50 protein-coding genes (2 of these 50 cut by a window edge) are annotated in these 57,505 nt (G+C 70.6%); 19 read left to right on the top strand and 31 right to left on the bottom strand.

Annotated features, from left to right (window positions below; genetic code table 11):
• The 6 genes from ACIBK6_RS29040 to ACIBK6_RS29015 all read left to right on the top strand — a co-directional run.
• Positions 1 to 560, top strand: the final stretch of a protein-coding gene (locus ACIBK6_RS29040; RefSeq protein ID WP_399054356.1) for a sensor histidine kinase. Its footprint begins 682 nt before the window's first position; 560 of the gene's 1,242 nt are visible here — the last part of the coding sequence; its start codon lies beyond the left edge, outside the window; its stop codon occupies positions 558 to 560.
• Between the two features lie 188 nt (positions 561 to 748).
• On the top strand, positions 749 to 2,074 hold the full coding sequence (locus tag ACIBK6_RS29035; RefSeq protein WP_399054391.1) for a sensor histidine kinase: 1,326 nt from the start codon (positions 749 to 751) through the stop codon (positions 2,072 to 2,074).
• A 194-nt stretch (positions 2,075 to 2,268) separates the two neighbouring features.
• Positions 2,269 to 2,964 carry a LuxR C-terminal-related transcriptional regulator gene (locus ACIBK6_RS29030; RefSeq protein WP_399054355.1) on the top strand — a complete coding sequence of 232 codons (696 nt, stop codon included), beginning with the start codon at positions 2,269 to 2,271 and terminating at the stop codon, positions 2,962 to 2,964.
• 326 nt (positions 2,965 to 3,290) lie between these two features.
• Complete coding sequence (locus tag ACIBK6_RS29025) at positions 3,291 to 5,228, top strand: 2-oxoacid:acceptor oxidoreductase subunit alpha (RefSeq protein ID WP_399054354.1); 1,938 nt, start codon at positions 3,291 to 3,293, stop codon at positions 5,226 to 5,228.
• Entirely contained in the window at positions 5,221 to 6,291 is a 1,071-nt protein-coding gene (locus ACIBK6_RS29020; RefSeq protein WP_399054353.1) for a 2-oxoacid:ferredoxin oxidoreductase subunit beta, read from the top strand. The genes ACIBK6_RS29025 and ACIBK6_RS29020 overlap by 8 nt, the downstream gene beginning before the upstream one ends.
• Before the next feature lie 78 nt (positions 6,292 to 6,369).
• Positions 6,370 to 8,319, top strand: a complete 1,950-nt coding sequence (locus ACIBK6_RS29015) for an APC family permease (protein WP_399054352.1) — start codon at positions 6,370 to 6,372, stop codon at positions 8,317 to 8,319.
• A 37-nt stretch (positions 8,320 to 8,356) separates the two neighbouring features.
• Here ACIBK6_RS29015 and ACIBK6_RS29010 read toward each other — a convergent pair whose 3' ends face one another.
• On the bottom strand, positions 8,357 to 8,749 hold the full coding sequence (locus ACIBK6_RS29010) for a winged helix-turn-helix transcriptional regulator (RefSeq protein ID WP_399054351.1): 393 nt from the start codon (positions 8,747 to 8,749) through the stop codon (positions 8,357 to 8,359).
• A gap of 110 nt (positions 8,750 to 8,859) precedes the next feature.
• Between ACIBK6_RS29010 and ACIBK6_RS29005 the strand changes: the two genes are divergently transcribed.
• On the top strand, positions 8,860 to 9,717 hold the full coding sequence (locus tag ACIBK6_RS29005) for an SDR family oxidoreductase (RefSeq protein ID WP_399054350.1): 858 nt from the start codon (positions 8,860 to 8,862) through the stop codon (positions 9,715 to 9,717).
• A 96-nt stretch (positions 9,718 to 9,813) separates the two neighbouring features.
• Positions 9,814 to 10,788 (top strand): EamA family transporter RarD, encoded by a 975-nt coding sequence (gene rarD, locus ACIBK6_RS29000; protein ID WP_399054348.1) that lies wholly within the window; start codon positions 9,814 to 9,816, stop codon positions 10,786 to 10,788.
• A 114-nt stretch (positions 10,789 to 10,902) separates the two neighbouring features.
• Here the strand turns inward: rarD and ACIBK6_RS28995 are convergent, their stop codons facing one another.
• Complete coding sequence (locus tag ACIBK6_RS28995; protein ID WP_399054347.1) at positions 10,903 to 11,898, bottom strand: helix-turn-helix domain-containing protein; 996 nt, start codon at positions 11,896 to 11,898, stop codon at positions 10,903 to 10,905.
• Positions 11,899 to 11,951: 53 nt separating this feature from the next.
• Here ACIBK6_RS28995 and ACIBK6_RS28990 point away from each other — a divergent pair, with 53 nt between their 5' ends.
• Entirely contained in the window at positions 11,952 to 12,344 is a 393-nt protein-coding gene (locus ACIBK6_RS28990; RefSeq protein WP_399054346.1) for a cupin domain-containing protein, read from the top strand.
• Between the two features lie 291 nt (positions 12,345 to 12,635).
• On the top strand, positions 12,636 to 14,264 hold the full coding sequence (abc-f, locus tag ACIBK6_RS28985; protein ID WP_399054344.1) for a ribosomal protection-like ABC-F family protein: 1,629 nt from the start codon (positions 12,636 to 12,638) through the stop codon (positions 14,262 to 14,264).
• A gap of 18 nt (positions 14,265 to 14,282) precedes the next feature.
• Here the strand turns inward: abc-f and ACIBK6_RS28980 are convergent, their stop codons facing one another.
• Complete coding sequence (locus tag ACIBK6_RS28980) at positions 14,283 to 14,564, bottom strand: hypothetical protein (RefSeq protein WP_399054343.1); 282 nt, start codon at positions 14,562 to 14,564, stop codon at positions 14,283 to 14,285.
• Between the two features lie 206 nt (positions 14,565 to 14,770).
• On the opposite strand from ACIBK6_RS28980, the gene ACIBK6_RS28975 reads away from it, so the two are divergent.
• On the top strand, positions 14,771 to 15,346 hold the full coding sequence (locus ACIBK6_RS28975; RefSeq protein ID WP_399054342.1) for a flavodoxin family protein: 576 nt from the start codon (positions 14,771 to 14,773) through the stop codon (positions 15,344 to 15,346).
• On the opposite strand, the gene ACIBK6_RS28970 is transcribed toward ACIBK6_RS28975, so the two are convergent.
• The 4 genes from ACIBK6_RS28970 to ACIBK6_RS28955 form a co-directional block, all read right to left on the bottom strand.
• On the bottom strand, positions 15,312 to 15,917 hold the full coding sequence (locus ACIBK6_RS28970; RefSeq protein WP_399054341.1) for a TetR/AcrR family transcriptional regulator: 606 nt from the start codon (positions 15,915 to 15,917) through the stop codon (positions 15,312 to 15,314). The genes ACIBK6_RS28975 and ACIBK6_RS28970 overlap by 35 nt on opposite strands.
• A gap of 231 nt (positions 15,918 to 16,148) precedes the next feature.
• Complete coding sequence (locus ACIBK6_RS28965) at positions 16,149 to 17,051, bottom strand: ABC transporter permease (protein WP_399054340.1); 903 nt, start codon at positions 17,049 to 17,051, stop codon at positions 16,149 to 16,151.
• Between the two features lie 28 nt (positions 17,052 to 17,079).
• Positions 17,080 to 18,030, bottom strand: coding sequence for an ABC transporter ATP-binding protein (locus ACIBK6_RS28960; protein ID WP_399054339.1), 951 nt, complete (start codon positions 18,028 to 18,030; stop codon positions 17,080 to 17,082).
• Between the two features lie 159 nt (positions 18,031 to 18,189).
• On the bottom strand, positions 18,190 to 19,416 hold the full coding sequence (locus ACIBK6_RS28955) for an outer membrane lipoprotein carrier protein LolA (RefSeq protein WP_399054338.1): 1,227 nt from the start codon (positions 19,414 to 19,416) through the stop codon (positions 18,190 to 18,192).
• Between the two features lie 320 nt (positions 19,417 to 19,736).
• On the opposite strand from ACIBK6_RS28955, the gene ACIBK6_RS28950 reads away from it, so the two are divergent.
• The gene (locus ACIBK6_RS28950; protein WP_399054337.1) at positions 19,737 to 20,279 is read left to right on the top strand and encodes a hypothetical protein; all 543 of its coding nucleotides are present in this window, start codon (positions 19,737 to 19,739) and stop codon (positions 20,277 to 20,279) included.
• Here the strand turns inward: ACIBK6_RS28950 and ACIBK6_RS28945 are convergent, their stop codons facing one another.
• Complete coding sequence (locus ACIBK6_RS28945) at positions 20,280 to 21,290, bottom strand: polyprenyl synthetase family protein (protein WP_399054336.1); 1,011 nt, start codon at positions 21,288 to 21,290, stop codon at positions 20,280 to 20,282.
• 190 nt (positions 21,291 to 21,480) lie between these two features.
• Between ACIBK6_RS28945 and ACIBK6_RS28940 the strand changes: the two genes are divergently transcribed.
• A complete protein-coding gene (locus ACIBK6_RS28940) occupies positions 21,481 to 22,980 on the top strand; it encodes a peptide MFS transporter (RefSeq protein ID WP_399054335.1) in 1,500 nt (499 codons plus the stop codon).
• 10 nt (positions 22,981 to 22,990) lie between these two features.
• Complete coding sequence (locus ACIBK6_RS28935; protein WP_399054334.1) at positions 22,991 to 24,991, top strand: CocE/NonD family hydrolase; 2,001 nt, start codon at positions 22,991 to 22,993, stop codon at positions 24,989 to 24,991.
• Between the two features lie 105 nt (positions 24,992 to 25,096).
• Here ACIBK6_RS28935 and ACIBK6_RS28930 read toward each other — a convergent pair whose 3' ends face one another.
• Positions 25,097 to 26,302, bottom strand: coding sequence for an FAD-dependent oxidoreductase (locus ACIBK6_RS28930; protein WP_399054333.1), 1,206 nt, complete (start codon positions 26,300 to 26,302; stop codon positions 25,097 to 25,099).
• Between the two features lie 80 nt (positions 26,303 to 26,382).
• On the bottom strand, positions 26,383 to 27,618 hold the full coding sequence (locus tag ACIBK6_RS28925; protein WP_399054390.1) for an ATP-grasp domain-containing protein: 1,236 nt from the start codon (positions 27,616 to 27,618) through the stop codon (positions 26,383 to 26,385).
• Between the two features lie 221 nt (positions 27,619 to 27,839).
• On the opposite strand from ACIBK6_RS28925, the gene fahA reads away from it, so the two are divergent.
• Entirely contained in the window at positions 27,840 to 29,066 is a 1,227-nt protein-coding gene (gene fahA, locus ACIBK6_RS28920; protein ID WP_399054332.1) for a fumarylacetoacetase, read from the top strand.
• A 163-nt stretch (positions 29,067 to 29,229) separates the two neighbouring features.
• Here the strand turns inward: fahA and recQ are convergent, their stop codons facing one another.
• The 15 genes from recQ to ACIBK6_RS28845 all read right to left on the bottom strand — a co-directional run bounded on the left by recQ (position 29,230) and on the right by ACIBK6_RS28845 (position 47,060).
• The gene (recQ, locus tag ACIBK6_RS28915; protein ID WP_399054331.1) at positions 29,230 to 31,086 is read right to left on the bottom strand and encodes a DNA helicase RecQ; all 1,857 of its coding nucleotides are present in this window, start codon (positions 31,084 to 31,086) and stop codon (positions 29,230 to 29,232) included.
• 192 nt (positions 31,087 to 31,278) lie between these two features.
• Positions 31,279 to 32,931 (bottom strand): NADH-quinone oxidoreductase subunit NuoN, encoded by a 1,653-nt coding sequence (gene nuoN, locus ACIBK6_RS28910; protein ID WP_399054330.1) that lies wholly within the window; start codon positions 32,929 to 32,931, stop codon positions 31,279 to 31,281.
• Positions 32,928 to 34,499, bottom strand: a complete 1,572-nt coding sequence (locus ACIBK6_RS28905; RefSeq protein ID WP_399054329.1) for an NADH-quinone oxidoreductase subunit M — start codon at positions 34,497 to 34,499, stop codon at positions 32,928 to 32,930. The genes nuoN and ACIBK6_RS28905 overlap by 4 nt, the downstream gene beginning before the upstream one ends.
• 4 nt (positions 34,500 to 34,503) lie before the next feature.
• A complete protein-coding gene (gene nuoL, locus ACIBK6_RS28900; protein ID WP_399054328.1) occupies positions 34,504 to 36,387 on the bottom strand; it encodes an NADH-quinone oxidoreductase subunit L in 1,884 nt (627 codons plus the stop codon).
• Between the two features lie 14 nt (positions 36,388 to 36,401).
• Complete coding sequence (gene nuoK, locus ACIBK6_RS28895; protein WP_100578793.1) at positions 36,402 to 36,701, bottom strand: NADH-quinone oxidoreductase subunit NuoK; 300 nt, start codon at positions 36,699 to 36,701, stop codon at positions 36,402 to 36,404.
• Positions 36,698 to 37,507 carry an NADH-quinone oxidoreductase subunit J gene (locus ACIBK6_RS28890; protein ID WP_399054389.1) on the bottom strand — a complete coding sequence of 270 codons (810 nt, stop codon included), beginning with the start codon at positions 37,505 to 37,507 and terminating at the stop codon, positions 36,698 to 36,700. The genes nuoK and ACIBK6_RS28890 overlap by 4 nt, the downstream gene beginning before the upstream one ends.
• Complete coding sequence (gene nuoI, locus ACIBK6_RS28885) at positions 37,507 to 38,085, bottom strand: NADH-quinone oxidoreductase subunit NuoI (protein WP_399054327.1); 579 nt, start codon at positions 38,083 to 38,085, stop codon at positions 37,507 to 37,509. The genes ACIBK6_RS28890 and nuoI overlap by 1 nt, the downstream gene beginning before the upstream one ends.
• A 46-nt stretch (positions 38,086 to 38,131) precedes the next feature.
• Entirely contained in the window at positions 38,132 to 39,454 is a 1,323-nt protein-coding gene (gene nuoH, locus ACIBK6_RS28880; RefSeq protein WP_399054388.1) for an NADH-quinone oxidoreductase subunit NuoH, read from the bottom strand.
• A gap of 26 nt (positions 39,455 to 39,480) precedes the next feature.
• Entirely contained in the window at positions 39,481 to 41,979 is a 2,499-nt protein-coding gene (locus tag ACIBK6_RS28875) for an NADH-quinone oxidoreductase subunit G (protein WP_399054326.1), read from the bottom strand.
• On the bottom strand, positions 41,976 to 43,337 hold the full coding sequence (nuoF, locus tag ACIBK6_RS28870; RefSeq protein ID WP_399054325.1) for an NADH-quinone oxidoreductase subunit NuoF: 1,362 nt from the start codon (positions 43,335 to 43,337) through the stop codon (positions 41,976 to 41,978). The genes ACIBK6_RS28875 and nuoF overlap by 4 nt, the downstream gene beginning before the upstream one ends.
• Entirely contained in the window at positions 43,337 to 44,065 is a 729-nt protein-coding gene (nuoE, locus tag ACIBK6_RS28865; protein WP_399054387.1) for an NADH-quinone oxidoreductase subunit NuoE, read from the bottom strand. Before nuoE ends, nuoF begins: the two co-directional genes overlap by 1 nt.
• Positions 44,066 to 44,082: 17 nt before the next feature.
• The gene (locus ACIBK6_RS28860) at positions 44,083 to 45,405 is read right to left on the bottom strand and encodes an NADH-quinone oxidoreductase subunit D (protein WP_399054324.1); all 1,323 of its coding nucleotides are present in this window, start codon (positions 45,403 to 45,405) and stop codon (positions 44,083 to 44,085) included.
• Positions 45,405 to 46,130 carry an NADH-quinone oxidoreductase subunit C gene (locus ACIBK6_RS28855; RefSeq protein WP_399054323.1) on the bottom strand — a complete coding sequence of 242 codons (726 nt, stop codon included), beginning with the start codon at positions 46,128 to 46,130 and terminating at the stop codon, positions 45,405 to 45,407. Before ACIBK6_RS28855 ends, ACIBK6_RS28860 begins: the two co-directional genes overlap by 1 nt.
• Positions 46,127 to 46,681, bottom strand: a complete 555-nt coding sequence (locus tag ACIBK6_RS28850; RefSeq protein ID WP_329463630.1) for an NADH-quinone oxidoreductase subunit B family protein — start codon at positions 46,679 to 46,681, stop codon at positions 46,127 to 46,129. The genes ACIBK6_RS28855 and ACIBK6_RS28850 overlap by 4 nt, the downstream gene beginning before the upstream one ends.
• A gap of 19 nt (positions 46,682 to 46,700) precedes the next feature.
• Positions 46,701 to 47,060, bottom strand: coding sequence for an NADH-quinone oxidoreductase subunit A (locus ACIBK6_RS28845; protein ID WP_030494815.1), 360 nt, complete (start codon positions 47,058 to 47,060; stop codon positions 46,701 to 46,703).
• Positions 47,061 to 47,780: 720 nt separating this feature from the next.
• Here ACIBK6_RS28845 and ACIBK6_RS28840 point away from each other — a divergent pair.
• Together ACIBK6_RS28840 and ACIBK6_RS28835 are read left to right on the top strand one after the other, a co-directional pair.
• The gene (locus tag ACIBK6_RS28840; RefSeq protein WP_399054322.1) at positions 47,781 to 48,617 is read left to right on the top strand and encodes a C40 family peptidase; all 837 of its coding nucleotides are present in this window, start codon (positions 47,781 to 47,783) and stop codon (positions 48,615 to 48,617) included.
• 146 nt (positions 48,618 to 48,763) lie between these two features.
• Positions 48,764 to 49,306: a hypothetical protein gene (locus tag ACIBK6_RS28835; RefSeq protein ID WP_399054321.1), complete on the top strand. Its 543-nt coding sequence runs from the start codon at positions 48,764 to 48,766 to the stop codon at positions 49,304 to 49,306.
• Positions 49,307 to 49,376: 70 nt separating this feature from the next.
• Here ACIBK6_RS28835 and ACIBK6_RS28830 read toward each other — a convergent pair whose 3' ends face one another.
• Entirely contained in the window at positions 49,377 to 50,660 is a 1,284-nt protein-coding gene (locus ACIBK6_RS28830; protein ID WP_399054320.1) for a geranylgeranyl reductase family protein, read from the bottom strand.
• A 101-nt stretch (positions 50,661 to 50,761) separates the two neighbouring features.
• Between ACIBK6_RS28830 and ACIBK6_RS28825 the strand changes: the two genes are divergently transcribed.
• The gene (locus tag ACIBK6_RS28825; protein ID WP_399054319.1) at positions 50,762 to 51,286 is read left to right on the top strand and encodes a GNAT family N-acetyltransferase; all 525 of its coding nucleotides are present in this window, start codon (positions 50,762 to 50,764) and stop codon (positions 51,284 to 51,286) included.
• 63 nt (positions 51,287 to 51,349) lie between these two features.
• On the opposite strand, the gene ACIBK6_RS28820 is transcribed toward ACIBK6_RS28825, so the two are convergent.
• Positions 51,350 to 52,042, bottom strand: coding sequence for a demethylmenaquinone methyltransferase (locus ACIBK6_RS28820; protein ID WP_399054318.1), 693 nt, complete (start codon positions 52,040 to 52,042; stop codon positions 51,350 to 51,352).
• A gap of 114 nt (positions 52,043 to 52,156) precedes the next feature.
• On the opposite strand from ACIBK6_RS28820, the gene ACIBK6_RS28815 reads away from it, so the two are divergent.
• Positions 52,157 to 53,176, top strand: coding sequence for a chitinase (locus tag ACIBK6_RS28815; RefSeq protein WP_399054317.1), 1,020 nt, complete (start codon positions 52,157 to 52,159; stop codon positions 53,174 to 53,176).
• A gap of 42 nt (positions 53,177 to 53,218) precedes the next feature.
• Here the strand turns inward: ACIBK6_RS28815 and ACIBK6_RS28810 are convergent, their stop codons facing one another.
• The 4 genes from ACIBK6_RS28810 to ACIBK6_RS28795 all read right to left on the bottom strand — a co-directional run.
• Entirely contained in the window at positions 53,219 to 53,854 is a 636-nt protein-coding gene (locus ACIBK6_RS28810; RefSeq protein ID WP_399054316.1) for an imidazolonepropionase-like domain-containing protein, read from the bottom strand.
• Positions 53,855 to 53,869: 15 nt separating this feature from the next.
• Entirely contained in the window at positions 53,870 to 55,069 is a 1,200-nt protein-coding gene (mqnC, locus tag ACIBK6_RS28805; protein WP_399054315.1) for a cyclic dehypoxanthinyl futalosine synthase, read from the bottom strand.
• Positions 55,070 to 55,207: 138 nt separating this feature from the next.
• Entirely contained in the window at positions 55,208 to 55,927 is a 720-nt protein-coding gene (locus ACIBK6_RS28800) for a prepilin peptidase (protein ID WP_399054313.1), read from the bottom strand.
• A 16-nt stretch (positions 55,928 to 55,943) separates the two neighbouring features.
• Positions 55,944 to 57,505 carry the 3' portion of a BTAD domain-containing putative transcriptional regulator gene (locus tag ACIBK6_RS28795; RefSeq protein ID WP_399054312.1) on the bottom strand. The gene runs 1,390 nt beyond the window's last position, so 1,562 of the gene's 2,952 nt are visible here — the last part of the coding sequence; its start codon lies beyond the right edge, outside the window; its stop codon occupies positions 55,944 to 55,946.

The following is a 57,505-nucleotide window of genomic DNA, read 5'->3' as shown; positions in this document are numbered from 1 at the left end:
ACGGGGCGCAGGCCCGGCTCGTCGCGCTCGCGATGGGGCTCGGCCTCGCCAAGGAGAAGCTGCTCGAAGACCCGGACGCGGCGGCCGCGATGGTGGACGAGGCGCACGGCGAGGTGAAGCTGGCCCTGCAGGAGCTGCGCGAGCTGGCCCGCGGCATCCACCCGGCGGTCCTCACCGACCGCGGGCTCGACGCGGCCCTGTCCTCCGTCGCCTCCCGCTGCACGGTCCCGGTCGAGGTGGCGGTCGATCTGACCGCGCGGCCCGCGCCCGCCATCGAGGGCATCGCCTACTTCACCGTCTCCGAGCTGCTCCAGAACATCAGCAAGCACAGCCGGGCGCGTACCGCCTCGGTCAGCGTGTGGCGCAGCGCCGAGCGGCTGCTCATCCAGGTCGAGGACGACGGGGTGGGCGGCGCGCGGTTCGACGGCGGTACGGGGATGGCCGGTCTGGCCGAGCGGCTCGGCGCGGTGGACGGGCTGCTCGTCCTCGAATCGCCCGTCGGCGGGCCGACCGTCGTCACCGCCGAGCTGCCGTGGCGCGACCGGGGACCGAAGGACTGATTCCGCGCGCCGACCCGGCCCGGTGGTAGGGAAAACCCCCGGCCGAAGAGGGTGACCGGCTCCATGGTCGCGGGCGGCGCCGACCGCCAAGCTGGTGTGCGGAAGGGCGGCGGACATCCCCTGGGCAGTGGCCGCGCATCAGCAGGACTTCAGCAGGACATGAGAAGGAACGGACGGGACCGATGACCATGGAGACGGAGTACGGGCACGCCGGGGAGCGGTCCCGCGAGCCGCGGCGGCACCTCGTTCCACCGGTGCTGCGCGCACCGTTCGAGGGGCGGACCTTCCGGGAGTTCGGCTATCTGCTGCTCAGCCTGCCGGTCAGCATCGTGCTGTTCGTCTGGTCCGTCACCATGGTGTCGATGAGCGCCGGGCTGCTGATCACCTTCATCGGCATACCGCTCATGGCGGTCGGCCTGATGGGCTGCCGCGCCTTCGGCATGATGGAGCGGGCCCGGGCCCGGGCGCTGCTCGGGGTGGAGATCGGCGAGCCGCGGCCGGTGCGGTCGCGCGGCGGTCTCATGTCGTGGATCGGCGCCGTGCTCAAGAGCGGGGTGTCCTGGCGGCACCTGCTCTACTCCTTCCTCCAGTTCCCGTGGGCGGTCTTCACCTTCTGCGTCGTGGTGCCGCTGTGGACGACCGGCTGGCTGCTGTTCACGTACCCGCTGTGGCAGTGGGTGTTCCCCGCGTACACCGGTCGGGGCGGCATCCAGCTGTACGACGACGCGCACCACCACATCTATCTGGACTCGCCGTTCGAGATCACGGTGACCTCGCTGGCCGGGCTGCTCATCACGCTGGTCGTACCGTGGCTGATCCGGGGGTTCGCGACGATGGACAAGGTGATGGTCACCGGGCTGCTCGGTCCGTCCCGCCTTGAGGAGCGGGTGTCCGAGCTGGAGTCCGACCGCGGGGTCGTCGTGGACACCTCGGCGGCGGACCTGCGGCGCATCGAGCGGGATCTGCACGACGGGGCGCAGGCGCGCCTGGTGGCGCTGGCCATGGACCTAGGCCTGGCGAAGGAGAAGCTCACTGAGGATCCGCACGCGGCGGCCGCGATGGTGGACGAGGCGCACGGCGAGGTGAAGATCGCGCTCCAGGAGCTGCGGGATCTGGCCCGCGGCATCCACCCGGCGGTCCTCACCGACCGCGGTCTCGACGCGGCCCTGTCGTCGGTGGCCTCCCGCTGCACGGTCGCGGTGCAGGTGGAGGTGGATCTGCCGGCCCGGCCGGTGCCGGCGATCGAGGGGATCGCGTACTTCACGGTCTCCGAGCTGCTCCAGAACGTCAGCAAGCACAGCGGGGCCGGGCGGGCCTCGGTCGACGTGTGGCTGGCCGGGGACCGGCTGATGCTCCAGGTCAGCGACAACGGGCGCGGCGGGGCGGCGGCCTCGGCGGGGTCGGGGCTCGCGGGGCTCGCGGAGCGGCTCGATGCGGTGGACGGGATTCTGGTGGTCGATTCGCCCGTCGGCGGGCCGACGACGATCACGGCGGAGCTGCCGTGGCGGGCGTAGCCCGACCGTGATTCTCGGTCCCCCTTGATTCTTGGCCCCCCGCTCCTCAGCCGCCGCAGAGGCGCAAGGAGCGGGGGTTTTTGCCTGCCGGGGGCGGATTCCCGGTCGGATGCTGGGATGCTGGGTGGCACAACGCCATGGCTCGCACTGAGCCGTGCGGCGCGCGCCCGGGTGGCCCGCGTCCGGGGGTACCGATGGAGTCCGGGGGCTGCGGAATCGTGGAGGACAGGGTGCGGGTGGTCATCGCCGAGGATTCGGTGCTGCTCCGGGAGGGGCTGACTCGGCTGCTGACCGACCGGGGGCATGACGTCGTCGCGGGAGTGGGCGACGGGAACGCGCTGGTCAAGACCGTCGGGGAGCTCGCCGACGCGGGCGAGCTGCCGGATGTCGTCGTCGCGGATGTGCGGATGCCGCCCACCCACACCGACGAGGGCGTGCGCGCGTCGGTGCTGCTGCGCAAGCTGTATCCGGGGATCGGGGTGCTGGTGCTCAGCCAGTACGTGGAGGAGCAGTACGCGACCGAGCTGCTCGCCGGGTCGAGCCGGGGCGTGGGCTATCTGCTGAAGGACCGGGTCGCCGAGGTGCGGGAGTTCGTCGACGCCGTGGTGCGGGTCGCGCGGGGCGGCACCGCGCTGGATCCCGAGGTCGTGGCGCAGCTCCTCGGCCGCAGCCGCAAACAGGACGTACTGGCCAATTTGACGCCACGCGAGCGCGAGGTCCTGGGCCTCATGGCTGAGGGACGGACGAATTCCGCTATTGCCAGGCAACTTGTGGTCAGCGACGGGGCCGTGGAGAAGCACGTAAGCAATATCTTTCTGAAGCTGGGTCTCTCACCGAGTGACGGCGATCACCGGCGGGTACTCGCCGTGCTGACCTACATCAACTCGTGACCGCCTGCCGCCCTGTCGGGGATCGAGCGGTACCCGGCCGACAGGGTCGAAAGTCGGTCACCGGGTCGGGATCCAGCCACCGTCTGCGGGGTGCGGTTCCGGCCCGGTGCGGTGCGGCCTAGGACCAAAGACTGACGGCGGGGCGTCTCAGCAAAGGCGCCGGGGGCGGAGCAGATCGTGGCAATTCAGGGCAGAAGGGCGTCTCAAAAGAGCGTCCACCATATGAGCGGTCCAGGGAAGGCGACCCTTACCGACGTAGGGTGGGCTTTGGCGCTACCGGTCGGCCGGATGCGCCCGAGCAGCCCGCCCGAGGGAGGTCCAGTTCAGTGACCAGCCAGGTCAGTAGCCCAGCCGAGCACGCCGACGGAGCCGATGAGGCCCTCGTCGGAGAGCAGCGCAGGCCCACCGGGGACAAAGAGATCCGGCGTCTCGACCGTGTGATCATCCGGTTCGCGGGTGACTCGGGTGATGGCATGCAGCTCACCGGTGACCGCTTCACATCGGAGACCGCTTCGTTCGGCAACGACTTGTCGACGCTGCCGAACTTCCCGGCCGAGATCCGGGCGCCTGCCGGGACGCTGCCGGGCGTGTCGAGCTTCCAGCTGCATTTCGCCGACCACGACATCCTCACGCCGGGCGACGCGCCGAACGTGCTGGTGGCGATGAATCCGGCGGCGCTGAAGGCGAACCTGGCGGACGTGCCGCGCGGTGGCGAGATCATCGTCAACACGGACGAGTTCGCCAAGCGCGCGATGGCCAAGGTGGGCTACGCCACCAGCCCGCTGGAGGACGGCTCGCTCAGCGCCTACAACGTGCACCCGGTGCCGCTCACGACGCTGACGGTCGAGGCGCTCAAGGAGTTCGGCCTGTCCCGCAAGGAGGCCGAGCGCTCCAAGAACATGTTCGCGCTCGGGCTGCTGTCGTGGATGTACCACCGCCCGACCGAGGGCACGGAGAAGTTCCTGCGGACCAAGTTCGCGAAGAAGCCCGCCATCGCGGAGGCGAACGTCGCCGCGTTCAGGGCGGGCTGGAACTTCGGTGAGACCACCGAGGACTTCGCGGTCTCCTACGAGGTCGCGCCGGCCACGGCCGCGTTCCCGGCGGGCACCTACCGCAACATCTCGGGGAACCTGGCTCTGTCCTACGGACTGATCGCCGCGTCCCGCCAGGCGGACCTGCCGCTCTACCTCGGCTCGTACCCGATCACGCCGGCGAGCGACATCCTGCACGAGCTGTCGCGGCACAAGAACTTCGGCGTGCGGACCTTCCAGGCGGAGGACGAGATCGCCGGGATCGGCGCCGCGCTGGGTGCCGCCTTCGGCGGTTCGCTCGCGGTCACCACCACCTCGGGTCCGGGCGTGGCGCTCAAGTCCGAGGCGATCGGCCTCGCGGTGTCGCTGGAGCTGCCGCTGCTCGTGGTGGACATCCAGCGCGGCGGCCCCTCGACGGGCCTGCCGACCAAGACCGAGCAGGCGGACCTGCTCCAGGCGATGTACGGCCGCAACGGCGAGGCCCCGGTCCCGGTCGTCGCGCCGAAGACGCCGGCCGACTGCTTCGAGGCGGCCCTGGACGCGGCCCGTATCGCGCTGGCCTACCGCACCCCGGTCTTCCTGCTCTCCGACGGCTATCTGGCCAACGGCTCCGAGCCGTGGCGGATCCCCGAGGTGGACGAACTCCCGGACCTGCGCGTCCAGTTCGCGACCGGGCCCAACCACACCCTGGCCGACGGCACCGAGGTGTTCTGGCCGTACAAGCGCGACCCGCAGACCCTGGCCCGCCCCTGGGCGGTGCCCGGCACGCCGGGCCTTGAGCACCGTATCGGCGGCATCGAGAAGCAGGACGGCACCGGGAACATCTCCTACGACCCGGCCAACCACGACTTCATGGTCCGCACCCGCCAGGCCAAGATCGACGGCATCGAGGTGCCCGACCTCACCGTCGACGACCCGGACCGGGCCCGCACCCTGGTGCTCGGCTGGGGCTCCACCTACGGCCCCATCACCGCCGCCGTGCGCCGCCTGCGCGCCCAGGGCGAGCCGATCGCCCAGGCCCACCTGCGCCACCTCAACCCCTTCCCGAAGAACCTCGGCGAGGTGCTGGAGCACTACGACAAGATCGTCGTGCCGGAGATGAACCTCGGCCAGCTGGCCACCCTGATCCGTGCCAAGTACCTGGTCGACGCGCACTCCTACAACCAGGTCAACGGCATGCCGTTCAAGGCCGAGCAGCTCGCCACCGCTCTCAAGGAGGCCATCCATGCCTGACGCTCACAGCAACGAGCTCCTGCACCTGGTGCCCAAGGCCGAGGCCGAGGCCAAGCAGTCCATGAAGGACTTCAAGTCCGACCAGGAAGTGCGCTGGTGCCCGGGCTGTGGCGACTACGCGGTCCTGGCCGCCGTGCAGGGCTTCATGCCCGAGCTCGGCCTGGCCAAGGAGAACATCGTCTTCGTCTCCGGCATCGGCTGCTCCTCCCGCTTCCCGTACTACATGAACACGTACGGGATGCACTCCATCCACGGCCGGGCCCCCGCCATCGCCACCGGGCTCGCCTCCTCCCGCCGCGACCTGTCGGTGTGGGTGGTCACCGGTGACGGCGACGCGCTGTCCATCGGCGGCAACCACCTCATCCACGCCCTGCGCCGCAACGTCAACCTCAAGATCCTGCTCTTCAACAACCGGATCTACGGACTGACCAAGGGCCAGTACTCCCCCACCAGCGAGCTCGGCAAGATCACCAAGTCGACGCCGATGGGCTCCCTCGACGCACCGTTCAACCCGGTCTCGCTGGCCATCGGCGCCGAGGCCTCCTTCGTGGCGCGCACCGTGGACTCCGACCGCAAGCACCTCACCGAGGTCCTGCGCCAGGCCGCCGAGCACCCCGGCACCGCCCTGGTGGAGATCTACCAGAACTGCAACATCTTCAACGACGGCGCCTTCGAAGTCCTCAAGGACAAGGACCAGGCCGAAGAAGCCGTCATCCGCCTCGAACACGGGCAGCCCATCCGCTTCGGCGCCGACGGGAACAAGGGCGTGGTGCGCGACGCGGCCACCGGTGACCTCAAGGTCGTCGCGGTGACCGAGGAGAACCAGTCGCAGATCCTGATCCACGACGCCCGCTCCGCCTCCCCCACCACCGCGTTCGCGCTGTCCCGGCTCGCCGACCCGGACACCCTGCACCAGACCCCCATCGGCGTCTTCCGCTCCGTCGACCGCCCCGTCTACGACACCCTCATGGCGGACCAACTCGACACCGCCATCGAACAGAACGGCAAAGGCGACCTCGCCGCTCTGCTCACCGGCAGCGACACCTGGACCGTCGTCGGCTGACCCAATGGCATGAGCGGACGGGTGCCCGGCCGGGGAGTCTGCGAGGACCCCGGGCCGGGCACCCGCTCTCATGGGGGCATGGACCGTCTCGCGTACCGCGTCAAGCGACGCCTGCTCGGCAAGCCCCTCACCACCAGCCGCATCGGCGACGAGAAGCTGACCAACGGCACCGCGCTCGGGGTGCTGGCCTCCGACTGCATCAGCTCCTCCGCGTACGGATCCGAGGAGATGCTCCGGGTCCTGGTGCCGGTGGCCGGCCTGGCCGCGTTCAGCCTGCTCATGCCGGTGACCGGCGCGATCCTGCTGGTCCTGATCCTGCTGACGGTCTGCTACAGCGACGTCGTCATGATCTACACCCGGGCCGGCGGCTCCTATGTGGTGGCCCGCGAAAACTTCGGTCCGAACGTCGCGCAGATCGCCGCCGTGGCCCTGCTGGTCGACTACATCGTCACCGTGGCCGTCCAGGTCTCGGCCGGCACCAACGCGATCGTCTCGCTCGCGCACCTCATGGCCGGCGGCCCGACCACCATGGACCACCTCCAACTCCCCATCTCCGCAGGGGTGATCCTCTTCCTGGCGTACGGGAACCTGCGCGGGGTGCGCGAGGCGGGGCGGCTGTTCGCGCTGCCCGCGTATCTGTTCATGGCGGCCGTCGGCCTGGTGCTCGTCGTCTCCGCCGTGCGCGGACTGACCGGCTCTCTGCCGCACGCCGATCCGCACGCGCCGGGCGCGATCCCGCTCGGCACCCCGGCCGGCGGCTGGCTGTACGGGGCCTCGCTGTTCATCGTGCTGCGCGCGTTCGCCAACGGCGGCTCCTCGCTGACCGGCCTGGAGGCGATCTCCAACGGCATCTCGGCGTTCCGCGAACCGCAGGGCCGCAACGCCCGCCGCACCCTCATCGCGATGAGCTGCGTGCTCGGCGTGCTGGTCCTCGGGGTCTCGACGCTCGCCCACTTCACCCATGCGATCCCGTACACCGACGGCTCCCCGACCGTGATCGCGCAGGAGGCCCATGTCGCCTTCGGCGGCGGGGCGTTGGGGGGTGCCGGCCTGGTCTTCGTGCAGCTGGCGACCGCGCTCGTGCTGTACACGGGGGCCAACACGCCCTTCACCGGCTTCCCCTATCTGGCGAGCTTCGTCGCCGAAGACCGGTTCCTGCCACGGCAGTTGACCCGGCGCGGACACCGGCTCGCCTTCTCCAACGGGATCGTCTCACTCACCGTCGTCGCGCTCGCGCTGCTGCTCGTGACGCGCGCCAGCGTGGACAAGCTGGTGGCGCTGTACGCGATCGGGGTGTTCACGGCGTTCACGATGGCCGGGGCGGGGCTCACCGCGTACCACTGGCGGCGGCGCGAACGGCACCGGCGGCTGAAGATCGGCGTCAACGCGCTGGCCGCGCTGGTCTCGGCGGCGGTGGTGCTGATCTTCGCCGTCACCAAGTTCACCGAGGGCGCGTGGCTGGTGGTCGTCGTCTTCCCGCTCGGGGTGTGGGCGCTGATCCGGATCAACCGCGAGTACCGGCGCGAGGCCGCGTTGCTCGGCACCATCCAGCCGCCCGGTGCCGACCGGCCGCGCAACCGGCGGCACTTGGTCTTCGTCCTCGTCGAAACCATCGACCTCGCCACCATCAAGGCGCTGCGGTACGCGCACGAGGTGCGGCCCGACGAGATCCGGGCCATCCACTTCGCGATCGACGACGCGCACGCCCGGGAACTCGCGGCGGCCTGGGAGGCGACGGCCGCGACCTCGGTGCCGCTGGAACTGGTGGAGTGCCCCGACCGGCGGCTGCGGCACGCCATGGTGGAGCTGGCCGGGCGCACCACCGAGGGCGGCGCGACCTCCCTGACGGTCCTGGTCCCCCGGCGCACCTACAGCAACGCGCTGGGCAAACTGCTGCACCGGGGCACCGCCGAAGAGATGGCGAAGGCCCTGGAGCACCTGTCGTCGGTGGCGGTGACGATCCTGCCCTTCGACGTGTCGCGGGCCCTGCACACCCTGGAGGCGGGCAGCGCCCCCGAGCCGGAGTGACCCCGAGTGCAGGAGCTGGGAGATCAACTCACCCCGGCTACTTGGCGATTGACTCCCGCGCCGCGTCATAGGCGTCCCGCGCCCGCTGCACGTCGTCCATCCGCACCCCGGTCCAGCGGGCCAGCGCCCGCACCTGCTCGGCGGCCTCGCGGCCGAGCGGGGTGAGCGAGTAGTCGACGGGGGGCGGGATCACGGGCTTGGCGTCCCGGTGCACGAAGCCGTCCCGCTCCAGCGTCTGCAGGGTCTGGGCGAGCATCTTCTCGCTCACCGACGCGACCCGGCCGACCTCGCGGCGCAGCTCGCTGAAGCGGAACGAGCGGTCGAGCAGCGCGTCCAGGACCAGGACGCCCCAGCGGCTGGTGACGTGCTCCAGGACGAGCCGATGCGGACACATGGCCTCGCGCGCGGCCCAGCTATCACTTACTCCCATGCCAGTACCTTACTTCAAAGTGGGTACTTTCGAAATGTTAGCGCTCTCCGTACGGTGGAAACCGGAGCGAACGCCCGCCCCTCTCGCCAGTCCCACCAAGGAGCATTCCCATGAGCATCGTCGTCACCGGAGCCACCGGAGCCCTCGGACGTCTCGTCATCGACGAGTTGCTGGCGCGGGTACCGGCCAGTGAGGTAGCCGCCGTCGTCCGCGACAAGGAGAAGGCGGCCCAGCTCGCCGCGCGGGGTGTGGAGCTCCGCATCGCCGACTACAGCGAGCCCGCCACGCTGGCCGGGGCCTTCAAGTCCGGCGACCGCGTGCTGCTGATCTCGGGCAGCGAGGTCGGCCGGCGCGTGCCGCAGCACACCGCGGTGATCGAGGCCGCGAAGGCCGCGGGCGTGGCCCAGCTCGCCTACACCGGCATCCTCGGCGGCCCCGGCGCCGACTTCTCCCTTGCGGCCGAGCACAAGGCCACCGAGCAGCTGATCCTGGAGTCGGGGCTGCCGTACACGTTCCTGCGCAACGGCTGGTACACCGAGAACTACACGGCCAACCTCGCCCCGGTCCTCGCCCACGGCGCGGTCGTCTCCAACGCGGGCGAGGGCCGCGTCGCCTCGGCCGCCCGCGCCGACTACGCGGCCGCCGCGGCCGCGGTGCTGACCGGCGAGGGCCACCTGGGCCGGGCGTACGAGCTGAGCGGCGACGTGGCGTGGTCCTTCGCGGAGTACGCCGCCGAGGCCGCGGCCGCCTCCGGCAAGCCGGTCGCCTACACCCCGGTGGCCCCCGAGGCACACCTCGACATCCTGACCGGCGCGGGCGTCCCCGCCGCCTTCGCGGAGATCCTGGTCGACGTCGACCACGCCATCGAGCGCGGCCTGCTGGCCGGCACCTCGGGCGACCTCGCCCGCCTGATCGGCCGCCCGACCACCCCGCTGGCCGCCTCGATCCGCGCCGCCGTCACCGCGTAACACCAGGCCGTCAGGACCGTATCGCGGTACGGGCATGACACCGGGGGCCCTTCGGCGCTACCTTCTGCTGAGTTCGAGCGCGCACAGGGAGGGCCAATGGCCAAGGAGCCGGCAGGACAACAGCGGACGGGACTGCTGTACGGAATCGGCGCCTACGGGATGTGGGGGCTGGTCCCCCTGTTCTGGCCGCTCCTGAAACCCGCCGACGCCATCGAGATCCTGGCCCACCGCATGGTGTGGTCCCTCGCCATCGTCGGCATCGCCCTGCTCGCGCTGCGCCGCTGGGCCTGGCTCGGCGAGCTGCTGCGCCAGCCCCGCAAACTCGCCCTGATAGCCGTCGCCGCCACGGTGATCACGGTCAACTGGGGCGTCTACATCTGGTCGGTCAACTCCGGCCACGTCGTGGAGGCCTCGCTCGGCTACTTCATCAACCCGCTCGTCACCATCGCGATGGGCGTGCTGATCCTTAAGGAGCGGCTGCGCCGGGCCCAGTGGGCGGCGGTCGCGGTCGGCGCGGCGGCCGTGGTCGTCCTGACGGTGGGCTACGGGCGGCCGCCGTGGATCTCGCTGACGCTGGCGTTCTCGTTCGCGACGTACGGCCTGGTCAAGAAGAAGGTGAACCTCGGCGGGCTTGAATCGCTGGCCGCCGAGACCGCCGTGCAGTTCCTGCCCGCGCTGGTCTACTTGCTGTGGCTGAGCGGCCAGGGCCGTGCCACCTTCGCGAACGGGGGCGCCGGGCACTCCGCGCTGCTCGCCGCGACCGGCATCGTGACCGCGATCCCGCTGGTCTGCTTCGGCGCGGCGGCGATCCGGGTGCCGCTCTCCACGCTGGGCCTGCTCCAGTACCTGGCCCCGGTCTTCCAGTTCCTGCTCGGCATCGTGTACTTCCACGAGGAGATGCCGCCGGAGCGCTGGGCGGGCTTCTCGCTGGTGTGGCTGGCCCTGTCGATCCTGACCTGGGACGCCCTGCACACGGCCCGGCGCAGCCGCCGGGCACTGGCCGAGGCGATGGCAGCGGCGGTGCCGGAGGCGCGGAAGGCGGGGCTGCCGGAGACGGCGCAGCCGTCGTAGCAGGCATTCGCCCGCCTGGCGCCGGGCGGCGCGACCCGGCACAAGGGGCGCGGGGAACTGCGCGACCAGCCACGACGGGCCCGCAGCTGACGCACTGCACGTCCCGCGGAGCGCTCAGCCCGCGAACCTGCGGCGGTACGCGGACGGGCTCAGCCCCGTCGCGCGGTGCAGCCGGGCCCTCAGGTTGGCCGTGGTGCCCAGGCCGCTGAGCCGGGCGACCCGGTCGAGGCCCTCTTCGCCGCGTTCGATCAGCCGGCAGGCGAGCGCGACCCGCTCCGCGGTGAGCCAGGCCAGCGGGGTGGTGCCGAGCTGGTCCTGGAACCGGCGGTGCAGCGTCGCGGCGCTCACCGCCGCCCGCCGCGCCAGATCGGCGACGCTGAGCGGCTGGTCGAGGCGCTCCTGCGCCCAGGCGAGCACACCGGCCAGCGAGGTCTCGGGCACGGCGGGCACCGGCCGCTCCACGAACTGGCGCTGGCCGCCGTCCCGGTGGGCAGCGAAGACGAGCCGCCGGCTCACCGCGTTGGCGACCTCCGCACCGTGGTCGAGACGGATCAGCCGCAGTCCGAGGTCGAGCGCGGCGGCGCTGCCCGCCGCCGTGTGGAGGTTGCCGTCGGTCACGAACAGCACATCGGGTTCGAGCAGCACCTCGGGGTGGCGGGCGGCGAACGCCTCCGCCCAGCGCCAGTGCGTGGTGGCCCGGCGGCCGTCCAGCACCCCGGCCGCGGCCAGCGTGAACGTACCCGTGCAGAAGCTGACCAGCCGCGCGCCCCGGGCGGCCGCGCCCCGCACCGCGTCGAGCACGGCCGGAGCGGGGGCGCACAGCGGATCGGGCCGGTTGGGCACGATCACGGTGTCGGCGGCGTCGACCGCGTCGAGACCCGCCACCCCGGACAGCGTGAACATCCCGCCGTGCATCCGCACCGAGGCGGCGTGGGCGGCGAGCGTGAAGTCGTACCAGGGGCGGTCGAGTTCGGGCCGTCGAAGCCCGAACAGCTCGGTGGCGACGCCCAGTTCAAAGGGGTTGGACCCGTCATCGACGATCACCACCACCCGGTGCGGTCCGGCATCGGAACGCTGCTGCTCACAACGGTGCGAGGATCCTTGCGACATAAGCGATTCCTAGCACTCGCGGCATCCCCGGGCCACCCCCGACCATGGGTGACATGACCACTCACCCCACCCTCCTGAAGACCGCGCTCGCCGGGTTCGAGACCCTGTGGAGCCCCCGGATCGTCGCCCAGGTGAACGACTACGACGTACGGATCGCGAAGGTCGCGGGCGAGCATGTGTGGCACGCCCATGACGACACGGACGAGTTCTTCCTGGTCATCGAGGGCGAGCTGACGATCGCGCTGCGCGAGGCCGGCGGGGAGCGCGAGGTCACCCTGGCGCAGGGGGCGGTGTTCGTCGTCCCGCGCGGCGTCGAACACAAGCCGTCCTCGAAGGCCGGAGCCTCGCTCCTGCTCTTCGAACCGACGGGCACGCTGAGCGTGGGCAACCGCCACGAGACGGTCCCGGCCCACGTCGACGCGACCACGGGCCACCCGCTCGCCTGACCCAGCGCCCTCGGGGGCAGAGCCCCCAGGACCACCGGCCCGCGCCCACCCCACCAACCCCGGAGGCCACGCGGCGGAGCCGCAGAGTGTCACAGCGGGAAGGGGCGGGTAGGGGAAAAATCAGGCGACGCCCACACCCACCCCCTCTACCCTGGCCGCATGCCCGTGTACTCGTACTACTTCTTCCGCTGACCCCCAGCGCGAACAGCGGCGCGTGCCACCCCGCACCGCCGCCCACCCGCGCTGCCCCGGCACAGGAAGAAGCCCACATCGAGTACCCAGGGAACCCCCATGCGCCCGCGCGCCCATCACCCTTCCCAGCTGACCCTCAGCAACGTCTCCAAGGCCTACGGCGACCGCACCGTGTTCGACCAGGTGTCGTTCACCGTCCGCCCCGGCGAGAGGGCCGCCGTCATCGGCGAGAACGGTTCCGGCAAGTCGACCCTGCTGCGGCTGCTCGCCGGGGCCGAGCACCCCGACACCGGTGAGGTCACCGCCGTCTTCCCCGGCGGCACCGGCCACCTCGCCCAGACCCTCGGCCTCGCCCCCCACCGCACCGTCCAGGACGCCGTGGACCTCGCGCTCGCCGAGCTGCGCGCCCTCGAAGCGGACATCCGCGCGGCCGAGGCCGCCCTTGCCGAGGCCGACGAGGCCCAACTCCTCGCGTACGGCGAGCTGTTGAGCGCGTACGAGGAACGCGACGGCTACCGGGCCGAGACCCGTACCGACGCCGCGCTGCACGCGCTCGGCCTCGGCCACCTCACCCGGGACCGCGCCCTCGGCTCGCTCTCCGGCGGCGAGCAGTCCCGTCTCGCGCTGGCCTGCGTGCTGGCCGCCGCCCCCGAACTGCTCCTGCTGGACGAGCCCACGAACCACCTGGACCGCCAGGCCACCGACTGGCTCGCCGAGCAACTGCGGGCCCACCGGGGCACGTTGGTGGTGGTCACCCACGACCGCGCCTTCCTCGAACGCGTCTCCACGACGATCCTGGAAGTGGACCGGGAGCTGCGCACGGTCGTGCGGTACGGGGACGGCTGGGCCGGGTACCGCGCGGCGCGGGCCGCCGCGCGCCGCCGCCGGGAACTGGCGCACCAGGAGTGGCGGGAGGAGCTGGCCCGGACCCGCGAACTCGTCGCGGCCGCCGGGCAGCGGCTCGCCGCCACCGGAAGGGACCCGCGCCAGGGCTTCGGCAAGCACCGCCGCTCCTCGGAGGCCAAGCTGTCCGGGCAGGTCAGGGCGGCCCGGACCCGCCTCGACCAACTGGAACGCGAGCCGGTCGCGGCCCCGCCGCCGCCCCTGCGCTTCCACGCCCGGCTCACCACGGCAGCGGCCACCTCCGACGGCCCGCTCATCGAGCTGACCGGGGTGAAGGTCGGCGACCGCCTCGACGTACCCGCCCTGACCGTCAAACCGGGCCACCGCCTCCTGGTGTCCGGTCCCAACGGCGCGGGCAAGACGACCCTGCTCCGAGTCCTCGCCGCCGACCTCACCCCGGACGAGGGCTCCGTCCGCCGAGCGACCCGCCATATCGGCTACCTGCCACAGGAGTTGAGCCACAACCCGTCCCGCCGCCCCCTCCTCGACGCGTACGCGTCGGGCCGGCCCGGCGCTCCCGACGAGTACGCCGATGAACTCCTGACGCTCGGCCTGTTCCGGGAGGAGGACCTGGCGGTGCCGGTCGCGGCGCTCTCCGTCGGACAGCGCCGGCGGCTCGAACTGGCCCGCCTGGTGACCCGCCCCGCCGATCTGCTCATCCTGGACGAGCCGACGAACCACGTATCGCTCGCGCTGGTGGAGGAGGTGGAGGAGGCGCTGGCCGGCTATCCGGGGGCGGTGGTCGCGGTCTCCCACGACGACCGCTTCCGGTCCTCCTTCGCGGGCGACCGCCTGGAGCTTCGCGCGGGGACACCGATGCACTGACAACGCGGCGGCGCCCGGCTACGGGATCAGAGAGTTGTGCAGTTGGACCACCGTCATGTCGAAGGGCGGTGCTCCGAGTTCCTTCGCCGCCGGGAAGACCGACTCCTCCATGAAGCGCTGGATCGCGTCTTCCGACTCCCACACGTCGATGACCTGCCAGCCACCCGTCACCAGAGGCGCCGCGAAGTGGGCGATGAGCCCGGCGGGCGGCTTCGTACGGTCCGGGATCACCCGGTCGAATGTCGCCTCGTAGAGCTCCTGGTTCCAGTCCGGGCTCTGGTTGTGCACCAAAACAGCCATCTCGTTCCTCGATTCACGTGAAGGGCGGCTCGTTCGTGACGCTACGACCGCGGATGGACGGCAGCGAGTGGTGACGAACCGCCCCTACGCCATCTGTCGCAACGCCGGTGTCACGTGCGTGCAGCAGGGCAAGCCCTTCGCAAGAAGCATGCGTGTGCATATACTGCACACGCATGCTTCTTTGGGGTTACGTGACGGAGGGGACCATGGCCCGCGACTTTCTTTTTCTGCTTGGCAGCACCCGCAGCGGCGGCAACACGGAGGCGCTCGCGCGGCAGGCCGCCGAGCAGCTGCCGACCGGCGACACCGCCCGGTGGCTGAGCCTCGCCGATCTCGAACTCCCCCCGTTCCGCGACCGGCGGCACAGCGAGGAGCGCGTCCAGCCGGCCCCCACCGGGGACGCGGCCGTCCTGCTCGACGCCACGCTGGGCGCCACCGATCTGGTGATCGCCTCGCCGCTGTACTGGTACAGCGTCACCACCCCGGTCAAGCACTACCTCGACCACTGGGTGACCTGGCTCTACAACCCCGAGCTCGACTTCAGGCAGCGCATGGCGGACCGCACCCTGTGGGGCGTGACCGCGCTCTCCGGGCGCGACCACTCGGTGGCCGACCCACTGGTGGGGACCCTGCGGCACTCCGCCGCGTACATGAAGATGAACTGGGGCGGGGTACTGCTCGGTTCCGCCACCCGGCCCGGCGAGATCGCGGACGACAGTGCGGCGGCCGCCCGCGCCAAGACCTTCTTCAGCTCCACGCCGGTGCCCGCAACGCACGCATGACATGGGCCACCAGCGCCTCGATCCGCTCCGGCTCCTGGAGCGGCCGGCCCAGCGCGTTGCGGTAGTAGAGCGGGCCGTAGAGCATCTCCACGGCCAGCGGCAGATCGGCGTCCGGGGGCAGTTCGCCCTGCTCCTGGGCGCCGCGCATGCGCTCGACGACCAAGGCGGCGCGCGGGATGACGAGTTCGTCGTTGACCGCCCTGGCCAGCCGCTCGTCGTGCAGCAGCGCGGCGAGGATCCCGCCGTAGGCCGGACCGAACACCGGTGAGGTGAACAGGCGCACCAGGCTGGCGATATGGGTGCGCAGATCGGCGGCGAGGTCACCGGTGTCGGGGAACGGCGAGTCACTGACCACCGTCTCGATCACCGCGTCGAGCAGGATCGCGCCCTTCGTCGGCCACCAGCGGTAGATCGTCTTCTTGCTCACCCCCGCCCGGGCCGCGATGGCCTCGATGGTGACCTTTCCGTACCCGCTCTCCGCGCAGATCTCGAGTGCGGCCTCCAGGGTCGCGCGACGCGACTTCTCGCTGCGACGCCTGGGGTTGGGGGCGGATTCGGACGACGTGATCACACCCTCACTCTACGAGTGCGCCGGGGACCGGATTGACAGCAGCGGCCGGGGCTTCAAGAATGGCACAGGAAACGGCACGTGTCGTGTCGAGCCGCCACGGGGGTCGGCTCGCACGACCGCTCCGTCCCCCCGGGCCGCGATGTCCTGCGCTTCGCCCAGGCTGTGCCGGCCTCGTCGCACTCAGGGCCTGATGGCTCATCCCGCTCAGGGCGTCATGGCCTCGTGTCTGCCTCAGGCCGTGATGTCCTTCGTCGTGAAGCGTGCCCAGGCCGCCGAGCCGAAGACCGCCACGTACAGGGCCTGGAGCTCGAAGTTCTTCACCAGCTGGTCCCAGTAGACGGGCTCGCGCAGCACGTCCGCGAAGGACAGCCAGTAGTGCGTGAAGAGGTACGGCTGCATCGCGTGCAACTGCGGTATCTGGTCCAGGATCTGGACCGTGACCAGCAGCCCCACGGTCGAGGCCATCGCCGCTATCCCGCTGTTCGTCAGCGTCGAGATGAACAGGCCGAGCGCGGCCAGGCCCGTCAGCGAGGCCGTCACCACGGCCGCCATCGCGATGGCCCGCAACAGCCCGTCGGCAAAGGAGATCTGCGTACCGGAGATCGTCGTGACCTCGCCGAGCGGGAAGAGCAGCGCACCGACGGCGAGCGCCGAGACCGCCACCGCGAGGGTGGCCATCAGACAGAACGCGAGCACCGAGGCGTACTTGGCGAGCAGCAGCCGGCTGCGGCCGGCCGGGGCGACCAGCAGATAGCGCAGGGTGCCGGAATTTGCCTCCCCGGCCACCGCGTCGCCCGCGACGACCCCGACCGCCATCGGCAGGAAGACCGGCAGGGTGACGGCGAGGGCCGCGAAGACGAGGAACAGGCCGTTGTTGGTGATCTGCGCCGTGAACGCGGGCCCACCGCCGCCGTCACCACGGCCGCCTCCCCCGTCGCCATGCGTCTGGATCCGCACCGCGATGCCGATGAGGACCGGCACGGCGGCGAGCACCCCGAGCAGCGCGAGCGTGCGCCAGCGGCGCAGCACGGTGACCAGCTCGGAGTGGAAGAGACCCAGCGACCACAGGACGCTCGGCTTCCGCACGGGCTGGGGCGCCGGATCCCCCTCCGTTTCCCGGTCCGCTACGTCCATGACCTCAGCTTCGTGTCCACTCCCGACCTCAGCCCGCGACATCGAAGCCCTCCCCGGTCAGTGCGACGAACGCGTCCTCCAGCGAGGCCCGCTCGGCCGCGAAGCCGCGCACCCGCACACCGGCCCGCACGAGCTCGGCCGTGAGGTCCGCCAACTCCACGTCCGCGGGCGGCAGTTCAGCTGTTACGCGGTCGTCGCCAGCCACCGTCACATCGGCGATCCCGCGCTCCTTGAGGACGCGGGCCGCCTGCGAGGTGTCCGGTGTGGTCACCGCGAGCCGGCCGCGCGCGTTCGCGGCGAGCTCGGTGACCTCGCCCTGGACCACCAGTCGGCCCTGGTTCATCACGGCGGCGTGCGAGCAGACCTGCTCGATCTCGTCCAGGAGGTGCGAGGAGAGGAAGACGGTCGTCCCGTCATCGGCCAACTCCCGGATCAGGGAGCGGATTTCACGCATGCCCTGCGGGTCGAGGCCGTTCGTCGGCTCGTCCAGGACGAGCAGTTCCCGGCGCTGGAGCAGCGCCGCCGCGAGGCCGAGGCGCTGCTTCATGCCGAGTGAGTACGCCCGCGCCTTCTTGCCCGCCGCGGCGGTCAGGCCCACCCGGTCCAGGGCGGCCGCCACCCGGGTGGTGCGGGTGCGCGGGTCGGCGGTGGGGTCGGCCGCGTCGTACCGCAGCAGGTTGTCGCGGCCCGACAGGAAGCCGTACAGGGCGGGGCCCTCGATGAGGGCGCCCACCTGGGGCAGCACGGTGCGGGCGGCTTTCGGCATGGGGCTGCCGAGGACCCTCGTGGTGCCGGCGGTCGGCTCGATGAGGCCCATCAGCATGCGGATGGTGGTGGTCTTGCCGGAGCCGTTGGGGCCCAGGAAGCCGAAGACGCTGCCGCGGGGGACGGTGAGGTTCAGCGCGCTGACGGCCAGCTGGCCGCCGCGGTATCGCTTGGTCAGGCCGTGCGTCTCGATGGCCGATTGTTCGTTCCCCACCCCGCCCCTTCCCGAACTGGGGGCTTTGCCCCCAGACCCCCAGTCCTCAATCGCCGGACGGGCTTGATGTTTGCCCTGAGCGGGCTGGATGAGCGCCCAGGGTTCTGGATTGCCGCGCAGAGTTCGGGAGGGGGCCCCAGCCCCCTCCCAACTCCCCTACTACTTCGCCGAGTTGGCCGCGTTGACCAGTGCGTCCTGCGTCACCGCGCCCACGTACACCTTGCCGTTGTCCGTGATCAGGGCGTTGACCAGGCGGGTCTTGAAGACCGTGCCGGTGCCGAACTTGCCGGAGACCTTTGCGCCGAGAGAGTCAAGGAACTTCTGGGCGTCGCCTCCCGCCTTGCTGTTCTTGTCCGCCTTCGGCATGCCCTTGCCGCCGGTCTGGAGCTCGGCGATGGCGGTCCAGCCCTTGCCGATCACCTTGGCGTTCTTGGCATCGCCGAAGTTGCCCAGGCCACCCGGCAGGCCCTGCTCGGGCATCCGCTTGTGATCCTGCTTCTGCTTGCCGTCGTCCTCGGTGACCTTCGCGCCCTTGGGCGCACTGAACGTGAAGGTGTCCGCGCTCGGCTTCGAGAAGTCGACCTTGGTGAAGCCCGCGTCGACCACGGCCTTGCCGCCGCCGCTCGGCGAGAGCGTGAACTTCAGCGGCACGCCCGTCTTGGCGTCCACCGCTATCCGCACCGAGCCGATCGTCGAGCCGGACTGCTTGGGCTTGATCAGGAGCTGGTACGCGTCGTGCCCGGCCACCTGGGCCGTGCCGTCGACCGACACCGAGGTGGTGGGGTCGACGTTCTTCAGGAACTGGTCGGCCAGCGCCTTCGGCGTGGTCGGAACGCCCGGCTCGGGGGCCCTCTTGCCGTGCTCCTTCGCGGCGTCCGCCGCGGACTTCTTGGAGTGGTACGCCTGGTTCGAGCCGCTGTCGTACGCCCAGACGTCACTGCCGTTGTGGATCAGGCTGTACTCGGCCGCGTTCTCCAGGATCGACACCTTCTGGCGGTCGGGGCCGTCGGCCGCGACGCGCAGGGTGTGGGTGCCCGAAGCGAGCTCGGTGAGCTTCGCCTGCGGGTCGGCCGACTTGCCGGAGCCGCCGCTCTTGGGCGCGAAGGAGCCGAGGCTGCCGAGCCCGGGCAGGCCCAGGTCGGTACTGATCTTGACCGTGCCGGAGAGCTGCTGCGTGTCCGATGCGGCCATCTTCTCGATGAGCTGCTGCGCGCTGATCTTCGGCAGACTGGGGTCACCGGATGCGGCGAGCGCCGGGACCAGTCCGATGGTCGCGGCCGCCACCCCCGCCACTCCGACCGGGACGAGATAGCGCGCCGCCTTCCGGCGACCCGCGCCGGGGTCCCTGGTCTCGTCGGTGGCCTGTGCGCTGTCGTTCGGTGCCATGTGTGCCCTACCTCCGTGGTCGGCGGCGTCCGTCCGTCGTGCTCACTTGCCCACCCCCCGCGCCGCCATTCTCACCCGAATTGGTCAAGGAGTGGTGTATCCATTCGACCAAAATGGACGCCCTGACGCGTCAGCCCCCGGGAGCAATGTCACGTACCTCTCTGGGATGACAAAACCCGGCGGCACCTAACCCGACCAGTAGGGGGCCCGCCGCCCAAAGATGATCTATGTCATGAATCGGCCGGGTTTGTGGTGAGTGCCGGGCGGCCCGGATCCGTACCTCCGGGTGAGAGCAAGCGGCACTACGAAGGGGGATCGCCATGCTCAGGACCCAGCGCTACGCCGTGGGCGCGGCCGCGGGGGCGTTCGTTCTCGCGCTCGCCGTCAGCGGCTGCGGCGGCAGTGGCACCAGTTCCATCCCGAGCCCCTCGGGAAGCAACTCCAGCAGCAGCGCGACCCAGCCGGTCGCGGACACCCTGTCCACCGCCAAGGCCGACAAGGTCGGCACGGTGGTCGTCGACAACAAGGGGTTCGTGCTCTACCGCTTCGACCAGGACACCGCGAAGCCGACGTCCAAGTCGAACTGCTACGGCACCTGCGCCACGTTGTGGCCGCCCGCCACGGTGACCCGCGACATCACGGTGAAGGGCATCGACAAGTCCCTGGTCGGCACGGTCACCCGGGCCGACGGCAGCAAGCAGCTGACCCTCGCGGGCTGGCCGCTCTACCGGTACTCCAAGGACGACCAGCCGCACGAGGCCTACGGCCAGGGCGTGGCCGGCACCTGGTTCGCGGCCACGCCGACCGGCGCGAAGGCCGCGAGCAGCACCGGCGGCGGCTCGGGAGGCGGCTCGGGCTACTGATCAGCCCGCGCGGTGCACGACCGCGTCGCAGAGCTCCTGGAGCGCGGACTTCGCGTAGCAGGCAGGGAGCGGCGCGAGGGTGGCCCTGGCCTCCTCCGCGTACCGCACGGTGTCCCTGCGGGCCTGCTCAAGGGCCGGGTGGACCCGCAGGCGGCGCAGCGCCTCGGCGTGCCGCTGGTCGTCGCTGAGGTCGCCGTCGAGCAGCGCGACCAGGTCCAGGTCGTCCTGGCGGCCGTACTGCGCGGCCTGCGCCCGCAGGTGCAGCACGGGCAGCGTGGGAATGCCCTCGCGCAGGTCGGTGCCCGGGGTCTTGCCGGACTCGTGCGAGTCGCTGGCGATGTCCAGGACGTCGTCGGCGAGCTGGAAGGCGGTGCCCAGGCGCTCGCCGTACTGCGTGAGGATGTCGACGACCGACTCGTCGGCGCCGGACATCATCGCGCCGAACCGGCCGGAGACGGCGACCAGCGAGCCCGTCTTGCCGGACAGCACGTCGAGGTAGTGCTCGACCGGGTCGCGCCCGTCGCGGGGGCCCGCGGTCTCCAGGATCTGGCCGGTGACCAGCCGTTCGAACGCCTCGGCCTGAATACGTACGGCCTCCGGGCCCAGATCCGCCAGGATGTGCGAAGCGCGTGCGAAGAGGAAGTCGCCCGTGAGGACGGCGACGGAGTTGCCCCAGCGGGCGTTGGCGCTGTCCACGCCGCGCCGCACATCGGCCTCGTCCATCACGTCGTCGTGGTACAGCGTCGCCAGATGCGTCAGCTCCACGACCACGGCCGAAGGCACCACGCCCGGCGCGTACGGATCACCGAACTGTGCGGCCAGCATCACGATCAGCGGGCGGAATCGCTTGCCACCTGCGCGGATGAGGTGCTGCGCGGCCTCCGTGATGAACGGGACCTCGCTCTTGGTGGCATCGAGCAGTCCCGCCTCGACAGCCGCCAATCCGGTCTGGACATCGGCTTCAAGTGCCTGGTCCCGCACGCGCAGCCCGAACGGCCCGACGACGGTCACGAGGGGTACTCCTGTCTGCTGACGATCACACGGTTTGTCGATGTGTCGCTGCCTTCACTCAACTCAGCGTATCGGGTCGCTGTTCGATCACCATGGGCGCCTTCCCGTCACCCCTCGCGCACTGCCCCTTAGACCCCGGTATGTTCTTGATCAGCTCATACGATCAGGAGTAAGCGTTTTGTCCGGAACGATGACCGACACCAGCGACGAACCGGCCGCGGAGCAGCCGCCTCCGCAGGACGACCACGCCTTCTTCGGTCAGCCGCGCGGCCTGCTCACCCTCTCCGGCCTGGAAGTCTGGGAGCGCTTCTCCTTCCTCGGCATGCAGGCGATCCTCGTCCTGTACTTCGCCGATTCCGTCACGAACGACGGCATGGGCATGAGTCCGGCGACCGCCGCCTCGGTCTCGGCCGCGTACGGCACGCTGGTCTATCTGGTCTCGGTGGCCGGCGGCTGGCTCGCCGACCGCATCCTCGGCTCCTACCGCGCGGTCCTGTACGGCGGCGTCCTCATCGCCTGCGGCCACTACGCGATGGCGGTCCCCGCCCAGGCGATGACCTGGATCGGGCTCGGTCTGATCAGCGCGGGCACCGGTCTGCTCAAGCCGAACGTCGCCTCCATGGTCGGCAAGCTCTACCGCACCGACGACGAGCGCCGTGACGCCGGATTCGCGCTGTACTACATGGGCATCAACATCGGCGCCTTCCTCGGCCCGCTGATCACCGGCTGGCTCGGCGACCACAAGGGCTGGCACTGGGGCTTCTCGGCGGCCGCGATCGGCATGACGTTCGGCCTGGTCCAGTACGTCCTGGGCAGGCGCCATCTGGCCGGGCGGGGGCACGCCGCCGAGTTCGCGCTGCCGCCCGAGGGCATGCGCCGCGCCGTGCGCCTCTTGGTGCTCGGCGCCGTGGTGGCCGCGGTGCTCGCGGTGGCCCTCTCGCTGGCCGGCCGGCTGACCATGAGCCGCTTCGTCGACCTCCTCACGCTGATCTCGGTGATCGCACCGGTCGTCTACTTCGCGGTGATGTTCCGCAGCCCGCGCGTCACCGCCGAGGAGCGCGGCCGCCTCAGGCCGTACGTCGTGCTGTTCCTCGCCTCCGTCGCCTTCAACTTCATCCTCTTCCAGGCGTACTCGACCATGATGCTGCTGGCGTCGACCAACGCCGAGACGACCATCCTCGGCTTCCACTTCCCGGCGAGCTGGTACGCCTCCGCGCTCGGCGCGTTCGAGGTGGCGCTCGCGCCGGTGGTGGCCGCCGTGTGGGCCCGCATGGGCCGGCGCCAGCCGCACGCCTCCAACAAGATCGCCTTCGGCGTGGTCCTGGGCGGCCTCTCGTTCCTGCTGATGGTGCTGCCGACGGCCGGGCACGGCGGCGACACGTACAAGATGGCGGCCTGGTGGATCGTCGGCTCGTATCTGCTGCTCGGTCTTGGCGACATCCTGCTCGAAACCTCCGGCATGTCGGCCACCACCAAGCTGGCCCCGAAGGCCTTCGCCAGCCAGACGATGTCGCTCTGGTTCCTCTCCCTCGCGCTCGCCAACGGCATCCAGGCGCAGACCGTGAAGGTGTACGGAAAGGTCTCCGACCCGGCGTACTTCGGCGTCAACGGCGCCATCGCGGTGACCGTCGGCGTCGCCGTGATCCTCGCCGCCCCCTGGCTCAAGCGCACCATGCACCCCGTCCACTGAGGTCGCCGCCATGCACATCCGCACCGAATTCCCCTACGAGACGCGTCGCGAGGATGTCCGGATCCCGCTCCCGGACGGCACCCTGCTGTACGCCCGGATCTGGCGCCCGGTCACCGGGGAGCCCGTCCCGGCGCTGCTCGAATACCTCCCCTACCGGCTCACCGACTGGACGGCGCCGCGCGACTGGCAGCGCCACCCCTGGTACGCCGGGCACGGCTACGCCTCGGTACGCGTCGACGTGCGCGGGCACGGCTGCTCGGAGGGCATGCCCGGCGACGAGTACGACGCGACGGAGCTCGCCGACGGCGTCGCGGTCGTCAACTGGCTTGCCCAGCAGCCCTGGTGCACCGGGAAGGTCGGCATGTTCGGCATCTCGTGGGGCGGCTTCAACAGCCTCCAGATCGCCGCGCTCGCGCCCGAGCCGCTCAAGGCGATCGTGACGGTCTGCTCGACGGACGACCGCTACGACAACGACGTGCACTACATGGGCGGTTCGGTGCTCGCCGTGGACATGCACGCCTGGGCGGCGACGATGCTCGCCTTCGTGTCGCGGCCACCGGACCCGAAGTTCGTCGGCGAAAAATGGCGCGAAATGTGGCTTGAACGGCTCGAAGCGGTGGAGCCGTTCATCCACACCTGGCTCGCGCACCAGACCCGGGACGACTACTGGAAGCACGGCAGCGTCTGCGAGGACTACGCGGCGATCGACGCGGCGGTGCTCGCGGTGGGCGGCTGGCACGACCCCTACCGCGACACGGTGCTGCGGCTGGTCGAGCACCTGCCACCCGACCGGGTACGCGGCCTGATCGGCCCCTGGTCGCACCAGTACCCGGACCGAGGACTCCCGCCCGGGCCCGCGATCGGCTTCCTCCAGGAGACCCTGCGCTGGTGGGACCACCACCTCAAGGGCGAGGAGACGGGCGTGATGCGGGAGCCGCTGCTGCGGTCCTGGATCAGCGAGTCGCACCCGCCGGCCACCGTGTACGCCGAGCTCCCGGGCCGCTGGGTCGGCGACCCGGCCTGGCCCTCACCGCACGTGACCCCGGTCTCGTACGCGCTCGGCGGGCCGCCTGTGCGGGTCCGCTCGCCGCAGCACACGGGCCTGGACGCGGGCCGGTTCTTCCCGTTCGGCAACGACGGCGACCTGCCGCCGGACCAGCGCGCCGAGGACGCCCACTCGGCCTGCTTCGACTTCCCGGTACCGGCCGACGCGGGCCCGCTGGAGATCCTGGGCCGCCCGCAGGTCACCCTGCGGCTGCGCATGGACGTCCCGTTCGGACAGGCGATCGCGCGGGTCTGCGACGTGGCCCCGGACGGCTCCTCGACCCTGGTGACGAGGGGCGTACTGAACCTGTCGGCCCGCCACGGCCGCGACCGGGCGGACGCCTGGCCGCTGGGCGCGACGGAGCCGGTGACGTTCGAGCTGAACGGCATCGGCCACGCCTTCGCGCCCGGCCACCACATCCGGCTCGCCGTGTCCTCCGCGTACTGGCCGTGGATCTGGCCGCAGGCCGACTCGGTGGGCTTCACCCTCGACCCGGCCGGGTCCTCGCTCCAACTCCCGCTGCGTGAGCGGACCTTGGACGACACGATCGCCTTCGCGGACCCCGAGCAGTCGGAGCCGCTCGGCGTGTCCTTCCCGGCCCCGCTGGACGAGCCGCGCCCCGAACGGCTCGTCGTACGCGATGTGGCGAAGGGCGAGTGGCGCCTCGAAGTGGACCCGGGCTACGGCGGTACGCGGGTCTACCCCGACGGCCTCGAATTCACCGAGGACGCGCTGGAGACGTACACGATCGACGAGGCGGACCCCCTCTCCGCCCGCACCCGCTCCGACTGGCACCTGCGCCTGCACCGCCCGGAACTCGCCTGGGACGTGACGATCGACACGCGGTCGGAGATCACCTGCGATGCGGCGGATTTCCTCACGGTGAACGAGGTGCAGTGCCGGGAGGGCGGGGAGGTGGTCTTCCACCGCACGTGGGAGCGGCGCATCCCGCGCGGGGCGGGGTGACCGGATCTCGGCTGCGGACCGTGCGTAGCTGGTCGCGCAGTTCCCCGCGCCCCTGGCAGGGCGCATCGCCAGGCGGGGTCGAGGGGCGCAGCCCCCGTGGGGAAATCAGCCCGCTGCCACCGACGCGGCCAAGCGCGGCGACGCGTACTCCGTGCCGCACACGAACCGCATCACCGGGCCGAACGACGCCGCCGCCGGAAGGCCGGTGAAGTAGAGGCCGGGGACCGTGGACTGGTACCCCGCGTCCAGGACCGGCGCACCGCGCGAGGTCGACAACTGGGTGCGCAGACCGTGGCCGAGGAAGTCGAGGGCCGCGACGTCCATGCGGTAGCCGGTCGCGGCCATGACGTGGTCGGCGGACAGTTCGCGCTGGGGGCCGGTGCCACCGCTCAGGGTGAGCACCGGACGCCCGTCCTCGACGCGGGCCCGCACGATGCGGCGGCCGTCGGTCACCGCCACCCGCCCCGTGAAGCGCTCGCGCAGCCACCAGGCGCCCAGCGGACCCAGCACATTGCGCACCAGGTAGTGCCGGGCGGGCGGGGGCAGCTGGCGGAAGTGGGTGGCGTGGCGGGAGAAGGCGTACAGCGACCAGGCCCGCCCGAAGGGCGAGTTGGGGCTGAACCGGGGCTGGTGGTCGGGCGCCGCGCCGAACCGCACCGCACCCTGCGCCCGCGCCACGATCCGTACGCTCGCACCCGCCTCGGCCATCAGCACCGCGTTCTCCAGGGCGGACTGGCCGGCCCCGATCACCAGCACCTCCCGGCCCGCGAACACCGACAGGTCGCGGTGCTGGGCGGCGTGCGAGACGGGGCCCGTCGCCGACGGGCCGTCCGGGACGGCCGCGGCCAGTTCGCGCGGCAGCCGGGCCAGGCCCGAGAGCCCGGTCGCCACCACGACCGCCCGCGCCTCGAAGCTCTCGCCGGAGTCCAGCTTCAGCGCGAACGCGCCGCCGGGCATCCGGTCCACCGAGACCACCCTGACCTGCTCCAGATCGGGGAACAGCTTCGCGGCGAACCACTGCCCGTACGCCGCGAAGGCCTCCACCGGGATCAGATCCCAGTCCGATTCGAGCCGCCGCGCCCCGGTGTCCGCGCAGAAGTCGAGCAGCCCGGTGCCCTGCTGCGGCGCGTCGATGCTGGAGGCGACCGGCGTCGACTTGAGGACCATGCCCGCCGGCATGTGCTCGCGCCAGCTCACCATCGGCGAGCCGAAGACACGCACCGGTATGCCCCGGGCGCGCAGATGGGCGGCGGTGGACAGGCCGAACGGCCCCGCCCCGATGACGGCCACCGGACGTGTCGCAGTGCTCACTTGCAGTCCCCTTCTCGGCGTGTGGCTCGCTGTGCGGCGGCACCGACTGCGGTTCCGCGCACGGCAGTTCAGCGGTTCGTCTACTTCGTCACTGCGCGGCGGTTGCTCCGCCAGAGCCGGTACAGATGCTGTGCACCGGGGCGTACAAAGCGGGCCATCATCGTGAAGAAGGGTCTGAGATCGTCCCGCGCGACCCACGCGAGCTCGGTGCCGGTCGGGCGCTCGGGCGCGTGGGGGGTGGTGTAGCCGCTGCGCCGGTAGGCGAGCAGCGCGGGCAGGTCGATGTTCTCGACCACGTAGCGGTGCCCCGCCCGCTGTTCGCCCTCCGGGACCCGGCGGCCCGTGAGGTGGAGGTGCTGGGCGCGGATGACGTCGACGCCCGCCTCGCTCTCGAAGAGGCGGAACTGCGCGCCCATCCGGGGGTTGAAGTCCAGGAGCTTGTACCGGCCGTCCCGCCGGTCGAAGCGCAGATCGAGGTCGACGATCCCGGTGAAGCCGATCCGCTTGACGAACTGCTCGGCCAGCGCGGCGAGTTCGGGATTGTCCACGACGTACGCGTTGGCCGTCATCCCGGCGTGCGGCGGCCAGGAACGCACCTTCACCCCGGTGAACAGGGCGAGCGGGGCGGAGTTCTCGTCGAAGTAGGCGTGCACGATCCAGTCCTCGGCCTGCTCGCGCGGCAGGTACTCCTGGAGGATCACCCCGGGGTGCTCGCCCCAGCCGCGGGCGAGCGCCAGCAGATGCGCGCGGTCCTCGATGCGCGTGGTGCCCGGCACGGCGGGCCTGCGCCGCCGCACGAAGGCCTCCCGGTTCTTGGCGACCACCGGGTAGCGGGCGTGCCGCGCGAAGTCCTCGACGTCGGCGTACGTATCGGGAAAGGCGGCCGCCGGGGAGGGCACCCCGTGCTCCACGCACAGCTCGTGCAGACCTTGCTTGCTGGCCAGGCGCCGGGGCAACTCCGGGGCCACGGGCGGGAAGAGGAAGAGATCCGCGAGCTCCTTCTGGTGCTCGGCGATCAGCACTGCCGCCTCTTCGTCGGTGGGGATCAGCACGGCCGGCCGCCCGATCCGCCTGCCGATCCTGACCAGCCCGTCCACCAGCGCGGCCGGCTCCTCGGTGCCGGTCGTCGGCCAGGCGAACGCGCGCTCCAGGTATCGGGAGTGGGCCGCCGGCGTCCAGCGGTCCTCGGTGATCGCGTACATCGGCACACCCAGTCTGCCGAGACTGCGGATGGCACCGACCCCTCCGTGGTGCAACGGATAGTTCCCGAACTTCACCAGAAGTCCCGGTACGTCCCGGTCCAGCCTGAACAGCACGCTCCTGCTCGTCACCAGTCCCCCCTCGGGACAGAGAGCCCGCACGCCCCGCAGGGCATGCCGACCCCCTCGCCGGTAATGCCCCGGACAGAGACGCTACGGGGGAACGACCGCATCCGGAGACGGAATTTCCGGACATTGCGAACTCTTTAGGCACTGCCGTCCCGAGCACCGCCGACGTAACGTGTGACCCACACCCGTGGAAAGCGAGGCAGGCACCGATGTCCGAGCAGAGCCCGCTCGAACTGGCCGAGGGCGACCCCTTCGGCCCGCACAATCTCCCCTACGGCGTCTTCTCCACGCCGGACCGTCCGGCCGACCGGAGGGTCGGCGTCCGCATCGGCGACCACGTCCTGGACGCGGGAGCGGCGGCGCACGCGCTGGGCTCCCCGTACGCGGCACTCCTCGCCAAGCCGAGCCTCAACCCGCTGCTCGCGGCGGGGCGCACGGCCTGGCGCGATGTGCGCCGGGCGCTCACCGCCTGGGTGACGGTGCCCGCGCACCGGCCGGTCATAGAGCCCCTCCTGCACCCGCTGTCCCGCGTCGAACTGCATCTGCCGTACGAGGTCGCCGACTACGTCGACTTCTACGCGAGCGAGCACCACGCCACGAACGTGGGGCAGATCTTCCGCCCGGACGGCGCCGCGCTGACCCCCAACTGGAAGCACCTGCCGATCGGTTACCACGGCCGGTCGGGCACGGTGGTCGTGTCGGGGACGGAGGTGGTACGTCCGCAGGGCCAGCGCAAGGCTCCGGCGGATCCGGCGCCCGTCTTCGGCCCGTCCACCAAGCTGGACATCGAGGCGGAGGTCGGCTTCGTGGTGGGAACGCCCTCGGAGCTGGGGCGGCCGGTGGAGCTCGGGTCCTTCGACGACCACGTCTTCGGCCTGTTCCTCCTCAACGACTGGTCGGCGCGGGACATCCAGGCCTGGGAGTACGTACCGCTCGGCCCCTTCCTCGGCAAGTCCTTCGCGACCTCGGTGTCGGCGTGGGTCACCCCGCTGGAGGCCCTCACCGCGGCCCGCACCGCCCCGCCGGCCCGCGACTTCCCCCTGCTGCCCTACCTGGACGACTCCGCGGAGGAGGTTCCCGGGGGCTTCGACCTCCGCATCTCGGTGGCGATCAACGGCACGGTCGTCGCCGAGCCGCCGTTCTCCTCGATGTACTGGACTGCCGCGCAGCAACTGGCCCACATGACGGTGAACGGCGCGTCGCTCCGTACCGGGGATGTGTACGGCTCGGGCACCGTGAGCGGGCCCGAGCGCTCGCAGCGGGGCTCGTTGCTGGAACTCACCTGGAACGGCACGGAGCCGCTGGAACTGCCGTCCGGGAAGCGGACGTTCCTGGAGGACGGCGATGTGGTGACCCTGACAGCCTGGGCCCCGGGCCCGGACGGCGTACGGGTGGGGCTGGGCGAGGTGACGGGCCGGATCGTGGCAGCGGGCTGAGCTCTTTCCCCACCCCGCCCCGAAAATCAAGCCCCTCATGGGGGTCCCGGTCCCCCCTGGCCCTTCAGGCCTTGGGGGAGTTTGAGGAGCGGGGGTCCGGGGGCAGAGCCCCCCACGCGGCGGAGCCGCGTAGAGTCACAGCGGGAAGGGGCGGGGTGGGGAACTACTCCAGCTCGGCCAGCACGGACAGCACACCCTCCCCATACTTCGCCCGCTTGTTCTCGCCCACGCCGCTGATCGTGCCCAGCTCCGCCAAGGAGCCGGGCCGCACCGTCGCGATCTCCCGCAGCGTCGCATCGAGGAAGATGATGTACGCCGGAACCCCCGCCTCCTTCGCCTGCGCCGCCCGCCACGCCCTCAGCGCCTCGAACACCGGCACCGCGTCCTCGGGCAGATCAACGACCGCGGCCTTCTTGCCGGCGGAACTCCGCGCCGCCCGCACCGGCTTCTCCGGCTCCGTCCGCATCCGGACCTCCCGACGGCCGCCCAGCACCTCCCCGCTCGGCTCCGTCAGGACCAGCGTCCCGTACTCCCCCTCCACCGCCAGCAGCCCCAGGGCGAGCAACTGCCGCACCACACCCCGCCATTGGGCCTCGGACAGGTCCGCCCCGATGCCGAAGACGGACAGCGCGTCATGGTCGAACTGGATGATCTTCGCGGTCTTGCGGCCGAGCAGAATGTCGATGATCTGGCCCGCACCGAACTTCTGGCCCCGCTCGCGCTGAAGGCGTACGACGGTGGAGAGCACCTTCTGCGCCGCCACCGTGCCGTCCCAGGTCTTCGGCGGGGTCAGACACGTGTCGCAGTTGCCGCAGCTCTCGGCCGAGGCCTCCTGGCCGAAGTAGCCGAGCAGCTGGGCCCGCCGGCACGAGGCCGTCTCGCAGAGTGCCAGCATCGCGTCCAGATGCGCGGCCGCCCGGCGCCGGAACGCCTCGTCGCCCTCGCCGCCCTGGATCAGCTTCCGCTGCTGGACGACGTCCTGGAGCCCGTACGCCATCCAGGCCGTCGAAGGCAGCCCGTCGCGGCCCGCGCGGCCGGTCTCCTGGTAGTAGCCCTCGACCGACTTGGGCAGGTCGAGGTGGGCCACGAACCGTACGTCCGGCTTGTCGATGCCCATGCCGAAGGCGATGGTCGCCACCACCACCAGGCCGTCCTCCCTGAGGAAGCGCGCCTGGTTGACGGCGCGCGTCCCGGAGTCGAGCCCCGCGTGGTACGGAACGGCCCGCACCCCGTTGTCGCTCAGGTACTGCGCGGTCTTCTCCACCGAGGCGCGCGAGAGGCAGTAGACGATTCCGGCGTCCCCGTCGTGCTCCTCCTTGAGGAAGGCGAGCAGCTGCTTCTTCGGGTCGTTCTTCGGCACGATCCGGTACTGGATGTTCGGCCGGTCGAAGCTCGCCACGAAGTGCCGGGCGTCGGGCATGCCGAGGCGCTGGGTGATCTCGCGGTGGGTGGCGTCCGTGGCGGTCGCGGTCAGCGCGATGCGCGGCACGTCCGGCCAGCGCTCGCCGAGCAGGGACAGGGTGAGGTAGTCGGGGCGGAAGTCGTGGCCCCACTGGGCCACGCAGTGCGCCTCGTCGATCGCGAAGACGGAGATCTTGGCCCGCGCGAGCAGGTCGAGGGTGGCCTCCACGCGCAGCCGCTCGGGCGCCAGGTACAGCAGGTCGAGCTCGCCCGCGAGCAGCTCGGCCTCGACGGTGCGGCGCTCGTCGAAGTCCTGCGTGGAGTTGATGAACCCGGCGCGCACGCCGAGCGCTCGCAGCGCGTCCACCTGGTCCTGCATCAGGGCGATGAGCGGTGAGACCACCACGCCGGTGCCGGGTCTGACGAGCGCGGGGATCTGGTAGCAGAGGGACTTTCCGCCGCCGGTCGGCATGAGCACGACGGCGTCGCCGCCGGCCACGACGTGCTCGATGACCTCGCCCTGCGCGCCGCGGAATGCCTCGTACCCGAAGACGCGGTGCAGCGTCTGCCGGGCCTCGCTCTCCGCGGCCACCGTCTGCGTCCCGCCCGTCCCGCTCATCGCTCTGTCCCCCGCACTGGTCCGTCGACTGCCTCACCGTTCACCCCAGCAACGATAGGCGCCCGGGCCGACACCCCGCGAAGTTATCCACAGGCCGGTGGTCGCCTGCGGCGCAGAATTCCCCCTACCCGGGAAAAAGCAAAAGCCCCGGCGCCAAACCTCCGCACCGGGGCCCCGCCAACCGCACGACACCTACCGCACAAACACCCCCGCGCTGTGCGCCAGATCCAGGAAGTACTGCGGCGCCACGCCAAGGACCAGCGTCACCGCAACCCCCACCCCGATCGCCGTCATCGTCAGCGGCGAGGGAACCGCCACCGTCGGCCCGTCCGCCTTCGGCTCGCTGAAGAACATCAGCACGATCACCCGGATGTAGAAGAACGCGGCGACCGCCGAGGACACCACACCGACCACGACCAGCGCCCCGGCACCCCCCTCAGCCGCCGCCTTGAACACGGCGAACTTCCCGGAGAACCCGGACGTCAGCGGGATGCCCGCGAAGGCGAGCAGGAAGACCGCGAAGACCGCCGCGACCAGCGGCGAACGGCGGCCCAGGCCCGCCCACTTGGACAGGTGCGTCGCCTCACCGCCTGCGTCCCGGACCAGCGTGACGACGGCGAACGCCCCGATCGTCACGAAGGAGTACGCCGCCAGGTAGAACAGCACGGACGAGATACCGTCCGCGTTGGTCGCGATGACACCCGCCAGGATGAACCCGGCGTGTGCGATCGAGGAGTACGCGAGCAGCCGCTTGATGTCGGTCTGGGTGATCGCGACGACCGCGCCGCCCAGCATCGTGATGATCGCGACGCCCCACATGACCGGCCGCCAGTCCCAGCTCATGCCGGGGAGTACGACGTACAGGAGGCGGAGCAGCGCGCCGAAGGCCGCGACCTTGGTGGCCGCCGCCATGAAGCCCGTCACCGGGGTCGGGGCGCCCTGGTAGACGTCCGGGGTCCACATGTGGAACGGCACCGCGCCGACCTTGAACAGCAGGCCCATCAGGATCATCGCGCCGCCGATCAGCAGCAGCGCGTCGTTACCCATGGTGCCGGCGAGCGCCGGGTCCACCGTCTGCACCGAGCCGCTCACCACGTCCGCGATCGTGGCGTACGAGACGGAGCCCGCGTAGCCGTACAGGAGCGCGATGCCGAACAGCAGGAAGGCGGAGGAGAACGCGCCGAGCAGGAAGTACTTGACCGCGGCCTCCTGCGACATGAGCCGCTTGCGGCGGGCCAGCGCGCACAGGAGGTAGAGGGGGAGCGAGAAGACTTCCAGGGCGATGAAGAGCGTCAGCAGGTCGTTCGCGGCCGGGAAGACCAGCATCCCGGAGATCGCGAACAGGGCCAGCGGGAAGACCTCGGTCGTGGCGAACCCGGCCTTCACGGCGGCCTTCTCGCTGTCGCTGCCCGGCACCGAGGCCGCCTGCGCGGCGAACGAGTCCACCTTGTTGCCGTGCGCCACCGGGTCCAGGCGCCGCTCGGCGAAGGTGAAGACCGCGACGATGGAAGCCAGCAGGATCGTGCCCTGGAGGAAGAGCGCCGGGCCGTCGACCGCGATCGCACCCATGGCCGCGATGTGCGCCTTGGTCGTGCCGTAGCCGCCGGCCGCCAGGCCGACCACCGCGGCGAAGGCGGCGGCGAGCGCCACCACCGACAGGAACACCTGCACGTAGTAGCGGCCGCGGCGCGGGACGAAGGCCTCCACGAGGATGCCGAGAACCGCCGCGCCCACCACGATGAGCGTGGGCGCGAGCTGGGCGTACTCGATGTGCGGCGCCGGGATCTTGTCCAGCTTTCCGCCGGCCGCCGTGGTCCACAGGCTGTGGACAGCTGATGTGCTCACTTGGCCGCCTCCACCACCGGGTTGGGGTCCTTCTTCTGTACGTCCGACATGGTCTGCCGCACCGCCGGGTTGACGATGTCCGTCAGCGGCTTCGGATAGACGCCGAGGAAGACCAGCAGCGCGATCAGCGGGGCGACCACGAGCAGTTCGCGGACCTTGAGGTCCGGCATGCCCTGGACCTCCGCCTTGACCGGGCCGGTCATCGTCCGCTGGTAGAGGACGAGGACGTACAGCGCGGCCAGCACGATGCCGAGGGTCGCGACCACACCGGCCGTCGGATAGCGGCTGAACGTGCCGACCAGGACCAGGAATTCGCTGATGAAGGGCGCGAGGCCGGGCAGTGACAGGGTGGCGAGGCCGCCGATCAGGAAGGTGCCGGCCAGGACCGGGGCGACCTTCTGCACCCCGCCGTAGTCCGAGATGAGCCGGGAGCCGCGGCGCGAGATCAGGAAGCCGGCCACCAGCATCAGCGCGGCCGTCGAGATCCCGTGGTTGATCATGTAGAGCGTGGCGCCGGACTGGCCCTGGCTGGTCATCGCGAAGATGCCCATGACGATGAAGCCGAAGTGCGAGATCGAGGCGTACGCCACCAGGCGCTTGATGTCCCGCTGGCCCACCGCGAGCAGTGCCCCGTAGATGATGCTGATCACCGCGAGGACCACGATCACCGGCGTCGCCCACTTGCTGGCCTCCGGGAAGAGCTGGAGGCAGAAGCGGAGCATCGCGAAGGTGCCGACCTTGTCGACCACCGCGGTGATCAGCACGGCGACCGGGGCGGTCGCCTCACCCATCGCGTTGGGCAGCCAGGTGTGCAGCGGCCACAGCGGGGCCTTCACCGCGAAGGCGAAGAAGAAGCCGAGGAACAGCAGCCGCTCGGTGTTGGTCGCCATGTGGAGCGAGCCGTTGGCGCGGGCCGCGACGATCTCGCTCAGCGAGAACGAACCCGCCACGACGTACAGGCCGATGACCGCGGCCAGCATGATGAGGCCGCCGACCAGGTTGTAGAGCAGGAACTTGACGGCCGCGTACGAGCGTTGGGTCGCCGCCGCCTCGTCGCCCTGGGCATGGGCCCGGTCGCCGAAGCCGCCGATGAGGAAGTACATCGGGATGAGCATGGCTTCGAACAGGATGTAGAAGAGGAAGACGTCGGTGGCCTCGAAGGAGAGGACCACCATCGCCTCGACGGCGAGGATCAGGGCGAAGAAGCCCTGCGTCGGACGCCAGCGGCTGCTGTGGGTCTCCAGGGGGTCGGCGTCGTGCCAGCCGGCCGCGATGATGAACGGGATCAGCAGCGCGGTGAGCCCGATGAGGGCGACCCCGATGCCGTCCACGCCCAGTTCGTAGCGGACGCCGAAGTCCTTGATCCAGGCGTGCGATTCGGTCAACTGGTAGCGGGCGCCGCCCGGTTCGAACCGTACGAGCTGGATCACGGAGAGCACCAGGGTGCCCACCGAGACCAGCAGGGCCAGCCACTTGGCGGCGGTCCGCCGGGCCGCCGGGACGGCCGCGGTGGCGACCGCGCCGAGCGCCGGGAGCGCCGCCGTCGCGGTAAGGAGGGGGAAGGACATTGCGTTACACCGCCCTCATCAGCAGAGTCGCGGCGATGATCACCACAGCACCTCCGAACATCGAGACCGCGTAGCTGCGGGCGAAGCCGTTCTGCAGCTTGCGCAGCCGGCCGGAGAGCCCGCCGACCGAGGCGGCGGTTCCATTGACGACTCCGTCGACCAGACTGTGGTCGAGGTAGACGAGCGAGCGGGTGAGGTGCTCGCCGCCGCGGACCAGGACCACGTGGTTGAAGTCGTCCTGGAGCAGGTCGCGGCGGGCGGCCCGGGTGAGCAGCGAGCCGCGCGGGGCGACGGCCGGGACCGGCCCCCGGCCGTACTGGGCGATGGCGAGGCCGACGCCGAGCAGCAGGCAGACGACCGTGGCGCCGGTGACGGTCCACTGGCCGACCGGCGAATTGCCGTGGTCGAAGGAGGTGATCGGCTCCAGCCACTTCACGAACCGGTCGCCGATGCCGAAGATGCCGCCCGCGAAGACCGAGCCGAAGGCGAGGACGATCATGGGGATCGTCATGGACCTCGGGGACTCGTGGGGGTGGACCTCCGCCGCGTCCCACCGCTTCTCGCCGAAGAAGGTCAGGATCATCACGCGCGTCATGTAGTACGCGGTGATCGCGGCGCCGAGCAGGGTGACCGCGCCGAGGATCCAGCCCTCGGTGCCGCCCTTGGCGAACGCCGCCTCGATGATCTTGTCCTTGGAGAAGAAGCCGGACAGGCCGGGGAAGCCGATGATGGCGAGGTAGCCGAGCCCGAAGGTGGCGAAGGTGACCGGCATGTACGTGCGCAGACCTCCGTACTTGCGCATGTCCACCTCGTCGTTCATGCCGTGCATGACGGAGCCCGCGCCGAGGAAGAGCCCGGCCTTGAAGAAGCCGTGCGTCACCAGGTGCATGATCGCGAAGGCGTAGCCGATCGGACCGAGGCCGGTGGCCAGGATCATGTAGCCGATCTGCGACATCGTGGAGCCGGCCAGCGCCTTCTTGATGTCGTCCTTCGCGCAACCGACGATCGCACCGAACAGGAGCGTGACCGCGCCGACGACCACGACCGCCGTCTGGACATCGGGCACCGCGTTGAAGATCGCGCCGGAGCGGGTGATCAGGTAGACGCCCGCGGTCACCATGGTCGCCGCGTGGATCAGGGCCGAGACCGGGGTCGGGCCCTCCATCGCGTCGCCGAGCCAGGACTGCAGCGGCACCTGCGCCGACTTGCCGCAGGCGGCGAGCAGCAGCATCAGGCCGATGGTGGTGTTGCGGCCCCAGCCCGTCTCACCGGTCTCGTTGAGGACGGTCGAGAAGGCGAACGAGCCGAAGGTCGTGAACATCACCATGATGGCGATCGACAGGCCCATGTCGCCGACCCGGTTGACCAGGAAGGCCTTCTTCGCGGCGGTCGCCGCGCTGGGCTTGTGCTGCCAGAAGCCGATGAGCAGGTAGGACGCGAGGCCCACGCCCTCCCAACCGACGTACAGGAGCAGGTAGTTGTCGGCGAGGACCAGCAGCAGCATCGCCGCGAGGAACAGGTTGAGGTAGCCGAAGAAGCGGCGGCGGTTCTCGTCGTGCTCCATGTAGCCGACCGAATAGATGTGGATCAGGGTGCCCACACCGGTGATCAGCAGGACGAAGGTCATCGACAACTGGTCGAGGTGGAAGCCGACATTGGCCTGGAAGCCCTCGACCGGCACCCAGCTGAACAGGTGCTTGGTCAGCGTCCGGTTGTCGGACGAGCGGCCCAGCATATCGACGAAGAGCACCGCGCCGATGACGAAGGACGCGCCCGCGAGCAGCGTGCCCAGCCAGTGGCCGATCCGGTCCAGTCTCCGTCCGCCGCACAGCAGGACGGCCGCTCCGAGCAGAGGCGCCGCGATGAGCAGCGCGATGAGGTTCTCCACGATTCAGCGACCCCTTACAGCTTCATCAGGCTGGCGTCGTCGACCGAGGCCGAGTGGCGGGAACGGAAGAGCGACACGATGATCGCGAGCCCGACGACGACCTCCGCGGCGGCGACGACCATCGTGAAGAACGCGATGATCTGGCCGTCCAGATTGCCGTGCAGCCGGGAGAAGCAGACGAACGCGAGGTTGCAGGCGTTGAGCATCAGCTCGACGCACATGAAGACCACGATCGCGTTCCGCCTGATGAGCACTCCGGCGGCGCCGATGGTGAACAACAGGGCCGCGAGATAGAGGTAGTTGACCGGATTCACTTGACCGCCTCCCCGTCCCGGCCGAGCCGCTCCTCGGAGCGCTGCTCCAGGGCCTTGAGGTCGGCGAGCGCTTCGTTCGACACGTCGCGGATCTGGCCGCGGCCGCGCAGCGTCTGGTTGACGGTGAGTTCCGAGGGCGTGCCGTCGGGCAGCAGGCCCGCGACGTCCACCGCGTTGTGCCGGGCGTAGACGCCGGGGGCGGGCAGCGGGGGCAGGTGCTTGCCGCGTACGCGCTCCTCGGACATCTCACGCTGGGTCTTGGCGCGCTCGGTGCGCTCCCGGTGGGTGAGCACCATCGCGCCGACCGCCGAGGTGATGAGCAGGGCGCCGGTGATTTCGAAGGCGAAGACGTACTTGGTGAAGATGAGGGTCGCCAACCCCTCCACGTTTCCATTGGCGTTGGCCTGGCCGAGGCCGTTGAAGGTCTTCAGCGAGGCGTTGGCGATGCCGGCGATGAGGAGCACTCCGAAGCCGAGCCCGCAGGCCGCGGCCCACCAGCGCTGCCCCTTGATGGTCTCCTTCAGCGAGTCGGCGGCGGTGACGCCGACCAGCATGACGACGAAGAGGAACAGCATCATGATCGCGCCGGTGTAGACGACGATCTGGACGACGCCCAGGAAGTACGCCCCGTTGGCGAGGTAGAAGACCGCCAGGATGATCATGGTCCCGGCGAGGCAGAGCGCGCTGTGCACCGCCTTCTTCATGAGGATGGTGCACAGGGCGCCGATCACGGCGACCGTGCCGAGCACCCAGAACTGCAAGGCCTCCCCGGTGGAGGTGTGCGAGGCGGCCGCGGCGAGCGACATCATGCCTCCACCCCCTCGGGACGCTCGCCCTGGGAGCGGGCGACCTGGCGCTCGGTGCCGGGCGCGGCTTCGGTGACCAGGCCGCGGTAGTAGTCCTGCTCGTCCATGCCCGGGTAGATCGCGTGCGGGGTGTCGACCATGGTGTCGTCGAGCCCGGCGAGCAACTGCTCCTTGGTGTAGATCAGGCTCTCCCGGGAGGAGTCGGCCAGTTCGAACTCGTTGGTCATCGTCAGCGCCCGCGTCGGGCAGGCCTCGATGCACAGGCCGCACAGGATGCAGCGGGCGTAGTTGATCTGGTAGACCCGGCCATAGCGCTCGCCCGGCGAGTAGCGCTCCTCGTCCGTGTTGTCCGCGCCCTCCACATAGATGGCGTCGGCCGGACAGGCCCAGGCACACAGCTCGCAGCCGATGCACTTCTCCAGACCGTCCGGGTGCCGGTTGAGCTGGTGGCGGCCGTGGAAGCGCGGCGCCGTGGTCTTGTGCTGCTCCGGGTACTGCTCGGTCAGCCGCTTCTTGAACATGGCCTTGAAGGTCACGCCGAAGCCGGCCACGGGGTTCAGGAACTTGTCCCCGGACACGTTCGTGGAATCCGCAGACCCCGCGGGCCCTGTCGGTTCGATCGATTCAGACACCGTCGCCCTCCCTTCCTTCTCGGTCACTGTCAGTATCCGCCCCGCCACTGACAATCAACTCGCGCTCCTGGCGCGGCCGTCGGCGGGGCACCGGCGGGAGGGTCTGTCCGGGCAGCGGCGGCACCGGGAATCCGCCGGCCATCGGGTCGAACGCGGCGGGCGGCGCCTTCGCCTCCTCGGCCTCCTTCTTGCCCCGGAACACGTCCGCGACGAAGGAGAGGAGCAGCACCGCGACGACCGCGCCGCCCACGTACAGCACGATCTTCGAGAAGTCGTAGCCGTCGTTGCGCAGCGCCCGTACGGTCGCGACCAGCATCAGCCAGACCACCGAGACCGGGATGAGGACCTTCCACCCCAGCTTCATCAGCTGGTCGTAGCGGACCCGGGGCAGCGTGCCGCGCAGCCAGATGAAGAAGAAGAGCAGCAGCTGGACCTTGATGACGAACCAGAGCATCGGCCACCAGCCGTGGTTCGCGCCCACCCAGAACGTGCTGATGGGCCAGGGTGCGCGCCAGCCGCCGAGGAAGAGGGTGACCGAGACGGCCGAGACGGTGACCATGTTGACGTACTCGGCGAGCATGAACATCGCGAACTTGATGGACGAGTACTCGGTGTTGAAGCCGCCCACCAGGTCGCCCTCGGACTCCGGCATGTCGAACGGGGCCCGGTTGGTCTCGCCGACCATCGTGATGATGTAGATGATGAACGAGACCGGCAGCAGCACGATGTACCAGCGGTCGCCCTGCGCCTCCACGATCTTCGAGGTCGACATCGACCCCGAGTAGAGGAACACCGAGGCGAAGGCCGCGCCCATGGCGATCTCGTACGAGATCATCTGCGCGCAGGAGCGCAGACCGCCGAGCAGCGGGTACGTCGACCCGGACGACCAGCCCGCGAGGACGATGCCGTAGATGCCGACCGACGCGACCGCGAGGATGTAGAGCATCGCGATCGGCAGGTCGGTGAGCTGCATCGTGGTGCGCTGGCCGAAGATCGACACCTCGTTGCCCGCGGGCCCGAAGGGGATCACCGCGATCGCCATGAACGCGGGGATCGCGGCGATGATCGGGGCCAGGACGTAGACGACCTTGTCGGCCCGCTTGACGATGACGTCTTCCTTCAGCATCAGCTTGATGCCGTCGGCGAGCGACTGGAGCATGCCCCAGGGCCCGTGCCGGTTGGGGCCGATGCGCAGCTGCATCCAGGCGACGACCTTGCGCTCCCACACGATGGAGAACAGCACGGTCACCATCAGGAACGCGAAGCAGAAGACCGCCTTGACGACGACGAGCCACCAGGGGTCGCGGCCGAACATGGAGAGGTCCTCCGCAGCGTATGTGATCACGCCTCCACCACCTCCGAGGGGGCTTCCGTAACGGCCGGGCCGATCCGGACGACCTGTCCGGGGACCGCGCCGGTGTCCGCGGTGACCCCGCCGCCGACGGAGTTCAGCGGCAGCCACACCACCCGGTCGGGCATCTCGCTGACCCGGAGCGGGAGTTGGACGCTGCCCAAGGTGCCGGTGACCTCCAGGAGGTCGCCGTCCTTCACTCCGGACTCGGCCGCGGTGGCCGCGGAGAGCCGGGCCACGGCGGCGTGCCGCGTGCCCGCCAGCGCCTCGTCGCCCTCCTGGAGCGAGCCCTGGTCGAGCAGCATCCGGTGACCGGCGAGAACCGCCTCGCCCTCGGCCGGCCGGGGCAGCGGCTGCGCCGACTCCATGGGCTCACTCGCGCGCGGCCCGTCCCACATGCCGAGCCGCCTCATTTCGTTCCGTACGGACTTCACGTCCGGGAGCGCGAAATGCACGTCCAAGGCATCCGCCAGCATGTGCAGCACCCGTGCGTCCGTGGGCGCCGGGGTGCGGGTCAGCTGCTCGGGCTTGAGGGCGGCCTCGAACGGCCGTGCCCTGCCTTCCCAGTTGAGGAAGGTGCCGGACTTCTCGGCGACGGCCGCGACCGGCAGCACCACGTCGGCCTGCGCGGTGACCGCGCCCGGCCGCAGTTCGAGACTCACCACGAAGGCCTCGCCGAGCGCTTCGCGGGCGCGGGCCGGGTCCGACAGGTCCGCCGGGTCGACGCCCGCGACGAGCAGCGCGCCCAGTTCGCCGGTGGCCGCGGCCTCGACGATCTGGCCGGTGTCGCGCCCGTAGCGGTGCGGCAGTTCGCGTACGCCCCAGGCCGCCGCGACCTCTTCGCGGGCGCGGGGGTCGGTGGCCGGGCGGCCGCCGGGCAGCAGCGACGGGATCGCGCCCGCCTCCACCGCGCCGCGCTCGCCGGCCCGGCGCGGGATCCACACCAGTTCGGCGCCGGTCGCCGAGGCCGCGCGCACCGCGGCGGTCAGCCCGCCGGGCACCCCCGCGAGCCGCTCGCCGACGACGAGGACGGCGCCCGGGGAGCGCAGCGCCTCGGCGGCCTTCGCGCCGTCCGCGTCCAGGCCGACGCCGCCCGCGAGCGCGTCCAGCCACTCGGTCTCGGTGCCGGGCGCGGCGGGCAGCAGCGTGCCGCCCGCCTTCTCCAGACCGCGCGTCAGGTGGGTGGCGAGCGAGAAGGTGCGCTGGCCGTGCTTGCGCCAGGCCTTGCGCAGCCGCAGGAAGACGCCGGGCGCCTCCTCCTCGGACTCGAAACCGACCAGGAGGACGGCCGGTGCCTTCTCCAGGGAGGTGTAGGTGACGCCCCGGCCGTCGAGGTCGCGGCCCCGCCCGGCGACGTGCGCCGCCAGGAAGTCCGCCTCCTCGGCCGAGTGCACCCGGGCCCGGAAGTCGACGTCGTTCGTGTCGAGGGCGATCCGGGCGAACTTGGCGTAGGCGTAGGCGTCTTCGGCGGTCAGCCGGCCGCCGGCGAGCACTCCGGCCCGGCCGCGCGCGGCGGCGAGTCCGGCGGCGGCCGCCGCCAGCGCCTCGGGCCAGCTCGCCGGTTCGAGGACGCCCTCCTCATTGCGTACCAGAGGAGTGGTCAGACGGTCCGGCTTCTGCGCGTACCTGAATCCAAACCTGCCCTTGTCGCACAGCCATTCCTCGTTGACCTCGGGGTCATCGGCCGCGAGGCGCCGCATGACCTTGCCGCGCCGGTGGTCGGTGCGGGTCGCGCAGCCGCCCGCGCAGTGCTCGCACACCGAAGGCGACGACACCAGGTCGAACGGACGGGAGCGGAAGCGGTACGCCGCCGAGGTCAGCGCGCCGACCGGGCAGATCTGGATGGTGTTTCCGGAGAAGTACGACTCGAACGGGTCGCCCTCGCCCGTGCCGACCTGCTGGAGCGCGCCCCGCTCGATCATCTCGATCATCGGGTCGCCGGCGATCTGGTTGGAGAACCGGGTGCAGCGGGCGCACAGCACGCAGCGCTCGCGGTCGAGGAGCACCTGGGTGGAGATCGGGACCGGCTTCTCATAGGTGCGCTTCTTGCCTTCGAAACGCGAATCCGTGTCACCGACCTGCATCGCCTGGTTCTGCAGCGGGCACTCGCCGCCCTTGTCGCAGACCGGGCAGTCCAACGGGTGGTTGATCAGGAGGAGTTCCATCACCCCGCGCTGGGCCTTCTCGGCGACCGGCGAGGTGAGCTGGGACTTGACCACCATGCCGTCGGTGCAGGTGATGGTGCAGGACGCCATCGGCTTGCGCTGGCCCTCGACCTCGACGATGCACTGGCGGCAGGCGCCGACCGGGTCGAGCAGCGGGTGGTCGCAGAACCGCGGAATCTCGATGCCGAGCTGTTCGGCGGCGCGGATCACCAGCGTGCCCTTGGGGACGCTGATGTCGATGCCGTCGATGGTCAGCGAGACGAGGTCTTCCGGCGGCACGGCCTCGCCGCCCCCGGAGGGAGCGCTACTCGTCGTCACAGTCATGCGTTCACCTCCGTGCTGTTGTCCGCCCAGACCGTGGACCTGGCGGGGTCGAAGGGGCAGCCCCTGCCCGTGATGTGCTGCTCGTACTCGTCGCGGAAGTACTTCAGCGAGGAGAAGATCGGCGAGGCGGCGCCGTCGCCGAGCGCGCAGAACGACTTGCCGTTGATGTTGTCGGCGATGTCGTTCAGCTTGTCGAGGTCGCTCATCGAGCCCTTGCCGGCCTCGATGTCGCGGAGCAACTGGACCAGCCAGTACGTCCCTTCGCGGCACGGCGTGCACTTGCCGCAGGACTCGTGGGCGTAGAACTCGGTCCAGCGGGTGACCGCCCGCACCACGCAGGTGGTCTCGTCGAAGCACTGGAGCGCCTTGGTGCCGAGCATCGACCCGGCCGCGCCCACGCCCTCGTAGTCCAGCGGCACATCGAGGTGCTCGTCGGTGAACATCGGGGTCGAAGAGCCGCCCGGCGTCCAGAACTTGAGCCGGTGGCCGGGCCGCATGCCGCCGCTCATGTCGAGCAGCTGGCGCAGCGTGATGCCGAGCGGCGCCTCGTACTGCCCGGGGCTCGCGACGTGCCCGCTCAGCGAATACAGCGTGAAGCCGGGCGACTTCTCGCTGCCCATGGATTTGAACCAGTCCTTGCCCCGGTTCAGGATCGCGGGAACCGACGCGATGGATTCCACGTTATTGACGACAGTGGGGCACGCGTAGAGACCGGCCACCGCAGGGAAGGGGGGACGCAGCCGGGGCTGACCGCGACGGCCTTCGAGGGAGTCCAGGAGTGCGGTCTCCTCGCCACAGATGTACGCGCCCGCGCCCGCGTGCACGGTGAGTTCGAGGTCGAGACCGCTGCCGAGGACGTCCTTGCCGAGGTAGCCCGCCGCGTAGGCCTCCCGCACGGCCTCGTGCAGCCGTCGCAGTACGGGGACGACTTCGCCCCGCAGATAGATGAAGGCATGCGAAGAGCGGATCGCGTAACAGGCGATCACGATCCCCTCGATGAGGGAATGCGGGTTGGCGAACAGGAGCGGGATGTCCTTGCAGGTCCCGGGCTCCGATTCGTCGGCGTTGACAACTAGATAGTGCGGTTTGCCGTCACCCTGCGGAATGAACTGCCATTTCATTCCGGTGGGGAAGCCCGCGCCGCCGCGGCCGCGCAGACCGGAGTCCTTGACGTACGCGATGACGTCGTCGGGCGTCATCGCGAGCGCCTTGCGCAGGCCTTCGTAGCCGTCGTGCCGCCGGTAGGTCTCCAGGGTCCAGGAGTCCGGCTGGTCCCAGAAGGCGGAGAGGACCGGTACCAGGAGTTTCTCCGGGCTGCTGCCGTTCCCGTTGCCTTCGATCTCGGTTGCCAAGGTCATCACTCCCCCTCCTCGGTGGCCGCGTCGCGGGGCACCTCGTCACGCGGGTGCACCACACGCGCCCCCGTCGTCTCGCCCTTGGCCAGCTTCAGGCCGACCAGCGAGGCCGGTCCCGCGCCGCCGGTCGCCTCGACGGCGCCGGGGCGCTCGTCGGGGAAGCCGGCCAGGATCCTCGCGGTCTCCTGGTACGTGCACAGCGGCGCGCCCCGCGTCGGCTCCACCTGGCGGCCCGCGCGCAGGTCGTCCACGAGGCGCTTGGCGCTCTCGGGAGTCTGGTTGTCGAAGAACTCCCAGTTGACCATCACGACGGGCGCGAAGTCGCAGGCCGCGTTGCACTCGATGTGTTCGAGCGTGACCTTGCCGTCCTCGGTGGTCTCGTTGTTGCCGACGCCCAGGTGCCGCTTCAGTTCGTCGAAGATGGCGTCACCGCCCAGCACCGCGCACAGGGTGTTGGTGCAGACGCCGACCTGGTAGTCGCCGGACGGCTTGCGCCGGTACATGGAGTAGAAGGTGGCGACGGCGGTGACCTCGGCCGTCGTCAGCTTCAGGAGGTCCGCGCAGAAGGCCATCCCGGTGCGCGAGACGTATCCCTCCTCCGCCTGTACGAGGTGGAGCAACGGCAGCAGCGCGGAACGGCTGTCCGGGTAGCGGGCGACGATCTCCTTGCCGTCCGCTTCGAGCCGGGCGCGCACATCGGCCGGATAGTCGGGCGCGGGCAGTTGGGGCATGCCCAATTGGATCTCTGTCACCGGTCGACGCCTCCCATCACGGGGTCGATGGACGCGACGGCGACGATGACGTCGGCGACCTGGCCGCCCTCGCACATGGCCGCCATGGCCTGCAGATTGGTGAAGGACGGGTCGCGGAAGTGGACCCGGTAGGGGCGGGTGCCGCCGTCGGAGACGACGTGCACGCCGAGTTCGCCCTTGGGCGACTCGACCGCCGCGTAGACCTGTCCGGCGGGCACCCGGAAGCCCTCGGTCACCAGCTTGAAGTGGTGGATCAGGGACTCCATCGAGGTGCCCATGATCTTCTTGATGTGGTCGAGGGAGTTGCCGAGTCCGTCCGGGCCGAGCGCGAGCTGCGCGGGCCAGGCGATCTTCTTGTCCTCCACCATGACCGGTCCCGGCGCGAGCCGGTCCAGGCACTGCTCGACGATCCTGAGCGACTGGCGCATCTCCTCCAGGCGGACCAGGAAGCGGCCGTAGGAGTCGCAGGTGTCGGTGGTCGGGATGTCGAACTCGTAGTTCTCGTAGCCGCAGTACGGGTCGGTCTTGCGCAGGTCGTGCGGCAGACCCGCCGAGCGGAGGATCGGGCCGGTCGCGCCGAGCGCCATGCAGCCGGTCAGGTCGAGGTAGCCGACGTCCTGCATGCGGGCCTTGAAGATGGGGTTGCCGGTGGCGAGCTTGTCGTACTCCGGCAGGTTCTTCTTCATGGTCTTCACGAACTCGCGGAGCTGGTCCACCGCGCCCGGGGGCAGGTCCTGGGCGAGTCCGCCGGGCCGGATGAACGCGTGGTTCATCCGCAGCCCGGTGATCAACTCGAAGAGGTCGAGAATGAGTTCACGATCGCGGAAGCCGTAGATCATGATCGTGGTCGCGCCGAGCTCCATGCCGCCGGTGGCGATGGCCACCAGGTGCGAGGAGAGCCGGTTGAGCTCCATCAGCAGGACGCGGACGACCGATGCCCGGTCCGGGATCTGGTCGGTGATGCCGAGGAGCTTCTCGACGCCGAGGCAGTACGCCGTCTCGTTGAAGAACGGCGTCAGATAGTCCATGCGCGTGACGAAGGTGGTGCCCTGTGTCCAGGTGCGGAATTCGAGGTTCTTCTCGATGCCGGTGTGCAGATAACCGATTCCGCAGCGGGCCTCGGTGACGGTCTCGCCGTCGATCTCCAGGATCAGCCGGAGCACGCCGTGCGTGGAGGGGTGCTGGGGGCCCATGTTGACGACGATGCGCTCGTCGTCGGCCTTGGCCGCGGACTGGACGACCTCGTCCCAGTCGCCGCCGGTGACTGTATATACAGTCCCCTCGGTGGTTTCCCGAGCAGACGCGTGAGAAGTGCTCATCAGGTGTACGACCTCCGCTGGTCCGGAGCCGGGATCTGGGCGCCCTTGTACTCGACCGGGATGCCGCCGAGGGGGTAGTCCTTGCGCTGCGGGAAGCCCTGCCAGTCGTCCGGCATCATGATCCGGGTGAGGGCCGGGTGGCCGTCGAAGACGATGCCGAAGAAGTCGTAGGTCTCGCGCTCGTGCCAGTCGTTGGTCGGATAGACCGCGACCAGCGAAGGGATGTGCGGATCGCTGTCCGGCGCCGAGACCTCCAGGCGGATCAGCCGGCCGTGGGTGATCGAGCGCAGGTGGTAGACGGCGTGCAGCTCGCGCCCCTTGTCGTCCAGGAAGTGGACGCCGCTCACCCCCGTACAGAGCTCGAAGCGCAGGGCGGGGTCGTCGCGCAGGGTGCGGGCGACGCGTACGAGGTGTTCGCGGGCGATGTGGAAGGTGAGCTCGCCGCGGTCGACCACGGTCTTCTCGATGGCGTTCTGGGGCAGCAGATCCTGCTCCTCCAGGGCGCCTTCGAGTTCGTCGGCCACCTCGTCGAAGTATCCGCCGTACGGCCGCGAGGTGGCGCCGGGCATCGACACGGTCCGTACGAGACCGCCGTAGCCGGTGGTGTCGCCGCTGTCGCCGGCCCCGAACATGCCCTTGCGTACGCCGATGACCTCGCCGGTGTCCCCGCGCGGTGCGGGTACACCGTTGTTTCCGGGAGTGTCCGGAGTATCGGGAGAGCTCACCGCAGCAGCCCCTTCATCTCAATGGTGGGGAGCGCCTTGAGGGCCGCCTCCTCCGCCTCGCGGGCCGCCTCCTCCTGATTGACCCCGAGCTTGGAACTCTGGATCTTCTGGTGGAGCTTGAGGATGGCGTCGATCAGCATCTCGGGCCGGGGCGGGCAACCGGGCAGGTAGATATCAACCGGGACAATATGGTCAACACCCTGAACAATTGCGTAATTATTGAACATTCCGCCCGATGAGGCGCAAACCCCCATGGAAATGACCCACTTGGGGTTGGGCATCTGGTCGTAGACCTGCCGCAGCACCGGCGCCATCTTCTGGCTGACCCGGCCGGCCACGATCATCAGGTCGGCCTGGCGCGGGGAGCCGCGGAAGACCTCCATACCGAACCGGGCCAGGTCGTAACGGCCCGCGCCCGTCGTCATCATCTCGATGGCGCAGCAGGCGAGGCCGAAGGTGGCGGGGAATACGGACGCCTTGCGCACCCAGCCCGCGGCCTGCTCAACAGTGCTCAGTACGAAGCCGCTAGGCAGTTTCTCTTCGAGTCCCATGAGTGTGAACCTCAGCCCCTCAGTCCCATTCCAGGCCGCCGCGCCGCCACACATACGCGTAGGCGACGAAGACGGTGAGCACGAAGAGCAGCATCTCCACGAGCCCGAAAAGCCCCAGGGCGTCAAAGGTGACGGCCCAGGGGTAGAGGAAGACGATCTCGATGTCGAAGACGATGAAGAGCATCGCCGTCAGGTAGTACTTGATGGGGAAGCGGCCGCCGCCGGCCGGCGTGGGAGTGGGTTCGATACCGCACTCGTACGCCTCAAGTTTCGCCCGGTTATACCTTTTTGGGCCGATAAGCGTGGCCATGACCACGGAAAAGATCGCAAACCCTGCCCCGAGGGCGCCGAGCACGAGGATGGGCGCGTAGGCATTCACGCTCCTCGCTCCTTCCAGTCGTCCTTGACCGTTGGACCGCACACGGGCACCGCGAACGCCTCGCCACCCCTTCGCCGCGCGAAGATCGCGTACATGTGAGGCAGTTCACAAGCCCGACTGCCCCGCATCCTATGCCCGCCGGTCTGTGATCTGCGACACGGGGTGCGACAACGCCTTTGTGATCTCCACCACCTGACGAAGGATCATGAAGTCGGATGAGCGGTGATCTTCATACGCGAAGCGCCTGAGTGATCACGAGACGTCACATTCGGAGGCGTTACCCCTGGTCGGCGACCGTCTGGCTTTATCAAGAGGTGTGCGCTACAGGCAAATTGGCGATGGATACGCATTCGGTGATAAGCGGGCGCCCATCACTCACCAGAGGGACTTCGGCACCGAAAGGTGGACGCGCGCCCGCGTTCACGAAGCCGCGCCTCCTGCCCCCGACCCAGCGGATCACTCCCGATGTGACCTGCATCACTCGGCGGCGGTCCTGAAATCAACGGGGCTTGGCCATCGACGTGAGGGGATGGTAAGCGCCGGGCAATTCGGACCATTCATGGAAAACACATGATCACAGCCCTGATCGCGCATGCCAGCTTTGTCCGTTACGGCGTCAATAAGCGCTGGCAGGAAGCGGATTCGCGGCTTCCGTCACCAACTGTGGCGCAGCACACGTTTCTTGAAGGGAACCCTGAACCCCTGATAGCGGTTGTACCCATGTCCCACACCGCTCACATACCCAGCCACCGGAAGCCCCGCCGCAGCGCCTCGAAGGTCTCGCTCCGGGCCGGAGTTGCCGGTGGCGTACTCAGCACCATCGCGCTGGCAGGTGCGGCCGCCCCGGCGAACGCCGCGCAGCCCGTGACCGAGACCATCGAGATGCCGACGCTGACCGGCGACCTCGCGACCACCGCCGCCGCCACGGTCCAGGCCACCAAGACGGTTGCCGCCGACCTCCAGCTCCACGCCGCCCAGGACGCCGCCGCGTCCAGCGCTGCCAAGGACGCCAAGAAGGCCAAGGACGACGCCGACCAGAAGGCCGCCGAGGCCGAAGCCAAGGCGAAGGCCGAAGCGGAGGCCAAGGCGAAGGCCGACGCCGCCGCCCGCGCCTCCCGTTCGGCCGCGCGCACCAAGCTCAGCTCCTCCTCCTCGGACGGCAGCACGTCGAGCACCACCACCTTCAAGTCCTCCTCGGCCACCGGCTCCGCCGCCTCCATCGTGAACTTCGCGCTGGCCCAGGTCGGCAAGGCGTACGTCTCGGGTGCCACCGGCTCCAGCGCGTACGACTGCTCCGGCCTCGTCCAGGCGGCCTACCGCCAGGTCGGCGTCGACCTGCCGCGGGTCTCGCAGGACCAGTCGGCCACCGGCACCCAGGTCTCGCTGTCCAACCTGCAGCCGGGCGACATCCTTTACTGGGGCAGCTCCGGCTCCGCGTACCACGTGGCGATCTACGTGGGCGGCGGCAACTTCGTCGGCGCGCAGAACCCCTCCAGCGGTGTCGTCGAGCGCAGCCTGGACTGGGACAGCCCCACGGGTGCCGTCCGCGTTCTCTGAGCCGTACAGCGGCCTTCTGAGCCGTACCGACCACGCTCGCAAGGGCCGTCGCTCCCCCGCTCGGGAGCGACGGCCCTTCGGCATGCCCGGAATGTGTTGAACTCTGCCTGGTGCGGGGCACCATCCCTCTAGCAGGGGGTGGGCGCATGGAAGAGCAGGTGCGGGTCCCGGAGCCGCAGTCGTACGAGGTCTACGCCGACGGGCTCGGCATGTTCGCCGCCATCGGGATCGTCTTCATCGTGCTCGGCCTGTGGATGCTCACCGGGATCCGCCCCTGGCAGGGCCCGGCCGACTGGGCCCAACACGCCTTCGGCTGGGGCATCGCGCTGTTCGTCCTGGGCGCCGGCGCGTTCCTGGTCCTGGCGTGCGTGTACGGGGCGGTGCGCCCGGTCATCCGCGCCGACGCCGCCGGGATACACCTGGCCACGCGCTTCTACGCGCCCTGGTCGGAGGTGCGGGAGATCGAGGTCGGCACCGTGGCGATCTGGGAGCACGGCGACGAGAGCGCCGCGGGCGGCTACGAGCACCACCGCGCGGTGTGGGTGACGCTGCACAGCGGAAAGCGGCACGAATACATCGCGCGCCGCCAGGGCGAGAACCTCTCCGCGGCCGAACTGCACACCGGTCTGTCCCGGTTCGCCGGAGAGGTCCCCGTGCGCTGGACGGACACGGTGGAGCGCCGCGCGTAGCGGCCGCCCCCGCTCAGGCCTTCGGAGCACCTTGGTAAGGCCGGGTCAATGGTGATCCGGCCTTGAACGATCAAGCTTTGGGTGCCACCTTCGAGAGGCCGTTGATGATGCGGTCCATCGCGTCGCCGCCCGTCGGGTCGGTCAGGTTGGCCAGCATCTTCAGCGTGAACTTCATCAGCATCGGGTGGGTGAGCCCGCGCTGCGTGGCGATCTTCATGACCTTCGGGTTGCCGATGAGCTTCACGAAGGCGCGGCCCAGCGTGTAGTAGCCGCCGTAGGTGTCCTTGAGGATCTTCGGGTAGGCGTGCAGGGCGAGTTCGCGCTGGGCGGGGGTCGCGCGGGCGTGCGCCTGCACGATGACGTCCGCGGCGAGCTGCCCGGACTCCATGGCGTACGCGATGCCCTCGCCGTTGAACGGGTTGACAAGGCCGCCCGCGTCCCCCACCAGCAGCAGGCCCTTGGTGTAGTGCGGCTGGCGGTTGAAGGCCATGGGGAGGGCGGCGCCGCGGATCGGGCCGGTCATGTTCTCGGGGGTGTAGCCCCAGTCCTCCGGCATGGACGCGCACCACGCCTTGAGGATCTCGCGCCAGTCCAGCTCCCGGAACGCGGAGGAGGAGTTGAGGATGCCGAGGCCGACGTTGGACGTGCCGTCGCCCATGCCGAAGATCCAGCCGTAGCCGGGCAGCAGCCGCTCCTGCGGCCCGCGCCGGTCCCACAGCTCCAGCCAGGACTCCAGGTAGTCGTCGTCGTGGCGCGGCGAGGTGAAGTACGTCCGCACGGCGACGCCCATCGGACGGTCCTCGCGCCGGTGCAGACCCATCGCGAGGGAGAGCCGCGTGGAGTTGCCGTCGGCGGCGACGACCAGCGGGGCGTGGAAGGTGACCGGGGTCTTTTCCTCGCCGAGCTTGGCGTTGACGCCGGTGATCCGCCCGGTCCGCTCGTCGAGGATCGGCGCGCCGACGTTGCAGCGCTCGTAGAGCCGCGCCCCGGCCTTCTGCGCCTGCCGGGCGAGCTGCTCGTCGAAGTCGTCGCGCTTGCGCACGAGTCCGTAGTCCGGGTACGAGGCGAGGTCCGGCCAGTCGAGCTGGAGCCGCACGCCGCCGCCGATGATCCGCAGTCCCTTGTTCCGCAGCCAGCCGGCCTCTTCGGAGATGTCGATCCCCATCGAGACGAGCTGCTTGGTGGCGCGCGGGGTCAGCCCGTCGCCGCACACCTTCTCGCGCGGGAACGCGGTCTTCTCCAGGAGCAGCACGTCGAGTCCGGCCTTGGCCAGGTAGTACGCCGTCGTGGAACCGGCCGGGCCGGCCCCGACGACGATCACGTCCGCGGTGTGTTCGGAGAGCGGCTCGGTCACAGCGGGATCTCCCGAAGACTCGAATTTGCGTGCCGAGAAGCACAGGACATGTGCAGTCTATGGGTGGCTGTTGATCGACATCGCGAAGGGTTGCCCGCACCATGAGCTCTGTGTCAGAGAAGTCCCTGCCCGCCGTACGGCTGCGCGTGCCCACCGAGGAGGACGCGTACGCCTGGCACCGGGTGTTCGACGACCCCGAGGTGATGGAGTTCCTCGGCGGCGGCTCGGCGGAGGTCTCCTTCTACGAGGAACTGACCGCCCGCCAGCGCAAGCACGAGGCCGAACGCGGCTTCTGCCTGTGGACGTTGCTGGACGAGGACGACGAGGTCGTCGGCTTCACCGGCGCCCAGCCCTGGCCCCGCGACTGGGGCCCGGCGGGCGAGATCGAGATCGGCTGGCGCCTGGGCCGCGCGCACTGGGGCCGCGGCTATGCGACGGCGGCGGCGAGAGCCACCCTGGCCCGCGTCCGCGCGACGGACCTCGACCACGTGGTCGCGATGGTGAACCCGTTGAACAGGAGATCGGTGGCGGTGACGGAACGGCTGGGGATGACCCTGTCGAGGACGTACACGTCGCCGGTGTCGGGGGTGGAGGCGCTGTGCTTCCGGTTGGACCTGGGCGAATGATCCAACCCTGACCGGGGAGATCGAGGAGCGGGGGTGTGGGGGCAGCGCCCCCACCGACCCGGTTCAGGCCTTGAAGCCCCGGTGCAGCGCGACAACCCCACCCGTGAGGTTCCGCCAAGCCACCCTCGACCACCCGGCCTGACGCAGCTTCCCCGCGAGGGGAGCCTGCGCGGGCCAGGCCCGAATCGACTCCGCGAGGTACACGTACGCCTCCGGGTTGGACGACACCGCCGTCGCCACCGGCGGCAGCGCCCGCATCAAGTACTCCGTGTACACCGTCCGGAACGGCTTCCAGGTCGGCTGCGAGAACTCGCAGATCACGACCCGTCCGCCCGGCTTGGTCACCCGGTACATCTCCCGCAGCGCCCCCTCCGTGTCCTGTACGTTGCGCAGCCCGAAGGAGATCGTCACCGCGTCGAACGTGTCGTCGCGGAAGGGCAGCTTCGTCGCGTCGCCCGCCGTGAACGGCATGTGGGGGTGACGCTGCTTGCCGACCCGGAGCATCCCGAGCGAGAAGTCGCACGGCACGGTGTACGCCCCGGCCGCGGCGAAGGGCTGCGAGGAGGTGGCCGTACCGGCCGCGAGGTCGAGCACCTTCTGCGCGGGCCGCGCGTCGACCGCCTTCGCGACCTCCTTGCGCCACAGCCGGGCCTGGCCGAGGGAGAGCACGTCGTTGGTGAGGTCGTAGTGTGCCGCGACGTCGTCGAACATCGTGGCGACTTCGTGCGGCTGCTTGTCCAGGGATGCGCGGGTCACCCACCCATTCAAGCAGTACGCCCCGGCCGCCCGGGTGTCCGGCCCTGACAGGGACGGCACGTACATTTTGCCTCCCGTGCCGCGGCACACTTCACGAGAGCGGGTGCACAAGAAATGCGGAGTTTCCTGAGGGGGCCCGTCGCCGGGCTCGGCGTGCTGGTCGCGCTGGCGTGCGCGGGGTGCTCCACATCCCCATCCCCGGACCCCGCACCGGACGACACGGCGCAGAGCCCCGCCCCCCGGGCGAGCGGCTCCTCGACCATGCCGTACGCCCCGTACGTCAGCGCCTCGACGGCCGCGGCCACCGACAGCGCCGGGTCCCCGGTCGCGTACAACCTCGCCTTCGCGATCGCGGCCGGCGGCGCGTGCCGGCCCGCGTGGGACGGCACCACGCCCGTCGGCGACAGCGATGTGCGGGCGCGCATAGCCGCGCTGAAGTCGAAGGGCACCGCGGTGCGGGTGTCCTTCGGCGGCCAGGCCGGCAAGGAGCTCGCGCAGACCTGCCACACCCCCGCCCAACTGGCCGCCGCCTACCGCTCGGCGCTCGACGCCGCCGGATCCACCGAGGCCGACTTCGACATCGAGGGCCCCGCGCTCACCGACGCGGCTTCCGTCGTCCGGCGCGCCGAGGCCGTCGCCCTGCTCCAGAAGGAACGCGTCCTGAAGGTGACGTTCACGCTGCCGGTGATGCCGACCGGGCTCGACGGCGACGGTACGGCGCTGCTCAAGTCGGCCAAGAAGCACGGTGTGAACGTGTCGACCGTCAACATCATGACCATGAGCTACGGTTCGTCGTTCGGCGGTGACATGGCCGACTACGCCGCGCAGGCCGCGACCGCCACCCACAGCCAGGTGCAGCAGGCCCTCGGGCTCTCCCCCGAGGCCGCCTGGAAGAGCCTCGCGCTCACCTCGATGATCGGCGTCAACGACGTCAAGAACGAGACGTTCACGCTGGACGACGCGGCCCGGGTAAGGGAGTTCGCCGCGCAGAAGGGCATCGGCTGGCTGTCGATGTGGACGACCTCACGCGACCAGAAGTGCCCGCACGGCCACAACTCGGCCGCGGCACAGGACAATTGCAGCGGGGTCGCGCAGACTCCGGGCGCTTTCGCGTCGGCCCTGTCGGGACACTGAGCCCGCGGGCGGCCCTGTTCGGGGCGCCCGGGCCGCAGACGTTCAGCGGCGCCGGTGCAGGAGCCGCCCGCCGATCACCGTGGCGACGCAGGTCCGGGCGCCGTGCGCGGCCAGACCCGCCTCGTCCGGTACGTCGAAGACGGCCAGCCGGGCCGGGCCTCCGACGGCGAGCGGCGCCCGGAAGGCGTCCGAAGGACTCCCGTCCGCGAACGGGTCCAGCGTCGCCGAGCCCGCCCCCGCGCCGCCCGGCACCACCTCAAGTCCCGCCCGCCGCACGGCAGTTCGCACCGCCGGGACGGTGAGCGGCCCGGTCACCGCGACCACTCCGTGCGCGAGGAGCTTCTGGGTGCAGCGGCGGGCGCTGTTGCCCCGGCGCGATTCGGTCGGGGCGAGGGCGGCGAGCGCGGCGCCGGAGATCGGATCGGTGCCCAGCTCGTCGGTCTCGAACGGGTCGTCCGGGAAGTAGGTGTGCTCCAGGAGGTCCGCGCCGTGCCGGTTGACCAGGCCCGGCGTGAGCACGCCGGGCCAGCGCCGGACCCGGGCCGAGGGGTGGCCGGCGGCCACGTCCTCGTACGCCCCGATCGCCGCGATCCGGTCGCCGTCGATCAGTACCGCGCCGCCCGGGACCGGGTCGGAGTCCCCGGGCAGCACCAGATCGGCGGCGTGAATCGTCAGCACCTCAGGAACACGGCCTCAGTTGGAGGGGAGGAGCTTCAGCTCCGGGTGGGCGGTGCCGCCCTCGATCGCGGTCGAGGAGATGTGCGACTGGACCCGGGTGTCGACCGGGTCGTTCGCCGGGTCGTCGTGCACGACGAGGTGCTCGTAGGTGGTGGCCCGCTGGGCCGGCACCCGGTCCGCCTTGCGGATCATGTCGATCATCTCGATGAGGTTGGAGCGGTGCTTGGCCCCGGCCGACGAGACGACGTTCTCCTCCAGCATGACCGAGCCGAGGTCGTCGGCACCGTAGTGCAGCGACAGCTGGCCGGCCTCCTTGCCGGTGGTCAGCCAGGAGCCCTGGATGTGGGCCACGTTGTCGAGGAACAGCCGCGCGATGGCGATCATGCGCAGGTACTCGAAGAGGGTCGCCTGGGTGCGGCCCTTGAGGTGGTTGTTCTCGGGCTGGTACGTGTACGGGATGAAGGCGCGGAAGCCGCCCGTACGGTCCTGCACGTCGCGGATCATGCGCAGGTGCTCGATGCGCTCGGCATTCGTCTCACCGGTACCCATGAGCATGGTGGAGGTGGACTCGACGCCAAGCCCGTGGGCGGTCTCCATGATCTCCAGCCAGCGCTCGCCGGACTCCTTGAGCGGCGCGATCGCCTTGCGCGGCCGCTCCGGCAGCAGCTCGGCACCGGCCCCGGCGAAGGAGTCGAGCCCGGCGGCGTGGATGCGCGAGATGGCCTCTTCCACCGGCACCTTGGAGATGCGGGCCATGTGCTCGACCTCGGAGGCGCCGAGGGAGTGGATGACCAGCTGGGGGTACGCCTTCTTGATCGCCGAGAAGTGCTCTTCGTAGTACTCGACGCCGAAGTCGGGGTGGTGGCCGCCCTGGAACATGATCTGGGTGCCGCCGAGCTCGACGGTCTCCGCGCAGCGGCGCAGGATGTCGTCCAGATCCCGCGTCCAGCCCTTGGCGGTGTCCTTGGGCGCGGCGTAGAAGGCGCAGAACTTGCACGCCGTCACGCAGACGTTCGTGTAGTTGATGTTCCGCTCGATGATGTACGTCGCGATGTGCTCGGTGCCGGCGTAGCGGCGGCGGCGCACGGCGTCGGCGGCCGCGCCGAGCGCGTGCAGCGGAGCGGAGCGGTACAGGTCGAGCGCTTCCTCGGGGGTGATCCGCCCACCCTCGGCGGCGCGGTCGAGAACGGACTGAAGATCGGCCTTCTCAGTCACCGGGGGTGTCCCTTTCATAGGGGTTCGAATCTGGAGGGGCGGCGCGAAGCGCCTCGTTTGGGGTGGTGGTGGGAGACGGGCGGGCGGACCGATCCAGCCTACGCCAGGGCCTCCGGGCTCCTGTGCCGGACCCGGGAGTCAGGAGGTCAGACCGCCGAGCAGCAGCCCCCCGAACGCTCCCGCGATCATGAACGGGCCGAGCGGGATGGCCGTTTTGCGGCTCGCCCGGCGGACCACCACGAGCCCCATCCCGTACACCGCGCCGAGGACCAGTCCGAGCAGGGCCCCGGCCAGCAGGATCGCCCAGCCGTACCAGCCGAGCAGCACACCGAGCCCGACCGCGAGCTTCACGTCGCCGAAGCCCATGCCTGCCGGGTTGATCAGGAACAGCACGAAGTACCCGCCGCCGAGCGCGAGCCCGCCGAGCAGTGCGGTGGGCCAGGATCCGGCGTGCCCGGGCAGCAGCGCTGCCAGGCCGAGCAGCGCGGCGGCGGCAGCGGCGAGCGGGAGGGTGAGGACGTCGGGGAGGCGGTGCACGCGGAGATCTACGAGGGCGAGCAGCACGGTCACCGGAGCGAGCAGCAGCCAGACCGCCGCCTCGGGGCGGAGCCCTGTGGTGGCGGCGAGCGCGGCGCAGGCGAGCGCGGTGAGGACCGCGCCGGCCACCGGCGGGCCACCCTCCCCGCCGCAGGCCCGGCACCGGCCGAACCCCAGCCACCCGCCGAAGGGATGCCCCGCCGGGCAGGCGGAGCGCCAGGGTTCGTCCGGTTCGACGGAGAGTCGGTGCACGGGCCGGCCGAGCAGCAGCCCGGCACCGGCGCCCCACGCGGCCGCGGCGAGGGTCAGCGGTAGGTTCACGGGACCAGGGTGCCGGTCAGCCGGCCGTCGCGGGGGCGGTGCCGCCGCGCCAGGACGGGAGCAGCTCGTCAAGGAGGGCCTCGGTGCGCGGCGGCAGACCGCGGGGGCCGCTCCGGGCGGCGAGATCGGCGACCAGCGCGAGCAACCGGTCCTCGTCCCCGGTCGCATGGGTGGTCCGCAGAATCTCGTTCCAGAGCCGTTCGTCCGAGGGCGAGCTCGCCAGCGCGGTGCGGAGCGCCGCGATCGCCTCCTCCGCCCGGCCCTGTTCCATGCGATGGGCGCAGAGCGCGAGCGCCACGTCCGCCACCAGGAGCGGCAGTTGGGTGTCGATGATCTCGTGGCCGAGCCAGCCGTAGCGGCGCTCGTCGCGGTCGGCGAGCAGCGGGCCGCGCACCAGGCCGAGGGCGTCGGTGAGCAGCCGTTCGCGCACCGAGGCGCGCCGGGCGCCGGAGCCCTCGGTCGCCTCGTAGTGCAGCGAGCGCAGCACATCGAGGTCGGAGACGACGGACCGGGCGAGGGTGAGCCGGCCGCCGGCGTCCGTACGCAGCCGGGGCGAGCCGTCCTCGTCGGTGCCGAGCCAGTCCCGCAGCCGGTCGAGGAGCGCGTCCCGTACCTCGTCGGTCACCCCGCGCGGCCACATCGCGGAGGCCAGGACCAGCGGGTGGACACCCTCGCGGTGCAGGAGCAGCAGGGCGAGCGCCTCGTGGAGCAGGGCGCTGCGCTCGTCGTCCGGCGCGTCCAGGCCGATGATCTCGTACGTTCCGACCAGCCGGGCGTAGACGGCGGGGCGGCCCTGCTCGGTGATGTCCACCAGGAAGGCGTGGGGTGCGGGCGCCGGGTCGTCGCCGTCCGGTCCGGACATCGCGTCGGCGGCGGCGAAGAGGCGTACGACCGCGTCGTGCACGGCGGCCGGGAGCAGTTGGGCGGTGAGTTCCAGGCCGAGCAGCGGGGCGGTCAGGCGGCCCGCCTCGGTGACCGCCAAGTCCCAGGATGCGCCCGGGAGTTGACCGTCGCTCGCCACGCCGACCAGGCACCCGATGCCCAACCGGCTCGCACCGGCGGTCAGTTCGGCCAGAGCGGCGGCCTCGGCCGCGTTCGGGGTGTCGGCGATCAGTACGAGGTGCGGGGCCCACCGGGTGTGCTGGGCGGGGCCGGTACGCCCGGTGAGGACCGAATCGTGGCCGGCCGCTCCGAGTGCCGCCCCGCGCTGCTGGATCTCGGCGCCGAGGTCTTCGAGGAGCACCGCCACGGAGTCGAGGTGGCGCAGCCGGGTCGGCGCGAGGGCGCCGAGTTCGCGGCCGAATCCGACCACGGTGACCGTCATCCGGTCCGACCAGCCGTTGGTGGCGAGCTCGGCGGCGACCGAGGAGAGCACGGCGGCGCGGGCCCCGGCCGGGCCGCTGAGCGAGACCGGGCCGGGGGCGGCTTCGAGGTTGAGGAGCAGCCGGGCGCCGTCGAGCGTGCCGAGGCTCACCAGACCGGGGTACGGCGCCGACACCGCGTCGAGCTCCGCCCCCGGGTGGTCGGACACGGCCGTGCGCTGCAGGCTCCACAGGGTCGCCTCCCGGCCCTGTCGCC

It is taken from the genome of Streptomyces sp. NPDC050485 (assembly GCF_044458185.1).
Taxonomy (GTDB): domain Bacteria; phylum Actinomycetota; class Actinomycetes; order Streptomycetales; family Streptomycetaceae; genus Streptomyces.
This window is presented reverse-complemented; position numbering and strand designations above follow the sequence as displayed.

Coding starts and splice junctions, on each gene's coding strand:
- ACIBK6_RS29010 (WP_399054351.1), bottom strand. CDS start 8,749: ATGGGAGTAAGTGATAGCTGGGCCGCGCGCGAGGCCATGTGTCCGCAT.
- ACIBK6_RS28860 (WP_399054324.1), bottom strand. CDS start 45,405: ATGAGCACTTCTCACGCGTCTGCTCGGGAAACCACCGAGGGGACTGTA.
- nuoF (WP_399054325.1), bottom strand. CDS start 43,337: ATGACCTTGGCAACCGAGATCGAAGGCAACGGGAACGGCAGCAGCCCG.
- ACIBK6_RS28815 (WP_399054317.1), top strand. CDS start 52,157: ATGCGGAGTTTCCTGAGGGGGCCCGTCGCCGGGCTCGGCGTGCTGGTC.
- ACIBK6_RS28840 (WP_399054322.1), top strand. CDS start 47,781: ATGTCCCACACCGCTCACATACCCAGCCACCGGAAGCCCCGCCGCAGC.
- ACIBK6_RS28950 (WP_399054337.1), top strand. CDS start 19,737: ATGCTCAGGACCCAGCGCTACGCCGTGGGCGCGGCCGCGGGGGCGTTC.
- ACIBK6_RS28980 (WP_399054343.1), bottom strand. CDS start 14,564: ATGGCTGTTTTGGTGCACAACCAGAGCCCGGACTGGAACCAGGAGCTC.
- abc-f (WP_399054344.1), top strand. CDS start 12,636: ATGCGCCCGCGCGCCCATCACCCTTCCCAGCTGACCCTCAGCAACGTC.
- ACIBK6_RS29015 (WP_399054352.1), top strand. CDS start 6,370: ATGGACCGTCTCGCGTACCGCGTCAAGCGACGCCTGCTCGGCAAGCCC.
- ACIBK6_RS29005 (WP_399054350.1), top strand. CDS start 8,860: ATGAGCATCGTCGTCACCGGAGCCACCGGAGCCCTCGGACGTCTCGTC.
- ACIBK6_RS28975 (WP_399054342.1), top strand. CDS start 14,771: ATGGCCCGCGACTTTCTTTTTCTGCTTGGCAGCACCCGCAGCGGCGGC.
- rarD (WP_399054348.1), top strand. CDS start 9,814: ATGGCCAAGGAGCCGGCAGGACAACAGCGGACGGGACTGCTGTACGGA.
- recQ (WP_399054331.1), bottom strand. CDS start 31,086: ATGAGCGGGACGGGCGGGACGCAGACGGTGGCCGCGGAGAGCGAGGCC.
- ACIBK6_RS29030 (WP_399054355.1), top strand. CDS start 2,269: ATGGAGTCCGGGGGCTGCGGAATCGTGGAGGACAGGGTGCGGGTGGTC.
- ACIBK6_RS28965 (WP_399054340.1), bottom strand. CDS start 17,051: ATGGACGTAGCGGACCGGGAAACGGAGGGGGATCCGGCGCCCCAGCCC.
- ACIBK6_RS28875 (WP_399054326.1), bottom strand. CDS start 41,979: ATGACTGTGACGACGAGTAGCGCTCCCTCCGGGGGCGGCGAGGCCGTG.
- ACIBK6_RS28990 (WP_399054346.1), top strand. CDS start 11,952: ATGACCACTCACCCCACCCTCCTGAAGACCGCGCTCGCCGGGTTCGAG.
- nuoH (WP_399054388.1), bottom strand. CDS start 39,454: ATGTTCGGCCGCGACCCCTGGTGGCTCGTCGTCGTCAAGGCGGTCTTC.
- nuoE (WP_399054387.1), bottom strand. CDS start 44,065: ATGCCCCAACTGCCCGCGCCCGACTATCCGGCCGATGTGCGCGCCCGG.
- ACIBK6_RS28825 (WP_399054319.1), top strand. CDS start 50,762: ATGAGCTCTGTGTCAGAGAAGTCCCTGCCCGCCGTACGGCTGCGCGTG.
- ACIBK6_RS28935 (WP_399054334.1), top strand. CDS start 22,991: ATGCACATCCGCACCGAATTCCCCTACGAGACGCGTCGCGAGGATGTC.
- ACIBK6_RS28955 (WP_399054338.1), bottom strand. CDS start 19,416: ATGGCACCGAACGACAGCGCACAGGCCACCGACGAGACCAGGGACCCC.
- fahA (WP_399054332.1), top strand. CDS start 27,840: ATGTCCGAGCAGAGCCCGCTCGAACTGGCCGAGGGCGACCCCTTCGGC.
- ACIBK6_RS28890 (WP_399054389.1), bottom strand. CDS start 37,507: ATGTCGCTCGCCGCGGCCGCCTCGCACACCTCCACCGGGGAGGCCTTG.
- ACIBK6_RS28905 (WP_399054329.1), bottom strand. CDS start 34,499: ATGTCCTTCCCCCTCCTTACCGCGACGGCGGCGCTCCCGGCGCTCGGC.
- ACIBK6_RS28995 (WP_399054347.1), bottom strand. CDS start 11,898: ATGTCGCAAGGATCCTCGCACCGTTGTGAGCAGCAGCGTTCCGATGCC.
- ACIBK6_RS29035 (WP_399054391.1), top strand. CDS start 749: ATGGAGACGGAGTACGGGCACGCCGGGGAGCGGTCCCGCGAGCCGCGG.
- ACIBK6_RS28940 (WP_399054335.1), top strand. CDS start 21,481: ATGACCGACACCAGCGACGAACCGGCCGCGGAGCAGCCGCCTCCGCAG.
- ACIBK6_RS28850 (WP_329463630.1), bottom strand. CDS start 46,681: ATGGGACTCGAAGAGAAACTGCCTAGCGGCTTCGTACTGAGCACTGTT.
- ACIBK6_RS28835 (WP_399054321.1), top strand. CDS start 48,764: ATGGAAGAGCAGGTGCGGGTCCCGGAGCCGCAGTCGTACGAGGTCTAC.
- ACIBK6_RS29020 (WP_399054353.1), top strand. CDS start 5,221: ATGCCTGACGCTCACAGCAACGAGCTCCTGCACCTGGTGCCCAAGGCC.